This window comes from Legionella sp. 227 (assembly GCF_043161935.1).
GTDB classification, from domain to species: Bacteria; Pseudomonadota; Gammaproteobacteria; order Legionellales; family Legionellaceae; genus Legionella; species Legionella sheltonii.
The window spans coordinates 2,273,014-2,330,684 of record NZ_CP171154.1 but is presented as its reverse complement, the minus strand read 5'-3'; the positions used below and the strand labels follow the sequence as shown (position 1 = coordinate 2,330,684).

Here is a 57,671-nt window from a genome sequence, read left to right as displayed (position 1 = left end):
GCAGCCACTACCGTAGTTGAAAAAGTATACTTTATTGTACGTTGCCATATTTTTTTCATATACCCATCAGTTTTGTAGTTTGCCAAAGTAACGATGATGGATAAAGAAATAATGGGTAAACTGATGCACTTAAAAAGTTTAATAAATAAATCAGAAATCAATAGACCTGTTTCTTTCAAAACAGCAACATTTGACATTCCACTGGCAATACCCAAACCAATCATTAAAGCATAAATCACAGGGGTGCTGAAAATGAGTTTTTTCTGTTGTTGATGTGCTGCACACATGTTGGGAATCCTTAAAAAATCAAAAAAATGAACATAACGAGATTAAGTTAGCAGCAACAACAAGAAACAAGTTTAAAATGAGCGAGGGTTGAACGGTGCATTGTTTGGTTCGAGTGAGTTAACATAAAAACCTTATACTCTGTCTGATTAAAATATGTACAATGAGAAATATTCTAACACATCTAGCATGTTCGTCAAGTTATTTATGTCAAACCACAATCGTTTAATACTGATCTTAAAAGAAATTTCTCTCGGATAAACGAAAAGAGAGCGCATATAAAAGAAGATGCTTATAACTAATTCTCCGCTTTTGTTAGCCATTCATAATCTGCACAATTCATCTCCTTGGCGATGGGAGGAACTATGAGGCCCTCGCCCGCGCGAAGAATTTGATTAAAAATAAACTTTAAATCGCGGGAGATTGGGTGATATGTTTTAATTAAAATCAAAGTGAAGTACAATTAGGCAAAAAATTATTGAGAGTATCTAGATTATGTTTGTAAAACAATTTCCTGAAAACCCACTTATTAAAAAAATTAAAATTAGTGGCCCTTTTATTAGCGTTTATGTACCTGAAGCTGAATTAATAAATTCCCAAAAAAAATATGCAAAGCTATTAAGCCAATCCTCAGTTTTATCGATTGGCGAAGGATTAATGCATGATTTTGCTCATTATACTCATAACAAAAGCCTCTCGTTTCTTTTAGGAAAAAAATCGGAGAAGAAGGAACATTTCCATTTCATTTTACCTGCAACGGTCACTAGAGCTAACTTAACAACATTTTTAAAATTTTTAAAAGATGAAGACTTAAGTAAAGAGCAAAAACAACAACTCTTAAAAGAATTTAATGATCATTCAGATACAGTGACTCTAGAAACATTATCAGAGCAAATTAAATCTTATAACTATCTTATATCCGCTTTGTTACATGAAGACCCATACCTTTCAATAATGATGCCTTTATTTACTGAAATGGTTCGTAACCTAGAACCTTATTTGAATGGTAATCCAGATGAGCCTGTTGATATATCTCCATCGATTATGATCAAGGTCGGTGACCATCAGGTCTCTGCTCGTGATGCAATGAATAATTTTACTGCATTTTTAACCCACTTAGGATTTTTATCATCCTTCGAAAAGATTATTGACCAATTGAATAAAGATGGGAAAAAATCAGCTACCCCTGAGACAATAAAGGAACTAAACAGACTCTTCAATTCTGCATCTACTACTCCATTTCCCAATTTTAGTACATCACCTTATCTATTCAATGAATTGGTAGCACATTTCCCCTTTATCGATGCAAATTTAAATAATTTATACGGAATGCTACAACAACAATTCGCAAGTTTCTTAGAAACAGAAGAGCTTATTTTTGCCCCACAAATAACTAAGCTTCCTCCTGAGGATATTTCTTACAATGATGCGATACTTTTCTTGAGTAAGCAGGGAAATATAGGATTAAAAATCATGGAAACTATGGCTCGCTTACACGAAGGAAAAAAGAGTTTGAACCCCTACTGGATGAACAGTGGTACAAAACTTCAGAGTATAGTGGATGCCGTATTAAAGCTTAAAAAGGGAGAGGATGTTCTAAGTGAAGTAGTTCAAAAACCAGAATCCGAGCTTTGTTTGGCGCTTAATAAACCTCGCCTTTTACCTTTAACTTTCTTAGGAAGTTTTGCAGTTAACAAATCACAATCAATGATCAAAGTTGAAGCCGAAATTTCAAATTCACTTACATACTGATAAGCATATAAGCAAGTAAGTTGGGTCATTTTAACCCAACTTACGTTTGTTAAATAGGAGCAAAGGTATGTATAAAGGTAGCTCGTTACATCAACATGCTTGACCAGATTATAGTAAATATAAAAGTATGTTGAAGAGATTTTCCTGTGAATTGTTGGGTCCGACTCAACCTACTTGCTCCGTAGTGCTTTGGATGGAAAAACCAACACCCATGGTGTATAATTTTAAAACAATTGAAAAGCAATAATCAATAGGTGTCAATATGTATAGTTTCACTAGAGCAGAGGAAGTTGATATTGATCTCAAAGCCCAACTGTTGAGCTATTTAAACAATGTTGGATCTGACGTCAAACAAGTCATTATCACCATTGGATCAGGGCCTGCGCCAAGTGACTCCTATGCCCAAAATATCGTTTTTGATTCAGAAAACAAACACTTAATTATAAATATTGATACAGGTTACCCAGGCGACTTTCCCTGCGGTCTCCTTAAAGTGTCTACTGATCCGACAAAATCCAGCTTTACCCAAAATATGGGCAGACTATTAGAATATAAACATTCTGTAATTTTATATAATGATGATCTTTATTATGCATCACCTAAGGATTCTCATATTTATAAACTTGATACTAAGGATGCCAATCAAGATGACGTTAATTTATTGAAATCGAAGTGCGCCGATACCTATCACCAGGCAAATGATGATGAATTAGAATTAGTCATCCGTGTAACAGGCCGTCGTCAACATATGAAGGCTGCTAGTGTGAACACTGACGATAAAAAATATTTAAGAATGCATTTTAATAGTTCAGTGGCTGCGATAATTAAAGAACCGATTACTGATTTGCTCCGAAACAATGTCATGGTGGTTATAGCTGATTTTCGCTCACCATCACTTTCAAAAGATGTTCAAACCTTGGTAATGCCTCTATTGGATTATTATAGAAGCCCTAATAGCAACGAAGGCAATCTGATACTAACACAGGGATATTTTGATTTTTATCCTTTGTTTTGGCCAACAAAAGAATATCTCTCCACAGCAAGTCTGAAGGATACGAATGACTATTCCGACGCGATGCATCAACTTCGTAATAAAGCAATAGGAAATGAAGCTCTAAGTAATTATTTTGGTAAAGTTGAAGATCCCGTATGCTCAATGACGGCATTATTACCCGGCCATGAAACTGGCATCCTCTTTTCTTATCCCGCTATTGGAGAAATAAGCAAAGCGAAAGTAGCAGAAAAACCAAAGGACCAGGATGAATCTCAACCAGTTTGCATAATATCTTAGTGGGCAATTGCCCTCAAATCCAACCAATTCCATATTGATCGGTTAGCAAATTAGAAAATTGCCAATAATAATTAAGGAAATTATCCTTTTGTTCATTGCTGTTTGATTTTGGCTATTTTTCAAGTGGGATCTCAGCTACCAGGGGTAACATCGTTGCATAGTTTGTATCGTGCAAATTTATGCGAGGTAAGAATTGATACAATGAGTTAGGAACAGGGATGATTGAAGGTAGGGAATGCGTTTTTTCATACCTGCGATAATTTCAAACAGGATCCCAAATTAAACAGAACATTTTTAATAAATTCTCAAGCCATTGGCGCAAATTAAGCAATTCCCTTATTTATGTTAAGCTCATGTGCAGTGCTTTGGGAGTAGTCTAAAAAAGTGTGAATCAATTCTAAAAATTTCTGTCTACCACATAATGAGCTATCGCTTCTAATTTATTCACTGGAATACCCGTTTTTTTTAAATGTTTTAAGGCTTTATTGAAAATTTCATTTTCTTTTTGCTTCGCTTTCTGCATCCCAATCAGGGTTGGATAAGTAGGTTTGTTTCTTTCCTGATCCGAACCTTGATGTTTACCTAAAGTCTGGGTATCAGACTCAATTCCAATAATGTCATCATGGATTTGAAATGCTAATCCGATATAGTCTCCAAATTTTTGTAAATTATTTAAAATATTTTTATCATCACAATTGGCAGCGAGGGCGCCCAGTAAAATACTGGCGGTAAGTAAATATCCGGTTTTTAGTTTATAAGTATTTTCTAATTCATTTAAACTTACGTCCTTATCTTTCATCTCAATATCAAGCTCTTCCCCTCCAGCCATCCCTAAAGACCCAATTGCTCGCGCCAGGAGGCGAATCATTTCTATTTCAATTTCAACTGCAATTTTATTTTTATCCAGACTGGCAATAGTTTCAAAAGCCAGGGTCTGTAACGCATCACCCGCTAATATAGCAGTAGCCTCAGAAAATGCTTTATGGCATGAAGGCTTACCTCGACGTAGATCATCATTATCTAATGCAGGTAAATCATCATGGATTAAAGAAAAAGCATGGATCATTTCAATAGCGGAACCAAGGTGATCAAGTATATCAAAATCAGCCCCTAGTGCTTCTCCTGTTGCATATACTAAAGCTGCACGTATCCGCTTTCCTCCATTTAATACCGCATATCTCATCGCTTTATGCAGCTCAACAGGTTGTTTATTTTCTGCTGGTAATAAACAGGTTCCATTACTCAGGAAATGATTAATTCGTGTTTGATATTCCTTAAGATAAATTTCTGCATTCATCATGTTGTTTCACCTTATCAACCATTTTGTTATTACGACACAAAGAGCAGCTGAAAAGCCAAGCTTACTCCCCTAAGGATTGGAGCGATCCCCAAAAAGCTCCCTAAGTGCTTTGTCTCATTTCCTTAAGAATTTCGAGTGCATCAGTCTCGTTAACACAATGCGTTTGCTCTAATTTTCCTATCAGCATTTGACTTAAAAGAGGTATCTCTTCTTTTTGCGCACCTACGGACAAAACCAAATTTTTTATATGTAATTTCATATGGCCATTAACAATACCATCAGAAACGAGGGCATTTAATGCAGCAAAATTTTGTATCAACCCTACAGCCGCAACTACTCGGGCAAGCTCATCTGCCCGAGTGATCCCAAGTATCCCGAGACAAATTTTAGCAATCGGATGAATTTGCGTTACTCCTCCTACCGTCCCCAGTTGAATTGGAGCTTCAATCCGCCCATATAGATTTCCATCACGCATTTCCCATTTGGTGATTGAACTGTATTGTCCATTCCTAGCTGCATAGGCATGAACTCCAGCCTCAACCGCTCGCCAATCATTACCTGTAGCAATTAATACCGCATCAATGCCATTCATAACCCCTTTGTTATTTGTTGCAGCTCGATAAGGGTCTATTTGAGCAAATAAAGAAGCCTCTTCAATACGTTTTCCCAAGATTGGATCAATGTCATAAATTACTGCATTAGCAACAGTGATTTTTTGATCAGACAAATTGGATAAGATACACATGGTTACCTCTTCATGTGTGTGCGCCTCGATTAGCTCTCGCAAAAACTCACAGGCTTGATTAATTCTATTGGCCCCCATTGCATCACTTGGATCAATTAATACATGTAAAATACCCATAATTTTTTTATCAGGTCGTTCTATAGTACGAACAATGATGTCTGATGCCCCCCCGCCACGCTTGATTAAGGAGCTGAGAACTGTTTGATTTACCTGGTCGAGAAAAAACTCTTTCTGTTCACGAATTTTTTTCTCAAAACGAACTGGATCACGAAGACATGCAAATTGAATTTGACCTATAGCGTGTTTCCCTAAAATTTCGGTGCTCAAATCGCCATGAAGGTTAATAAACTTAGCTGCCTTGCTGAGGCCTGCGATAACGGAGTGTTCTTCAATCACCATTGGAATAATAAAATGTTTTTTATCGATACAAAAATTAACAGCAACTCCTAATGGAATCCCAAACCAACCAATTGGATTTTCGATTAATGTTTCGAGCAGTTCCTCTTTAAAAGTACCTCCATGCTGCAATGCAACGACACCCTCGGGATCCAAAAAACCCGTTGCAACGAGTCTTTCAAGTTTCTCTTTTTTAGTTAACTTGGAAAAACCTTCCCATACTTTTTTACCATTTAAACTAATACTGTTCATCTCAAATTACTCGATACGTTAAAAAAATTTCCCTTTGAGCCCAGCCCCAAGTTCCTGTCCCAAGTAAATAATCCGTAAATTCTTTTTCATACACCATTCCATAAAAGATCCTTTACTCTCAGACTCTAATAAAACAAAAATAATATCGGCACTACTTGGCGCAAAACCTCACCATTCCAGGCACTATGAGAATATGCTGCAAGAGCACCGAACAGCTCCTTATCTGTCGCATTTTTTAAATGCATTTTAAGGGCGTCAACCAAGGCAAATTGCGCACTTGAAGCACCTAATCCTCCTATCCCCTTATAGGGGTCAAAAAAATCAAGATTAAAATTCTTATAAAAATTAAGGTGACGATTTATAAAATTACCTGCAGGGCTTTCATAATTGATAGGTTCAGACAAAAAACTGGGTGCATCTTTCGCAGCAGAAACATTAAGGACAAAGGATGGATGAGAAGTTAGCAGAATCACCATCCCCCCTCTAAGGACCAGATATTCTCCCAAAATGAACGTTTTTGCAGGTACCGATAACTGACAATTCATTATCGTCATCCTTTTATTAGGGATTCGACTAAGTTGGACTCTTTCTTATTGCGACGACGCATTTGCATATAGGCTTCTGCATTAATTTCTTTTCTGTTTTCCAAATCCTTGTTCACATCCTCTCGCCATTTACCCTCTGCTGCCAGGTTACCTGCCGTCAATAGAAGCAATTCTGCTCCACAGCCTGAACCATAGGAGAAAGCAGTGATTTGATCGCCAGCATGTAGGCCGCATAGGGTTTTCGCTACAGAAACCCATAAACTTGCCGTATAGGAATTACCGGTTAAAGAATTCCATTCCATTGTAGGATTAACTTTCTCCATGAAGAGCTGTTCACATTTTTGAGGATCTATTCCTGATGATAGGCATATGTCTGCAAACGCCTTTTTCACCATTTTAGGAAAGGGTACATGAAAACAAAGCGCTTTATAGACATCAAACAAATTGGCAAACTCCATTTTTTTATCAATACACAATGCCTTGAAGCAGCTACGTGCGGCTTTTTTATAACATTCAAGACTAAAATCCCCATTGACTAAAGGAAAGGGTTCATTCTCCGGCCTCCAAAAATCAAATACTGGCTTGCTGAAAGGGTATGATGCAGAATCGATTGCAGCAATATCGGGAGTATCAATGATAAATGCTACAGCACCCGCTCCTTGCGTGGGTTCTCCGGGATCACCCACTTTATAGAGAGAGATATCAGCAGCAATCACCAACGCGGCTTTTTGGGGGGCAATATTGGCAAGTTTCCACTCCAAAGCTTGTCTAATGGCTAATGTACCTCCGTAACAAGCATGTTTGACTTCATAGGATCGAACAGCACCGTGAATGCCTAATTTTTCTGCTACGAATGCACTCAAAGGCCTACTCATGTCCGGTGCACTTTCAGTGCCTACTGCTAACAACCCAATATCATCCAGTGTACCTCCCCATCGAGAAAGAGCACGTTTTGCTGCCTCTACAGCCAGTTCGACTACGCTTATATTTTCAGGACAAAGTGAAATTTTTCTGCAACCCAGTCCAATAGTGTATTTATCAGGATCTACATTTCGTAGTTTTGCCAGATTTTCCACAGAAAGAAAAATGGATGGAAAATGAAGCCCTATTGAAGAGAAACCAACTTTATTCACCTTGCTACTCCTTACACACATCTTAACGGTATAAATTTATATATTTACACGATACAATTTGAATGGTAGATCTACTGTCGGCTCTTGTTTCCATAAACTTAGAACGTATCCTCCATAACCTGCCTCTATGACTTTGCAAGCTAAAGCATACTTTTTGAGAATATCTATATGGCTCTTAACTCGTTCTGATATGAGTCCCCATTCAAAATAACATTCATTCGCGAGATTCAGTGCATCTGCTAGCAAGAATAATCTGTACTTTTGATTACTTTCCAAAGCATGTCTGGTTTCAATAGAGGAAGTTATCATTTTTTCGTCAACAAGAGCGGCTTTAGAAGGCTGCAATAATCTCATTTCATTAATTTTTTGCAGGCAATCGTCACTTATTGTGGTTTCTTTGGTACTTGATATATAAAGATGAGGGTGCCATGTAGGGTTTAATTTTTTTATTTCGCGTGAATAGGAGTACATAATGAGGCTGGGTGACATCACTCCTGCAATATCGGCTCCATTGCTGCTTTCCCGGAGTGAGCTCTCTAGTTTTAAGGTAAACTCAAACAAATTACTTCTTTGCATGAGGCCGTAATAAACAAGCCACTCAGCCACGGCATAATAAAGAGCAGCAAAAAAACCAAAGCCATTACACGGAGGGATGTTGCAATTTAATTCAAAATATCCTGTCAACACGGAGCATTCCTTGCCGAGCAATTCCAAAGCCCGGCTTATCACAGACCAAAGAATTATCTGGGTGGAATTAAATCCCTCTCCGGTTATCGTTCGAATTGTTTTGATTTCATTAGGATAATATTTTAGAACTAATTTATAGCGCTCAAATGGACTGATAATTGCACATCCTTTCTGGTTGTTAATAAACTCACCGCTTAATATGCATTTTGCAGGAATACAAACTTTAAAACCCAACATAAACATCATCGAGAAAATTAAGGTATCTATAAATTTAGCACATAATTACTCGCTGTGTATTATTTTTATACAATTTCAGAATATTCTTTGTGATTTCGAAAGTCTAAATAATTGCGAATTAACTCCACTCACTTAGCTCATAAAACTTAAAATTAATCAGCTATACTTTTTTTTATGCTATGAATAAAAATTGAGACGGTGGAGACGGCAATGACTTTCAAAATTAACGTACCAGCAAAATGTATTTTAGCTGGTGAACACCTTATTCTGGAACGTGGTTATGCAATTGTTGCTCCATTTCATCAGTATAATTTAACCCTGAGTTATGAGCCGGATAAAACAAAAACAATGCATCTTATATCTGCTGAAGCTAATGATTCCTTTGGCATTATATTATGGCCGGCGATTTATAAAGCATATGAACTATTACAAAAAGATCCTCATAAAATTACAGGTGTTTTTGATATCAAATCAACCATCACTCCTTGCGGAGGTCTAGGTTTTTCCGCCGCGCTATGCGTTGCCATCACCGAGTGGATTATCTATCAAGGATTATTACCTCGTTCTCAATTATTTCAGTTTGCAGTAGAGTTGGAAAATATGTTTCATAAACAAAGTAGTGGTGTGGATATTGCCGGTGTAACGGCTAAAAACATAATAAAATATTTCCCTAATCGTGAACTATGTGAGATAGACCTAGCATGGCAACCTCTTTTTTATATTTCTTCATCCAATGAAACCAGTTTTACTGGACCATGTGTTAAAAAAGTCCAGGAATTAAAAAAGGAAAATCCCCAAAAATCGGAAATTATTTATGAAAAAATGTTACATGCGGTTCTCTTAATTCAAAGTGCATTAGAAGAAAAAAATGATCAGAGTCTGCGTATTTTGGCGCAGGGGCTATCAACTGGAAATGAATGTTTTTATGACTGGGACTTGGTATCTCCCCAACTACATAATCACATCCAGCAATTAAAAGAGTATGCATTAGCCTGTAAAGTAGTGGGCTCAGGTTTTGGTGGCCATGTTTTAAGTTTATGGAAAGAGCCTCCTCCTTCTGATTTTCCTATCCAATTACATCCTCTGATACTAAATTCAACTAAAAAAGCAGAGCTAGCATCGTAGATATCGAGGAGTGTAGGCAATTTTTTTATTTATGTTTATTGGTCAGTCATTTTGAAGTGCTTTAAAAGCATATTTTGGAGGTTTTATGAAATCCATGAGTAGCAATTTCCCTATAACCAACTTTACTACAACACTAATTAGACTAATAAAATCTCGTATAGTAGTTATCTATCGGCCAATTTTTGCCTTATTAACTTATCTGGCTTCTGCTGGACCTGATTATAAGATATCGACCAGTATTTTAGTTGTACTAACAGTTTATCTTGCGGGATTTGGGACATATCTTTACAATGATTTGAATGATTTTGAAGAAGACAGTATGAATAATGAGGTGACAAGTTTTACCTATGATGTCACTTTATATCGTACGATATTGATTGTTTCTATTTTTTGCCTGTGCAGCGCATTACTTTTAGGAATTTATCTTAGTATCTACAATCTCTTTATTGGATTGTTTAGTTTATTATTAGCGTTCACTTACTCACATCCGAAAATTCACCTCAAGACTTATTTCTTAATCAAAACAATAGCCACTGCTGTAGCTTCCGTATTAGCAGCCCTTGTAGGTGTTGCTGCATCGAATCATTTCTCCTGGAAAATTTGGCCTTTCTTGGCCTTGGCATTCCTGATTTCATGGGCAATTTCACCATTGAATGATGTTCGAGATATCAAGGGAGATAAAATCAGCGGACGAAAAACCATTCCTATTGTACTAGGAGTTAAGGTCACTTTTTTCATTACTTGCAGCGCGGTTCTACTCTCTTTGCTCATTGCGACTCTTGGTGTCTATAGCATTACCCTAACTGTAAATTACAGTTCTATGATTTTAGCGCTTATAGCGGGTTTTTATTCGCTGTATTTGCAACTGTGTTTGTTTAATAATCAAACAGATAAGCCTCTGATGAAAAAGCTTCTTAGTCACCTTCAGATCTCTATGATTAGTATGCAAGTTGCAGCATTAATTGCCTTTATATGGAGTTAGTCAATTTGAAAAAGCGATGAATTTCTTGCATTCGTCTTGACCCTGATTGGGATAAAAATTATGTCATATAATTCGTTAGAAGAGCAAAACACCCATGTTATTTTAGTCGATTCACAAGATAACTGCATCGGAATAATGGATAAACTGTCTGCCCATCGAGCAGGGAAACTCCATAGAGCTTATTCTATATTGGTATTTCGCAAATATAGAGACACCATCGAGCTCCTTATCCAACAGCGTGCCAATAGCAAATATCATGGAGGAGGACTGTGGACTAATACATGTTGCAGTCATCCACAACCCGGCAATGATTTACTTGAGGATGCAACGAAGAGATTACTTGTAGAAATGGGTATCAAAATAACATTGATTGAAGTTGGAGTATTCCAGTATTTTGCCGACTTGAATAATAATATGTTTGAGCATGAGATAGACCATGTTTTAATTGGCTATTGGGTTGAACAGAACGTTCATCCTAATCCTCTGGAAGTTGATAATTATTGCTGGATAAGCATTCATAAACTACAAGAACAGCTGGCAGAATGCCCTCAAGTATTCACCCCCTGGCTACCTCAAGTTTTAAATATTGCGTTAACAAGCAAACAGTTTATTCATTATTTTGGTCAATTAAAGAGATTATCATGAAGATAAAATACCCCTCTCATTTAGCGATTATTATGGATGGAAATCGGCGTTGGGCAAAAAACCGGTTTTTACCCGCGATTACAGGATATATTATTGGAGCTAAAACAGCATGGAAAATTCTGTGTACCTGTATGGAGTTAAACATCCAATATCTTACTTTATTTTCCTTTAGTACCGAAAATTGGCAAAGAACTCAAAAAAAACAATCATCTCATCTTCTTAAATTTATAATTTCCTATCTATCCCATCATGTAGAACGTTTTCATAGTAAAGGTATCAAAATACGTATTATTGGTTCTAAAAAAAGACTCAATGAAAACTTATTGAGAATGCTGGATGAGGTTGAGAAAAAAACAGCACAAAATTCACGTTTAACATTATTTATTGCTTTAGATTATGGCGGAAAATGGGACATTCTCAATGCGACCAAACAAATTGTTCGGCAAGTGACAGAGAAACAATTAGATATTGAGAATCTTGATGAAAAAGATTTTGCCAAATTTTTGGCGACTCAAGAAGCCCCTGATCCCGAGTTGGTCATTAGAACAGGAGGCGAACTCAGGCTTAGCAATTTTTTATTATGGCAAATTGCCTATTCAGAAATTTATTATACTCCTGTATTGTGGCCAGAATTTAATGAGCAGGAATTGTTAAAAGCATTTGCTGCATTTACAGAACGCCAACAAAATTTTGGAAAATAAGAGCCTGTCAGGAAAGTGCCTGCCCCCAATGCCAAAGCTTTTGTCCCAACAGCCATGTTTAGCCTGAACTATAGACTTTTATGACTCATGTTTGGTGTGTTTTATTTCTCTTATATACTCTACCAGGAGTTTCTTTTGCTCCTTTAGCTGATTCGCGCCAAACCCCATATAAATCCCATGAATTTCCTATAACCTCAAGAGACTTTAAAACCTTAACCACTATAATTTATTAATAAATCTGGGTCAAAAAACGGTAATCTCCTTAGGTGAACTTATGTACCAGGGGAGATGTTATGAGTTCTTAATCAACTAACTCAATGCACTTAATTTGTTGCTTTAAACGAATGATTCGACGGTAGGCATCTTCGATACGTTGTTGCTCTATTTTTTGTTCAAAAATAAGTCGTTCAATTACTTCAATCACTTCTGGAGCCGAAATTTTTGCTAATTGATTTGCGAAGATGAGCATATCAGCCCCTGCGTTGATTGTCATACATAGGGCATCCTCAAGTGAGTAATGATCTGTAATTGCCTGCATTTGTAAATCATCAGCGATGATGACTCCATCATACCCAATGGTCTCACGCAATAAGCCTGTTAAGATAGCATGGGATAAAGTAGCAGGTAAGCCTTGCTTATCCAACTGTTTATTCACCACATGCGCCGTCATAATCAAAGTAGGTTTATAAGCCTCTTTTGCTAATCGATAATAAGGAATCAACTCTTCCTTATGAAATGTATTCGTAACATCCACAAATCCTTTATGGGTATCACCCAATGCACTCCCATGTCCTGGGAAATGTTTATAACAACACGCGATACCATAATGAGAAAAGGCATCAACAAATTTTCTAGCCAAATGAACTACATCATCAGGATTGCTTGAAAAACTACGCTGTAAACTGCCAATAATTCCTTGCTCTTCTTGTAGATGCAAATCAACAACTGGGCTGAAATTAAGATTAAACCCTAAAGACTTTAGGGTAAATGCCATTTGTGTCAGTTCAGCCTGCAACGCTTCAGGAGATAATTGTGCCATCGCGTAGGCACTCATAGTGGGCATGCATCCTTCAATCCGTGACAATCGATCTATGGCGCCCCCTTCATAATCGAGGGCAATTAATAAAGGCAATTCATTGTTTTTGTAATTTATTTCTGAAGAATAATAATTAAGTTGGTGTGTTAAGCGTTTGATTTGTGCTTGATTTTTTAAATTCCTACCATATAAATCTGTAGAAATATCGTAATCGAATAACAGAACGCCACCTAATCCATCTGACGATAGCCATTCAGCAACAGGGCTTTTGTTGTGAATATCACAGCCATCAAACCCCATGACTAACATCTGACCAATTTTATTTCTAAGAGTAATCATCAGTCGCTCCGTCAACAAATTAGGAAAAAATCCTTCCTAAAAAATTAGTTTATGTTGTGACGAGAATCATACACAAAGATAAAAATTAATGCCATTTATATCTTTTTTGGCGGTATCGCCGGAATATCATTAAAATTGCAACTGCAATTTCCTGATGCATCGGGAGGCAGCGGAACCAGTGAAAAATCACTCGGGTAACAGACCGTGACATTCCAGGCTGAATCTCCAGGATTTACAGTATTGGGCAAAGACCAATAATTTTTAGCAATGTAAGTTTTCCCTTTGTCACTTTCCCAAAAAACTGGTGAAAACTGAGCTCGATACATTAGTTTTTGCCCAGGTTCGCAAGGGAAAGTCTGTCGTATCCAAGATTTTCCAGAAGGAACTGCTACAGTTGTTAGCGTTTTACCTGATGCTGCATCCATGATTTCCACAGATACATCATATTTAGTCCAACAATTATCCTTAACTAAAGTGTAATAACAGGTAATAGCAGCCCAAAGAGAACTTGATGAAATAAGGCTTAAAATAATAATAAAAGTTCTTGCTAACATAATTTAATCCTTTTAAATGGTGCGTGTTAACAATTTGCTTGGCCTAAAAACAAACAATTAAAGTGGATTGTTAACAGACTTTAGAGCCATTTATTAATAGTATATACAATATCAATTATAAATTATGTAGATAAGTTATCAATTTAGGCCCGTACAAGGGTTGATTTTATTATCCGACCTGTATAAGCTTGCCCGAATTGGAGAGATGGCCGAGCGGTCGAAGGCGCACGCCTGGAAAGTGTGTATACGGCAACGTATCGAGGGTTCGAATCCCTCTCTCTCCGCCAAATTCAATAAAAAAACGGTTAAATTATGCTTAAAGTGCCTACCGTTTTTTTATGTTTACTATTCCCATAGGTACTTTTGCAGTGATGGAACTAGGGGCTAAAAAATTCAAATTATTGGCATGCAAAAGTATGATTATGAACAATTCATTTAGGGATATGGCATATGAAATTAATTATAATAGGAATTTTATTATCATTTAATGCAATCGCTGGTGATTATTTCCCTAAACTAACATCACAAGATCAACCATGGTCTGTTACTGCGAGTGCAGGCACAGGCAATTACCAAATTTCTTCCAGAGACAAAAATGCTCCAATAGGACGGTTAGCCCTCGCTAATGAAATGATGCTTGCAGGAAATATTGCTTTAGGCTTGGAATTAGGACTGCAAACTGGGACTCGGATAAAATTAAACATGACCCGAGAAACACTCCAGGCGCTTAAAAAATGGATACCCATGCAAACTACTCTTGCTCCTACGCTGGATTTATTAATTACCACCAAAAGCGACCCCCTGGGAAATAGTTCTTTTTTTGCTCAATTAAAAGGGGGGCTGGCTTATCGGCATTGGCGTGACGATCGTGTTCCTCTTAATGACATCTCCCAATTAGCTGGCGAAATACAAGCAGGTTTTGGTTATCCAATTACTGCTTTGGCTAGCCTAAGTTTGTTGTATCAAGGAATATTTAGTGGTAATGGTCCAAATTTTCATTTGGAAACTTATTCTAAAAAAGAGCAGTTATCTAACATCCCTACATTACACGCCGTTCTCCTAGGTTTATCGGTTAACCTTTAAAAATCCCCATCATCCCGGGAAATTTCTCACTGCGTTCGGGATGATGGCAAAAAGATTCCGGATAAAAGTCAGATGGGTGTACAGATTGAGAATCCTTTTCACGCAAGATGCGCCAAATGTGGCTTTTCCTAGACTATAATGTAAGCAAATAGGTCCTCTTCTCCATTGATTTTCAGGGAGTATTATCATGAAAGAACAACATTATGCCTATAAAATAACGCACAGCGCATCAGGTTTGAATTGCCCACATTCTGCATTGGAAAATGCTAAAATGGTTGACTTGCTAAAAGAAATAGAAAACCAGCATAGCAATGGAATATTTTGGGTATTTAAACAATTTGGTGATCAACCCCAAGAACCACTTTGCATCATAGACTGTTCAAAAAAACGTATTTACTTTCATTATTCCGGTGAGGTTGAAGATTTAAAAGATGCTATAGCCAATTTAAGCCATTAACTTATATTCTCAAAGCCTTGTTTGTTTTTTAAATCAAAATGGATATTATTTTTTTATTTTGATTTTATTTAACCCATGCCAAGTCTAGACAAATGGACTTTTTTTAGTCACCATTCCCTTCCTTTATTCCAGTTGAAGAGAATACCATGTCTTTAAAAACCAAAATAATTATTTTAAGCGCGCTTTTTTTTAATTTATTTACCTGTGCTTATGCAAGCTCTGCAGCAAAGCCTGTAGAAAATGATACCGCCATTCAAAACGCTGTTTTATTCTATATAAACCAATACCGACAGCAACACGGCTTATCTAAACTTACAATGGATAATAAGATTGTAATTCAAGCCAAGCAACACTCTCAGGATATGGCCAACCATCGTATGCCTTTTGGCCATCAAGACTTTGGAAAGCGCATTGCCAAACTGCGTTCTCAAATTAAAAATACTGGCGGCGGCGCCGAGAATGTCGCATACAACTACAAAACGGCTCAAATCGTAGTCAGCCAATGGGTTCGTAGCCCAGGACATCGAAAAAATATCATGGGTAATTATAATATTACTGGGATAGGTGTTGCTCGTGACAAACAAGGCAAACTTTATTATACCCAAATTTTTCTACAAACAAGCAAGAATCCACCGCAAAGCCACGCAGCAAGAAGAACTTACATTGGCGTCCCCTTTTTTGGTATTCAGCGTCGTAGTTAAAGATTCGTTAGCCTGGGTGCAGCGCAGCGAAAATCCAGGCTAAATTTTCTTCATTAATTCAACACATTAACAAACACCTGTTCAATTTTAACGAAATCTTTGCAAAAAACCAGCAAAATCAAGTGGCAATAGAACGCATATTGGCCTATCATAGAATCATAGACAGTACACATTGTTCAGCCAACATTATTACTTTGGGAGCCAGAGTGAGAGTGCGGTGCGCAAGCTTAGCAAGTACTAAGAAGCCTAAAACACTCCAGAGGAGTCCACCTTGGTAAAAAGGACTGTACTCAATCTTACTGTCTATCCCAAATTTCAAAAAGGGCGTTTAAAATACGCCCTTTTTCATTTCTATGTCCCTGTGTAAATTATGATTATGAGTTTTGGTGCTGTTTAGCAGCTTCCTGTTATCCCTCACGGCACTCGTCATGACGAGGTTCTAAGGGGGCTTCACCCAGACTATGATACCCACTCATTTTGTTCGATTGTTTTTTTTAATGTATAACCACTATAATCAAACAGTTAAAACCTGAATTATAATTAAATACATACTTCTATAATGGACACTCAAGCAAATGGATATTTTATTAATTTTTCTTATCCTATTCTTTTTTAGCTTATCCTTTGGGCTAATCCGATTCTTTGATTATCTAGCAAGGAGTGAATCATGAGTTTGTATTTAAGCTGCGGAATAATTGCTTTATGTTTGTTAATTTATTTGTTAATTGTGTTATTCAAACCCGAGTTATTCTAGGCTAACCGATTTAATTTAAAATGGGAATGGACCCCTTATGACTAAAGTTGGTTTTCTGCAAATTGCATTTTATTTGATCTTCCTATTACTGCTTGTAAAACCATTAGGTTGGTATATGGCCCAAGTCTATCAAGGACGTCCCTGTTTATTAGATGCCGTTTTAAGACCGTTTGAACAATTGATCTACAGGATTTGTGGTATTCGTACTCAAGAGGAAATGGGATGGAAAACCTATTTATCAACCATGCTCTTCGTTAATTTAGTTGGATTACTGTTCGTTTACCTCATACAACGTATTCAATTTTATCTCCCACTGAATCCTCAGGAGTTTACTTCTCCATCGCCTGATCTTGCATTTAATACTGCGGCAAGCTTTGCCACCAACTCCAATTGGCAAGCCTATAGTGGTGAAACCACGATGAGTTATTTTACACAAATGGTCGCACTAACCACACAAAATTTTATCTCAGCAGCGACAGGCATGTCGTTATTCATTGCACTAATACGGGGTATCGTAAAAAATGAAAAGAATACCCTAGGAAATTTCTGGGTGGATACAGTACGCGGAATACTTTATATCTTGTTGCCCTTATCTTTAATTTTGGCACTTATTCTGTGTTCTCAGGGAGTCATTCAGAATTTCAAACCCTATCAAAAAATCAGCTTACCGTACCCCTTTACCTACAAACAGCCAATAACAGATGCAACAGGTAAAACGGTATTGGATAACCTAGGCAACCCTGAAACAACACCGGTAAAAATAACCGAACAAATCATTCCTATGGGGCCGGTAGCCTCACAAGTTGCCATTAAACAACTGGGTACAAATGGTGGTGGTTTTTTTAATACTAACTCTGCTCACCCATTTGAAAATCCTACTCCATTGACCAATTTTCTGGAAATGGTAGCAATCCTACTCATTCCTGCCGCTTTTTGTTTTACGTTTGGCACTATGGCTCGCGATAAAAGGCAAGGCTGGGCTATATTAATCGCCATGGCCATTCTTTTTGTTCCATGGTTAATATTCGAAGTTGCAGTCGAGCAAGCAGGAAATCCCTCATTTCAACAAATGGGGATTGACCCTATCGTCCAATCTGAACTTTATCCTGCCGGTAATATGGAGGGTAAGGAAACACGTTTTGGTATTGTCAATTCAGCAATTTGGGCAACAGCTACAACAGCAGCCTCTAACGGTTCAGTAAACTCCATGCTCGATTCATTTACTCCCCTAGGAGGATTTGTTCCTTTGTGGATGATGCATTTAGGAGAAGTCAGTTTTGGCGGCGTTGGTTCCGGGCTATATGGAATGTTAATGATAGTTATTCTTACTGTATTTATTGCAGGACTTATGGTTGGCAGAACCCCTGAGTATTTAGGTAAAAAAATTGAGCCTTTTGAGATGAAAATGGCGTCCATCGCTGTTTTAATTATGCCTTTAATTGTCCTCATTACAACAGCCTATGCTTCAGTAACTCCTGCTGGAACAAACTCCATCGCAAATCCTGGGGAACATGGTTTTACAGAAATACTCTATGCATTTACGTCTATGGGAAATAATAATGGGAGTGCTTTTGCCGGTTTAGATGCCAATACCCCTTTTTATAATATTATCGGTGGCGTGCTGATGTTGATCAGTCGATATTGGCTAGCTATTCCTGCACTTGCAATTGCAGGTTCGCTCGTTAGAAAAAAAAGAATTCCCAGCAGCTTGGGCACATTAACCACTCATACCCCGCTTTTTGTTACTTTATTGATTTGTATTGTCATTGTTATCAGCGCATTGTCCTTTTTTCCAGCACTTGCTCTGGGTCCTATTGTGGAGCATTTGATGCTTTGGGGGAAGTATGGCAACTAAATCACATTCTATTTGGGATTTTAGCATTATTAGAGGCGCGCTACTGGATTCATTTTTAAAATTAGCCCCTCACAACCAAATAAAAAACCCGGTCATGTTTACTGTATATGTGAGTTCAATTGTCACTACAGTCCTTTTTATACAAGCACTGATAGGGTATGGAGAAGCTGCACCGTGGTTTATTCTAGCTATCAGTTTATGGCTTTGGTTTACACTCCTGTTTGCTAATTTCGCAGAAGCTATGGCAGAAGGTCGGGGTAAGGCACAGGCAGAAGAGTTGCGTCGCGCACGACAAGAAATTCAAGCTAAAAAATTGGCTAAGGCATCTAAAAGTGCAAAATTCACGATAATTCCATCCGTGCAATTACGTGCAGGGGATTTGGTTTTGGTTGAGGCAGGTGATTTTATTCCCAGTGATGGGGAGATTATTGAAGGAATTGCTTCAGTTAATGAAAGTGCCATCACCGGAGAGAGCGCCCCGGTAATTCGTGAAAGCGGCGGGGATCGAAGCGCAGTAACCGGAGGTACTCAAATTATCTCAGATTGGCTTATCATCCGTATTACCTCTAATCCGGGTGAAACCTTCTTGGATCGGATGATTGCTCTGGTAGAAGGTGCTAAGAGACAAAAAACACCGAATGAACTTGCATTGACGATCTTACTTGCTGCATTAACCATCGTGTTCCTGGTCGTTTGTAGTACCCTGCTCTCTTTTTCAATGTTTAGTGTGTCCGTCACTAAAGCAGGTTCAGCAATTTCTATCACAGTGCTTGTTGCTCTTTTTGTTTGTTTGGCACCAACAACGATTGGCGGGCTCCTTTCAGCCATTGGTATTTCTGGCATGGATCGCATGATTCAGGCCAATGTGATTGCCTTATCTGGACGCGCGGTTGAAGCGGCTGGAGATATTGATGTTTTATTGCTGGATAAAACCGGAACGATTACTTTAGGTAACCGACAGGCAACGGAATTTATTCCTGCAGAAGGCGTCGATGTCAAGGATTTAGCTGACGCAGCTCAACTCGCCTCTCTTGCTGATGAAACACCCGAAGGCCGAAGTATTGTTATTCTTGCTAAAAGAAAATATAAGTTACGCGGCAGAGCACTTGCCCAACTGGATGCAACGTTTATTCCTTTTACAGCACAAACCCGTATGAGTGGCGCGAATCTTGGAACCCGACAAATTCGTAAAGGATCCTCCGAAGCCATCGAAGAATACATCAATGAGCTGGGAGGTAACGTTCCTGAAAATGTAAAAACTAATGTAGAAATTATTTCACGCCAAGGAGGCACAGCCCTGGTTGTGGCAGAAGGAAAAAACGTCTTAGGAATTGTTCGCCTTAAAGACATCATTAAGGGGGGAATTCATGAACGATTTGCCCAGCTAAGACAAATGGGGATTAAAACCATCATGGTGACCGGCGATAATCCTCTAACTGCGGCCTCAATCGCCGGTGAAGCAGGCGTGGATGATTTTCTAGCCAATGCAAAACCCGAAGATAAACTTAAATTGATTCGTGACTTACAAGCTCAAGGTCATTTAGTAGCAATGACCGGTGATGGGACCAACGATGCACCTGCACTGGCCCAAGCTGACGTTGCGGTAGCCATGAATTCAGGAACACAAGCCGCAAAAGAAGCAGGCAATTTGGTTGATCTGGATTCAAATCCAACTAAGTTAATTGAAGTAGTTGAAATAGGTAAGCAGTTACTTATGACGCGCGGCGCCCTAACGACTTTTAGTATTGCGAATGACATTGCCAAATATTTTGCTATCTTACCCGCTGCGTTTGCCAGTACTTATCCCGCATTGAGTGTTCTTAATATCATGCACCTTGAAACGCCACAAACTGCAGTGCTTTCCACAGTAATTTTTAATGCGCTTATTATTATTTTCCTGATCCCTTTAGCGTTACATGGAGTAAAATACCGCCGACTTCCTGCGGCACAACTCCTCAGAAATAATGTAATTATCTATGGGTTAGGTGGATTAATCGTTCCTTTTATCGGCATTAAAATGATTGATTTACTCATAACAGCGTTGGGTTTAACAGGATAAAAAAATGGTTCTAGAAACTCTAAAACAAATAAAAACTGCCTTAATATTTCTACTTCTCTTTTCAATTCTGACCGGCTTAATTTATCCAGCACTGGTTACTGGATTAGCTCAGCTATTTTTCCCTTATCAAGCAAATGGCAGTTTGTTATGGAACAATGGCCATCCGATTGGTTCTACACTCATTGGACAATATTTTGATGCACCCCACTATTTTTGGGGACGCCCCTCCGCCACTACCCCATTTCCCTATAATGCAACGAATTCTTCAGGTTCAAATATGGGACCTTCTAACCCCGAATTTTTGGATACGGTAAAAAAACGAATCGCTGCGCTTCGGCAATATACTTTGGCAGATCAACATGAGACCAGACCATTAGTACCAGTAGATTTAGTTACTGCATCTGCAAGTGGATTGGACCCTGAAATAAGTCCACTCGCAGCCTTATATCAGATTCCTCGTATTGCCAAAGCACGCCATATTTCAGAACAAGAAATTCAAGAATTGGTAAATCGGTTAATAAAAAAACGTACCCTGCATCTTTTAGGAGAACCACGAATCAACGTATTGGAGCTTAATTTAGCTCTGGATCATCTAAGGACAACTAAATGACCGACAAACGCCCTGATCCTAATGCATTACTACAACAAGTATTAGAAGAGGAACAACAAAAACAACGTGGGAAACTCAAAATTTATCTTGGTGCCGCACCCGGAGTTGGAAAAACACATTCCATGCTTCATGAAGCAATGCAGGAGCAAGCTAAGGGATTAGATATCGTAGTCGGTATTGTCGAATCTCATGGACGGATTGAAATTGAGGAAATACTTAAAAATTTCGTCATCTTACCTAAAGTAACCATTGATTATCACGGAAAAAAATTACAAGAATTTGATTTGGATGCCGCCCTGAAAAGAAATCCAGGATTAATTCTCATGGATGAAATGGCACATACAAATGTTAGTGGTGTACGGCATAAAAAACGTTGGCAAGATATTAAAGAACTATTAGACCGTGGAATTGATGTATGTACCACCCTCAATGTTCAACACATAGAAAGCCTCAATGATGATGTCTCACAAATCATTCATGCCCCCGTTCAAGAGACAGTCCCGGACTCAATGATTGAAAGGGCGAATACGATTGAGTTAGTTGACTTAGCCCCCGAAGATTTATTAAAACGCCTCTCCGAAGGTAAAGTCTACGTCCCCAAACAAGCCCGTCTTGCTGCAGAGTTTTATTTTCGCAAAGGAAATCTAATGGCTTTACGCGAATTGGCATTACGTACTCTAGCAAAGCGGGTGAATACGCAGGTACTTTTATACAGACAAGGTCAAGGTATTAAACACATTTGGCCCATTATGGAAAAGATACTCGTTTGCGTGGGGCCAGGTCCTGAGTCACATAAATTGATTCGAGCAGCCAAAAGAATGGCTACCAGTCTGCAAGCCGATTGGATTGCCGTATATGTAGATTCCACGCGAATTCAATTATCTAGAACGCAACGTAATCAAGCCATAAAGAATTTATTTTTTGCAGAACAGTTAGGGGCTGAAACTCATATTTTAATGGCTTATGACCTTGTTAAAGAAGTCATCAATTTTTCTCGTGATCAAAATGTCACCCTCATTATGATCTGCAAACAAATTCGTACGCGATGGAGAAATTTTTTCTTTCGCAGTTTGGCCGATGAAATTTTACGATATAGTGGTGAAATTGATGTCTATACCATGACCATAGCAGCAAAGAAATCAAAGGGTAAAAATCTTCCCAAACCAAAGACGCCATGGTTCTATTACCTTTTATCGACCAGCATTGTCACGGTCACGACACTGATTAATTATTTAATTTATCCTCTGGTCAACGAAACCAGTTTAACTCTGGTTTATTTAATAGGAATGATTTGCATTGCATTATTAGGACGTACTGGACCTGCGATTTCAGGAGTTATTCTCAGCATTTTAATCTATGATTATGTGTTTATTCCACCCTATTACAGCTTTCTCATGGCACAATCCGATTATTTCTTCACTTTGATTATGATGTTCATTATGGCGCTGTTTATTTGCCAGTTAACTTTAGTCACCCGCCGTCAATCAGAAATTGCACGGCTTGCAGAATATCAAACCTCTGCCTTATATACCCTAAGTCGGCGATTATCGAGAACACGAGGGATAGTCAGATTACTAAGAACAGGGGTTAATTATATTTCAGAAATTTTTCATTGCGAGATTATCGCGTTGTTACCAAAAAATGGAAAACTCGTTGTTCATGCGAGCGCAAAATCACATCAAGAATTAGATGAAAAAGAGTACAGCATTGCTCAATGGGTGTTTGAATTAGGACAAAAAGCAGGATGGGGAACTGATACCCTCTCCTTTTCTAATGCCTTATTTATTCCGTTACTTGGTGCACGCGGTACGATGGGAGTTTTAAGGGTCCAACCCACCAAGAATGATGATTATACAACACCTGAAAAAATACAGCTTCTGGAATCATGCGCCAATCAAATTGCACTAGCTATAGAGGTAGATAGTTTGCAAGAAGAACAAAATAAGTCAGGTAATACTTCTGTTTAACTACTTAGATTGCCTAGCCTGGTGCAAACACCGTCATCTCAAGCGTAGCGAGGGATCTCCATGATCTAGCACAATGTTACGATTGAGAGATCCCTCGTTACACTCGGGATGACGCCAATATCCCTTATCAGAATTTGCCAAATTCTGATCCTTACTCTGGAAAATTATCCTAAATTACAATAGGATAATTAATATTTAGGTAAAAAGGATTTACCCATGATGATCGCAACCTTACTAGCACCAGGTAATGAAACCCGAGTGGCCATTACCCCTAACTCAGCGAAGCACTTTATTAAATCAGGCTTTGAAGTCGCTATAGAAAAAAATGCTGGAGTCGCTGCACGTTTTAGGGATCAGGATTATGAACAAGTTGGCGTATCGATTCAGAGTAAAAAAAGCATATTAGAAAAAACCAACATTCTGCTTTGCATTAATGAACCAGATCCCAAAGAGCTAGAGGGTTTATCCCCAGGCGCGCTAGTCATCGGACATATCGATAACGAACCAGAAAGTAAATTAATCACCTGGTGCAAGGAAAAACAAATTACCCTATTTTCAATGAACCTGATACCACGCATCAGTCGGGCCCAAAGCATGGATAGTCTCTCCTCACAAGCTAATTTAGCAGGCTATAGAGCGGTCTTAGAAGCATGTACCCAGTTTCATCGTGCAATTCCCATGATGATGACGGCTGCAGGAATGATTCAGCCGGCTAAAGTACTCATTCTGGGCGCTGGAGTCGCAGGCTTACAGGCAATAGCAACAGCCAAACGTTTGGGTGCCGTAGTTTATGCGTTTGACGTTCGGCGTGCAGCAAAGGAACAAGTTGAAAGTTTAGGTGCAGAATTTATTGAAGTAAGCCAGGATCAAGATAGTGAAACGAAGGGAGGATATGCTTCCGAAATGAGTGAAGAATATAAAAAACTTCAAGCAGAACTGATTGATCAATACGCGAAATTAGCAGATATCATTATTTCCACAGCCTTAATCCCCGGTAGAAAAGCGCCTATTTTATTGTATAAAAAAACAATAGAAGAGATGAAACCCGGTTCAGTTGTCGTTGATCTTGCAACCTCACGAGGTGGTAATTGTGAAGTGAGTGTTCCTGATAAAACAATAAAGCATGGAGAAGTCACTGTCATTGGTTTAAGTAACATGGCTGGCTTGGTTCCAGCTACTGCAAGTGAGCTTTATGCCAATAATCTGGTACATTTAATTAACCTCTTAGCACAAAACCCACCCGAAATTACGTTAAATCCTAATGATGAAATCATTCAGCAAGCAGTACTTTGTCATCAGAATCAATATCTACCCTTCCAGGTAATAAAGGAGACACAAAATGCATGAGATGAACTCCCTAGGAAATCCATACATTGCCATACTGACCATTTTCGTTTTGGCCTGCTTTGTTGGATATTATGTGGTTTGGAAAGTCACCCCAGCCCTCCATACGCCGTTAATGTCAGTAACTAACGCCATATCCAGTATTATTGTTTTAGGAGCACTCATTGCTGCGGGTACTCAGCTAACAGGGAAAATCACTTGGATAGGCGGCCTCGCAATATTTATCACCTCAATTAACATTTTTGGTGGATTTGTTGTTACCCAACGCATGTTGCGTATGTATAAAAAATAATGACAAACATTATAACCATTGACCACTCTTTTAAAACCGTGGGAAAAAGTCATATTTTAATCCTAGATGGAACGAATATGGCTTTTCGATGAACCGTAGTGAATCGTTACAAAAATAAGGATGATTTCTCATGACAACCCTGGTCCCTTTATTTTATCTATTATCTGCCGTGTGCTTTATATTGGCGCTAAAAGGCTTAGCCAGTCCCGCATCGGCAAGAAGAGGAAATCTTTTGGGTATTGCCGGCATGATCCTCGCGGTAGGTTCAACCTTGATGATGCCAACAACATACCATCAGCCCCTACTCATTAGTTTAATCATCGCAGGAGGCATAATTGGTACGTTCATTGCCTTCAAAATTAATATGACAGCTATACCGCAGCTTGTCGCAGCCTTCCACTCTTTAGTGGGTATGGCCGCAGTTTTAGTTGCTTTCTGCGCGTTCTTATCCCCTACCTCTTTTCATATTGGCGTTCCAGGAGCAATTGCCAAAGCAAGCCTTATCGAAATGAGTCTTGGTTTAATTATAGGTGCCATCACTTTTTCAGGTTCAGTCATTGCTTTTCTCAAATTGCAGGGCATTATGTCGGGTGTCCCCATTAAACTCATAGGTCATAACACCATTAATTTGATTACCGCGGTAGTCATCCTTATTTTATTTGCCTTGTTCTTAATTAATCAGACACTAACGCTGTTTAGTGTAATGGCAGGACTCGCTTTTTTACTCGGCGTATTACTCATTATCCCTATTGGTGGTGCAGACATGCCCGTCGTCATTTCTATGCTTAACTCTTATTCAGGATGGGCAGCCGCAGGTATTGGATTTACACTAAGCAACCATTTGCTTGTAATTACCGGGGCTTTGGTCGGTGCGAGCGGAGCCATTCTGAGCTATATCATGTGTGTTGGCATGAACCGATCTATTTTCAATGTCATTTTTGGAGGTATCCAATCATCAGGAAGTCACTCACAAGGAAATGCAACAAATGAATCACGTACAGTACGTCAAGGTAATGGCGAAGATGCAGCATTTCTATTAAGTAATGCTAAAGATGTAATTATTGTTCCTGGATATGGCATGGCCGTAGCGCATGCGCAACACGCAGTTAAAGAATTAGTTGATGCTCTAGAACGTCGCAATATCAAAGTTCGCTTTGCAATCCATCCTGTTGCTGGTCGTATGCCTGGGCATATGAATGTGTTACTTGCTGAAGCCAATATTCCTTATGATAGAGTGTTTGAACAAAGTGAAATTAACCGTGATTTTACAAGCTGTGATGTAGCATATGTTATTGGGGCAAATGACATCACCAATCCGGCAGCAAAAACTGATCCAGGCTCACCAATTTATGGCATGCCAGTCTTGGAAGTAGAGAAAGCTAGAAATGTATTATTTGTCAAAAGAAGTTTGGCCCCAGGCTATGCAGGGGTCGAAAACGATTTATTTTATCATGATAATACGTACATGCTTTTTGGTGATGCTAAAGCGATGACTGAGTCGATTGCTAAGGCTTTGGAAGCATTATAGAAAAGCCCACCAAATCTTCACATCAACTGAAAAGCTTCTGAGAAATTCTCAAAAATTACAATCAACTTCCCTACGTACCGCGCTTTATGCGCGGTATCCAGAAGATATTGCATCGCTTTTAGAATTTTTTTCCTTTATGAGGCTAAGGATACTGCCTAGAAGTTTTTGAAAAAAATTTTAGCAATAACTTGTCAATAATTTATCCAACGTTTGCCATGCATACAAAATACGGGTATCTTAGGTCGTTTACAATTATGGAGTTATATAATGCTACAAAAATTTGGACTTGGCTTACTGTGTGTCGCCGCGTCTTTAACTACAAGCGCGCATGCTGTGGAAAGTTTGCCTACTAAGACTATTGGAGCCACAATTGAATACATTTTGCAAAGCAATGTTCCCGAACCAGTGGCTAATTTTTTTATGTGGACGATAGAGGCTGAATGTAAAATTGTGTCTGAAGATCAAAGTAATGATATTTTATTTGTAGCTCTGGCAAAAAAAGGAAAAGTCAATAACATGGATTTAGTCGCAGGACAATCTTTACTGCTGACTGTTCATCCGAATGACATTGTGAAATTAAGCGCAGACTCAGGGGCACGAGTTGATATCACTAATTTTGGGCCCCACACAGTTAAAGCAATTTGTACTGCTTAATAGAAATTTTAACTCTAATAGAGCGTCGCAATGCTCGGGATGGCGAGGGAAGCTCCCTCCCTAATGTTCCCGAGTTGCATGAAATTTAATTTTAGGATACCGCTCTTCAGCCATGGTTAAATTAACACGGGTTGGAGCAAGATACATCAATGCATCGCTTCCGTCCAAAGCCAAATAATCATGCGCTTTTGTACGGAATTCACTCATTGCTTTATCATCATCAGAGTAAACCCAACGAGCACAGGCGACATTCACATTTTCATAAATACAATCCACTTTATATTCATGTTTTAAACGATGCGCTACGACGTCAAACTGCAACACACCCACTGCCCCCAGAATTAACTGATTACTATTTAATGGTCGAAATACTTGTGTTGCCCCCTCTTCAGATAACTCGATTAAACCTTTTAATAAAGCCTTACTCTTTAAAGGGTCTTTTAAACGCACTAACCGAAACAATTCAGGTGCAAAATTGGGGATACCGGTGAATTTTAATTGCTCACCTTGAGTAAAGGTATCACCTATTCGAATCGTTCCATGGTTATGTAGACCAATAATATCGCCAGGCAAAGCAACTTCTGTATGTGAACGATCACCCGCCATAAAAGTTAAAGCATTAGCAATTTGCACTTCTTTGCCAATACGCAGGTGATTGATTTTCATTCCTTTTCGATAAGCTCCGGAGCAAATTCGTAAAAAAGCAATTCTATCCCTATGTTTTGGATCCATATTAGCTTGGATTTTAAATACAAATCCGCTAAAAGCATCTTCCTTAGCAGAGACAATACGCTCTTGGGCTGTCCGAGGTTGTGGACCTGGAGCATAACGTACGTAATCATCCAATAACTCTTTGATACCAAAATTATTAATTGCAGAACCAAAATAAACTGGCGTCATTTTACCCGCTAAATAATCCTCTAAATTGAATTCATGCGAAGCCCCTTTCACTAAATCAATTTCCTCACGTAATTCTTGGGCGCTTTCCCCCAAGAGCTCATCCAGTAGAGGGTTATCCAAACCTTTAATTTGCATTGCTTCTTGCTTTTGGGCGTTCTTACCGGGTTGATAGAGATACACGATATCTTCATAACGATGATAGATGCCTTTAAAACGTTTCCCCATACCTACAGGCCAGGTCACTGGTGCGCATTGAATACCTAAAACAGATTCAACTTCATCCAACAAATCAATAGGATCACGACCCTCGCGATCCAATTTATTAATAAAAGTCATAATCGGTGTATCACGCAAACGACAGACTTCCATCAATTTAACCGTTCGCTCCTCGACCCCTTTAGCTACGTCAATAACCATCAGCGCTGAATCTACTGCGGTCAAAGTACGGTATGTATCTTCAGAAAAGTCCTCATGCCCAGGGGTATCTAACAAATTCATTACATGCTGATTGTGTACAAACTGCATCACTGAAGTAGTAATAGAAATACCGCGCTCTTTTTCCATCTCCATCCAATCGGAGGTCGCATGCCGATCGGCTTTACGTCCTTTGACAGTTCCTGCCAATTGAATTGCACCTCCGAACAACAGTAATTTCTCGGTTACTGTGGTTTTACCTGCATCAGGGTGAGAGATAATTGCAAAGGTTCGCCGTGTATTAAAATCCTGATAAAAATCGGACATGAAGTTCTCTAAATAAATATAATGTTAACGTATGTAGTGAATTTTAAGACATTCCTGAACAAATACAAGACGAAGGCGTTGTTTCTAGCGTAAACACCGCTCGAAAAAGGGAGATTACACTCATAAAACGGGATTTGAATAGTCATTAACGCATAAAAACGCTATGATTAAAGAGGATTATGAAATAGGTGAACTGTATCTCTGCTTAAACTCACAGATGCAGCACACAACTACATCATCCCGAGCGCTGTGGCCCTGAATGACGGGACTATAGCCGCCCAAAATCACTAAATAAAATTTATAGGAGATAAGTGTTCATTATGAAACGTTGCCCTTGGGTTGGTACTGGCAAACCTTATTATGAAGAGTACCATGATAAGGAATGGGGTGTTCCCGTACATGATGATCAAAAACACTTTGAAATGCTTATTCTTGAAGGAGCACAAGCTGGTTTGAGCTGGGAAACAATACTCAAACGGCGGGAAGCGTACCGAAAAGCATTCAAACAGTTTGACCCTCATGCTGTAGCAAAGATGAGCGATGAGGAATTAAATAGCTTGCTTAACGATTCGGGGATTATTCGTAATCGTCTTAAAATTTTTTCGGCGCGCAAAAATGCGATTGTGTTTCTTAAGATCGCGCAAGAATTTAGAACTTTTGACAACTATATTTGGCAATTTGTGAATGGAAGTCCCAAAATAAATTACCCTAAAACACTTCAAGAAGTCCCTGCCCGTACTGCTGAATCTGACGCGTTATCCAAAGACTTGAAAAAAAGAGGAATGAGTTTTGTCGGGTCAACGATTATGTATGCTCACATGCAAGCAGTAGGTCTGGTTGATGATCATCTTGTCGATTGTTTTTGCAAAAATTGAAATCATGGTGCATAAAATCGGTTAATTTAAGGCTTTAGGAAGGACAAAAGCCCCTTCTCGAAGGCTCTGCCCCAAGACTTCGAGACAGCGCTGCGCTTCCTCTGCAAGGGCACAAAAGAATTTTGAAAGATGCCTCAGCACCTCGTTTCGCTCAGATTAAGATGAAATTCTATTCAAAATTTCCTCAATAGGTAAACCCATAACATTATAATAAGAACCTTTTATTTCTTTGACAAACTTGTCATGAACATTTTGAATACCATACCCTCCCGCTTTATCAAAGGGGTCCCCTGAGTCAACATAATTTTGAATTTGTCGCTCTGTAAGCGAGTGAAATGTAATACTGGTTGTTACGCAATCAACCCACCACTTTTGTTCGGGTAGAGAAATTAGGGCATAACCGGTATAGACCTCGTGGGAGCTGCCACTGAGCATACGCAGCATTCTATAAGCATCTTCAGGGTCGCGAGGTTTTTCTAAAATATGGTTCTGATAAGCTACGGTAGTATCTGCTGCCAGAATAAAATCTGCTGCTCCTACTTCAACCTGAGACAAAATAGTTTGAGCTTTTTCTCTGGCCAGTCGAGTTACATATATTTTAGCTTCCTCATCTTTTTGCAGAACTTCTTCAATATTGGCAGGCATAACAACAGCAGCCAATCCGTGCTCTTGCAATATTTGCAATCGTCTTGGAGATGCGCTAGCTAAGATGAATTTTAATAGATGCTTAGGCTTCATGAGTTGTGTTTCTAAAAATAGGATTAGATCAATTATCAGCCTCTATTTAATTCCATGCAATATTGACGCATGATACATTAAGTGATCTTCGATAAAACTAGCGATAAAATAATAGCTGTGATCATAATGCTCATGCATTCGTAGGTTCAGTTCGACTCCAGCCTTCAAGCATGCTGCCTGAAATAATTCGGGTTTGAGTTGCTCCTTTAAATAAGGATCCTGTGCACCCTGATCAATGAGAATGTGTTGATGTGGCCATCCTTTAGCTAAGATAAGTTCGCAAGCATCATATTTTTTCCACTGCTCCTTATCATGCCCCAGATATCCTGTGAATGCTTTTTGACCCCATGGACATTGCGATGGGGCGCAAATAGGTGCAAATGCAGAAACCGAACGATAGTGCTTAGGATAAGTTAATGCCAAAATAAGCGCACCATGCCCTCCCATTGAATGGCCAAAGATACCACATGCTTGATGATTAAGCGGGAAATGCTCTTGCAGTAGATGGGGTAATTCTTCATGGACATAAGTCGACATTTTATAATATTTTGACCATGGAGATTGTGTGGCATCCACATAAAATCCCGCACCCATACCAAAATCATAACTCTCCTGAGCGCCTGGCACATTATCTCCTCGAGGACTTGTATCCGGAGTAACCAGTGCTAAACCTAATTGGGCAGCAATCCGTTGCGCTCCTGCTTTTGTAATAAAATTTTGCTCCGTACAGGTTAATCCGGAAAGCCAATACACTACGGGTACGCTTTTTTTCCGTGCGAGAGGTGGTAAAAAAAGACCAAAGCGCATAGTACAATGGGTTGAATCAGCTTGATGGGCATAAACCCGTTGAATACCTCCAAAACAGTAATGTTCTTCAATGAGTTCAATGGCCATTTAATTTATTCCTTGAAACACGCTTTTAAAAAGTGAGCACCGTACGGATTGATTGACCAAAGTGCATTAGATCAAAAGCTTGATTAATCTGCTCAACCGGAAGAACTTGGGTAATTAAATCATCCACATTGATTTTCCCATCCATGTACCAATCAACAATTTTAGGGACATCAGTACGTCCACGTGCACCACCAAATGCAGATCCCTTCCATACTCTGCCAGTGATCAATTGGAACGGTCTAGTAGAAATCTCTTGACCTGCTCCTGCAACCCCAACCACAGTACAAACGCCCCACCCTTTATGGCAACACTCCAATGCCTGACGCATCAGTTTTACATTCCCTACGCACTCAAAACTGTAATCAGCGCCCCCCTTAGTCAGCTCAACAAGATAAGCTACCAAATCGTTACTGATTTCCGAAGGATTAACAAAATCGGTCATTCCCATTTTTTCTGCCAAAACCTTCCGTTGAGGATTAATGTCCACCCCTACAATCTGTTCGGCTCCCACCATACGAGCACCTTGGATTACATTAAGCCCGATACCTCCCAAGCCAAAAACAACAACTCGAGATCCTGGCGTCACTTTGGCAGTATAAATCACAGCCCCCAGACCTGTAGTTACCCCACAACCTATATAACAGACTTTCTCAAAAGGAGCATCTTTACGAATCGCCGCAACAGCAATTTCAGGCAATACAATATAATTAGCAAACGTTGATGTCCCCATGTAATGGAATATTTTTTTTCCATTAAGGCTGAAACGGCTTGTTCCATCAGGCATAACCCCTTGACCTTGTGTTGTTCGAATTGCCTGACAAAGGTTGGTTTTTTGGGAAAGACAGTATTCACATTGACGACATTCAGGGGTATATAAGGGAATCACATGATCGCCTGGCTTAACAGATGTCACTCCCGCACCAACATCTACAATAATACCGGCACCCTCATGTCCTAAAATGACTGGGAAAAGACCTTCAGGATCATCACCAGATAAAGTAAATGCATCCGTATGGCAAACACCTGTAGCCTTAATTTCAACAAGCACCTCCCCCTTTTTGGGGCCTTCCAAGTCAACCGTTTCAATTACTAATGGCTTCCCAGCCTCATAAGCTACTGCTGCCTTTACTTGCATCAAACCTCCGGTAATGAAAGAAACATCATCTTAAGTAATCTGTTCATTTAATTAAAAAAAACGATCTAAATAAGATAATGTAAATGCAGATGATCGCTTTAGCAATGAAAACTGTAACTAAACTACAACTTATCAATTCGCATTTTTTTCTATTTAGTATTATTTTATACTTAAAGACTAAAGTAGCACTATAAAGCTTAAATAAATCTCAATCCATAGGGTACTAGAGTATGATCATTCATAGTGAATTTAAGCCTGCTTGGTGGTTAACCAATGCGCATGGACAAACTCTGTATCGAACTTTAACTCATCGCATGAATGCCTTTGTTGATTCTTATGAGCGGCTTGAATTGCCTGATGGCGATTTTATTGATTTAGCCTGGAGAGTGAATGGATTAAACAAGGATGCTCCTCTAATTATTTTGTTGCATGGATTGGGAGGTGATGAGAATTCAGCTTATGTTGCAACCTTATTCAATGCATTCAATCAATCAGGTTATCGAACCGTTTTGATGAACTTCCGTGGTGCAAGTGGCGAACCAAACCGTTTACCACGTTTTTATCATGGTGGCGATACTGCAGATTTGGCTTTTTTGCTCCAGGTTATAAAACTGAGAGAGCCCACAACAAAAAAAGGGGTAGTCGGTATTTCTTTAGGCGGTAATGTGCTCCTTAAATGGTTAGGAGAAACAGGGTCTCAATCTCTAATTGATGTTGCTGTTGCAGTTTCTGTACCCTTTCAATTGCAAAACGTGGTTCATAAAATAAATAAAGGATTTTCTCGGGTGTATCAGAAACATTTGTTAGAAAAATTGCGTAGGGTTTTTCTCCAAAAATTGGATGTTATTAATAACCAATTGCCGCTGTCTCAACAAAAACTTTATTCAATAAAAACTCTATATGAATTTGATGAACAAATAACTGCTCCGTTACACGGATTTACTAGTGCAAGTGACTATTATCAAAAATCCAGTTCGCGGCAGTATCTATCTATAATCAAAACCCCTACTTTAATTATTCATGCTTTAGATGATCCTTTTATGACATCTGACATTCTCCCAACCGCCAAGGAGTTATCTCCCGATATTCTCTTAGAATTGAGCCAACATGGAGGCCATGTAGGATTTATCGCTGAAAGAAGACACCATTGGTTGGAGCAACGCATACCTAATTTTTTAATGGATTACTTTCCGCACCCTTCTTATCTACGTGAATTTGAAAAGATTAATTAATTACGTGCTGATTACAAAGCGAATACCCAGCAATAACGCTTCAAAAACTAACACTCTGTGTTCCCTATATTTATTTGATGAAGTTGGCACTTATCCAGTTCGACTTAACATCAAATGACCAAAAAAAACCCATTATGTTCTATACTTACAATTAGAGTTTTTTTAGAGCCTAGATGATGATTAGAACAAAAATAATTAAGAGCGAAAGCCTACTTAAAATCTATGCAAGCAATTACTCGTCTTTGGCCCATAATCGCGCTGATCTGGAATACTTTAAAGAATGTAAAGTGCGGATATTTTTTAGAGAATCAGAGGAAAAAATGCTAGCAGGTTTTTGCATCAATTCAGGTCCTAACTATCGTACATTTCTTCCTTTAAATCCATCTCAATTACAAAAATTATATAATGCTCATCGCTTTGATCGAAAGAAACCCCATGAAATTACATGCCTTTGGATAGAGAAAAAGTCACAGCATGCTACATGGATTATATTTCTTTATTTTATGTTATTTCTAGATGTGCTGTGCCTGCATCCAGGCCCCCTTATTTTTGGAACGCACGGAAAAAATATCAGTACCTTTTTTTCCATACCGTTTCCTAAAACCATTTTCAATGAAAAGCTATTTGTACCTACAAAAGGAGAGGAATGCGATTTTTGGATTAGAAAAGGTTCTAAATTGCAACTCCTAAAAGGTTTTATGGTCCTTGCAACCATCAGATTTTTTGGGGGGAATAAAACTTTAGCTCGCTTTCGCTTGTGGCTTGATAAAAATAAGCCAAGTTGAACTAAATTCCTGAGCAATAGCATGGAGAGTTGTATGAGTAGTATGAAAAGAGAATATTCTTCTTTGAGACAATTGGCGTTATATGGAGGGTCTCCCATTCGCCAAAAACCATGGCCTACCTATGACAAAGGAAATGTCATCATTGATGAGGAAGACACCGAACTTATCTTAGATGTGATTAAAAGTAAGCGATTGTTTCGCTATGATAATCGTGAAATCAAAGATACTAAAGTAGGACAATTCGAAGAGGGGCTGAAGGAATACTTTAAGAGTGAATTTGCACTGGCTGTCAGTTCAGGAACTGCAGCAATTTCATTACCTCTTATGGCTCTCGATCTACCTGACGATTCATTAGTGGGATGTCCTGCGTATTCATTTACAGCAACACCGAGTGCCATTATACAAGCAAAATTAAAACCACTCCTAATCGAAGTCGATCGCGATCTCCATATGGATCTTACGGATCTTGATAATAAAATTAGTCGCCTGAAAGCATTAGTGGTGGTTCATATGAGAGGATTTCCCGCCCCGCTACCCCAAATTATGGAAATCGCCAATAAACATGGTGTGCCTATTATTGAGGATGCGGTACCTAGTCTTGGCTGTAAATTAAAAAATAAATATTTGGGTACTTATGGTTTAGCCGGGGCATTTAGCACTCAATCAGATAAATCATTGAATACCGGAGAAGGGGGATTTATCTTAACCAACAACAAAGACCTCTATCTAAAATGTGTTATTTTATCAGGAGCTTACGAGCGTCTTTATGAAAAGCATTTTTCCGACCAACCGTGTACCATTGACTTCACCAGGTTGCCGTTATTTAACTTTCGCTTGGATGAAATCCGTGGTGCACTTGGAGTATCCCAATTAAAAAAATTAAATAAGCGACTTGACTTGTTGTCCCAAAATTATGCTTACGTCATTCAAGGCATTAGCCCTTTAAAATATTTACGACCACGTGCTACCTGGGATAAAACTGCATTGCCTTTGGGTGATAATTTGCTTTTGGAGTTAGAGGGCTCGAGCGAAGACTGTTGCTGGTTTGCCGAAGCACTTACTGCAGAAGGGATCGACACGAAAGCGCTTGGTGACCCCAATAAAATCAATGTGCGAAGATTTTGGGACTGGGCCTATTTATTCAAGGATGTATCCAAACAAGAAATTCCCGAGCTTTATCCTAATAGTTTTAGATACATTAGTTCTTATATTGATATTGCGCTATCACCCACATTGGGAAAAGAAGATCTGGATGAACTTATAACTGCTATCAAAAAGGTGCATGACCATTATGGACTCAAAAAATGATTTGAATCATTGTGTTGCTTTAGTTACAGGGGGAAATGGAGGATTAGGCCTAGCCATGGCATGTGCTTTGCAACAAGCAGGCGCACAAGTTATCATTTGTGGCCGAGATCAGGAAAAATTAAAACACGCCCAAATACACCACTTAATTCCTCTAACAATGGATGTGAGTTCGGAGGCCAGCATTCATGCTGGCTTTAAAACCATTGAAGACCAATTTAAAAGATTGGATATCCTGATTAACAACGCAGGTATCTATGAGGACCAGCATCTTTCAGCTCTTTCACTGAAACATTGGGAACATCTCATCCGTACCAATCTTACTTCAGTTTTTCTTTGTTCTCAAAGTGCGGCACGTTTCATGAAACCACAACAACGTGGAAAAATTATTAATGTGGGTTCTATGTATTCACTATTTGGACATCCTAATTCCATTGGCTATGCCACAACAAAAACAGGGATTTTAGGTCTCACTCGATCGCTTGCATTAGAACTTGGCCCCTGGAATATTCAGGTAAATGCTATTTTGCCGGGTTGGTTTGAAACCGCAATTAATGGCTCCTTGCCACAAACAGCTCGCGGCGAAGAAATTAGGAAGAAAACAGCACTCGGTAGATGGGGAAAACCACAGGATATTGGTCCTTTAGCCGTTTTTCTCTCTTCAAGCGGCTCAGATTTTATCACCGGAGCCATGATCCCCATTGATGGAGGATACTCCGTTTCTGATCGAACAATCTGGTGATGCATTCACGGAGGTGCGTCAATCCCGAACGCCGTAAGGATCTCCAGTACTATCAATATTTGAGCTCAAAACAGGAGATCCTTCGCGTACACCACTCTGGATGATAAGTAAGACATTACCTCGATAAATTACTTGGAGTTGGCTTAGAGTCTAATTCAGAAATTGTTGCAATCACTGAGTCCATTAACTTTTGTTCACTCATCCTTGTTTTTTCTGGCTTAAAATTCACGTACGTATTATCTATCACTATATCATAGTAGCCGTCGTCGCAGCGCTTTATCTTAATATGGATTGATGAGTAGTTCTCAGGGAGTTGTATTCCGGCATTTTTGATAAATTTTTCCACATTATGTTTTGATTTATTAATCTCATTAAACCAATCAATAAAAAAATGTTCCTTATTCTTTGATGCAAGCAATTGATGAAGTTCCATAGGTAACTTTTCGCTAAATTTTTCTCTATTTACTTCCCATATAAAGTGCTTCATTACTGCATTAGCACTGATGTTCTTTAATGAGGTTGGTTGATCTGGCATAAATATCTTCTCTATCTATTTTTTGACCAAAATAAAAAACAATTATGACATAAAAATACACCATGTTAATAATTAACACATCTTGCCATCGAAAAATGTGTATCAAGATTTTCAGGTGGTAATTCCTTTTTATTATGAATCAATTAAATGGAGAAAATAAAAATTCAGGCTCCGATTTAGGCTGCTTTTTATCTTGATCATAAGAAAATAACATCGGGGAATTCTTAATAGCTGTAGATAGAGATTCTTGAAATAAATAATCAAATCGTTGATGTGAAAAATCAATCCCCCTCACATTGGTCTTTAATGATTTGAAAATATTAAGCTCATCTATATCACTTTCTGTTTTTCTTTTTGGAAGTAGTGCATTGTATTTCTCCAATAATGCCAAAACAATTTCGTTCTCAGTAGCATCTTGTATCTTTAATTTTTCGCATTGATACCTGCCATTTCCTTGATATATGCATTCTACACTTGCCCATTCGCGCTCGGGACAATCAATATGTCCACATATCACTACGCTATCCCCAGGGTCTATATCTTGCTCATTAGCATCAAGTCCCATTGTTTCACTATCTATGCTTTCCTCTTTAAGATCTATAGGATCAGCAAGAAAGTCTTCATTGTAGACTTCTAAAAACTCATGCTTAATTTCACTTTCTGTCATTGCTTTAGGTAACCCAAAACCTCGATATTTATGATCGCCCATCGCCATAGAATGCAGTCCACTCCCATTTTTAGATGCATCAAATAAGGTAGCCATCCTATATTCAGAGAAATTGTTGAGATAGAGCCAATCCCCGGGAATTAACTCCTCTGGTGTTAAACCAAATTTATAAGGAAGTATTTCTTTTAAATCATCTGCAAAATCTCCGGATAAAAACATACCGTCTGCAATGATGAGTGGCTTTCGTGCAAAAAGAAGATCAAAATTCTTCGCACCCACGGTATCTAATAACGCTTTATATTGAATAGAGAGCATCCAACTATGACATTCAAGTACAACAAGATGAGAACCATCAAAAATTGAGTTGATGGCTTCAGAGGGACGCTGTCCATTTTTTAATATAAAAAAGCCATTTTGCTTATCCGGCATATGCCAATAATGCTCATCGAGTTGCAAATAATTTTCTTTTTGTGTTGGATATCTATAATGTTCTGCCTCTAAATGAAATTTATCGGTATCCATGAGCTTTATTGCATTATATCGAAACAATAATTCCGCATTAAATCGTTTATAAGATTTAAAATAACGAAGACTATTAACCATTTTTAAGAGGATATCTCTTTTTAAAGGATCCCCCTCTTCCTTTGTTAAAGCTAATCTTCTGATTTCCAATTCTGAGGCCATTTTTTCTGGGGAATCCCCAAATTTTGTGAGATTGATTTCATAGAGTCGCGTTAGAAAACTACTGCCTTTAAAAAACCGTTCATAGGTTTGAATTATCTGGAATCGTTTAAAATCCTCAATTAGTTCCTGAAGATTACTAAAAACAATTTTCTTCTTATGGTTTAATATCATATTAAACCGACGTTCATTGCCTGCGACTGCAGATTTTAATTCGTCAGATTTAAAATCGTGAGTGATCTCAACATACTTTTTATTTTGGTAAAAACGGAACAGGAGCATGAATTTAAAATATATCGTAAATAGGTCACATATTGTTACATTTATCCCTCCAAATTGGAAATATAACTTACACTAGGGATTATTAATTCGCTATTTGAGAAGAGTAAGAACAACTTTTTTAAACGAATTAAGCAAAGCGAATGTCCCGACCTCAACTAGTTGTTGGCCTATTTTGCCACTCCAATGCTTTCGTTCCAGTTTCCAACCTATAAAAAAAGCAGAAACAAGCAATAACAAAGTAGGTACATGAAAACGAGTTAGTTTACTTTGGGCAAAATACTCTTGATGTTCAGCTACTTTGTTGCTCTGGAATCGCAACTTCTTGTCCATCAGTGCAATTTGTGCCCGAATCTGTCTTCTCGAGTTGCTCATGCTCTTCGCTCTTTTGAGAAAAATATGCTCTTGATTTAGGAAAACTCATACTTTTTAAGTTATAGGATAAATACTTAAGCAATCCAAGTAAGAATCCCACATTCAACAGTAAAACAAGGGAAATAGATAGCAGAAAACGATTAGATGCCAAAAATAAAAAATAACCTAGTAAAAACATAGCACTTAGCCATACCGTAATAAGCACCACAAACAGCATGCATATATTCAGTAATAAAGGAAAAACGCTAAGTCCAGCTAACTTTGCCTCAAGACGAATTAAAGACCATACTGTTTTAATAACGGATATTTTTGCAGTAACTAGAGCTTCTAACTGTTTAAAAACTTCCATTACTTTTTCATTAACCGAGACAATAAAAAGCCAATTCCTCCTGCGATTAAAACAGAAGTTAATGGATTGTCTTGTACTTTCTTGATTAAATGATCAGAATATTCTTTGACATTTTCTTCTACTTGATTTGCCTTAGATAATCCTTCTTCATACAGTTGATTTACCTTTTTTTTCCCTTCATTTAGTAATTGGCTTGCAGCTGCTTCAAGATGGTCTCTAGGAGTATATGTTGGTTTCTCACTGGAACTTTTCATGTTATTACTCTCCTTAGTTAACAACGTTTTCTTCGTACATTTCGTGAAACATAATATATAAATATAGTTATTGCTGGGGATAAATCAATAAATACTTTCCTTTTTTATTGTGCGTTTGACTCTTTTTTGGACTTCTATGGAGTCAATTAAATTGTCGCGCATTTCCCGCCCATTTGGAAAATAAAATAATAAAATCAATTTTATTAAGCGGTTTTTAAAATACTTAAAAATTATTTTTATCAATAACTGCCAGCTTATCATTTATAAGTTGGCTAAGACATAGAAAATTACACAACTTGATTAAATTAAAAAATTATGTACGATACCTGGCCATTATCAACGGAGTAAACCTTATGAACAACCCCTTTCTTCTAAGGAATTTACGGCAACTCGAAGAGGCTGTAACCCTTTACTGTCGGCTCAAAACCCAATACTTTACCCCACAAGCTTCCTTTAACTTTTCTTTTTTTACAGAAGTTTATCACTCGATTCAATCCATGCCTTTAGACCACAAAAAAATTGAGTTGATGGAACGTTTTCAACAAAATGTATTTGCGCCAATCACTGGTTTTCATCCTAAAATTTTTTACACTTTTAATTTTGCTCCTTATATTGCTCAATATAAGCCTTTGATTGAGCAATTAAACGTGTTACAAAAACAAGCATCACACCTCTTCACACATTACTTTGATGCAGAAAGCCCAAGTTTTAATTGGCAAAAATTTCATGATGTTCGAGCCCAAATCGAAAATCTACCTGACTCCGCAGATAAAATACAACTCATGCGGTTATTCGAGTTTCATGTATTAAGTACAATCTCTTTAGTAGAGCCTAAAGCATTCACGAGCTTTACTTTCTCATCCCAATTAGCAACGGAGGAATTGTCTCTGCCAACCCCCTCTTTTCACTGAATAAAATGATTATGGGGAGCTTGTGGATCGCAGGTAATAAACTATTTTTTATTTAAGCTATTATTATTGTATTGGAAAACATATGAGATAAGGAGATAAATATGTTGAATCTCGATACAGAAACAATTCGTGATCTTCTGGATAAAGCGCGACAATTTCAGGTTAAGGAAGAAGTTAGTTTTCCAGAGGTCACTGAGGACATGGATGCTTTCTACGTATTAGCTGATTATCAAAATGATCCAGTTTATCAAGAAACCGTTGAATACATAGATAATTTACGTCCTGATCAGCAAGCAACCTTAGTGGCTCTCATGTATTTAGGCCGGGGGGATTATACTCGGGAGGAATGGAAAGATGCGTTACATTTTGCCCAGGAAGAAATAACCGACCATACCGGTGAGTATTTACTATCCAGACCAACAGTAGCAGATGATGTTGAACGAGGTTTAAACATGCTTGGTATTTCCTATCAAGAATAGCTTCTAAGGAGTAGGGCTATGCCATTCGTCAATATCGGCACCTCAGGATGGGTCTATAAAGGTTGGAAAGAAATTTTTTACCCTAAGTCTGTTGCAGAGAAAGATGAATTGGCGTATTACGCGAACGTCTTTAACACTGTTGAGCTCAATAGTAGTTTTTATCGCGTACCCTCTCCAAAATCCATTGCAAAATGGAAAGAAACTACTCCAGAAGAGTTTATTTTTTCCTGCAAAGCCAGTCGCTATTTAACCCATGTAAAAATGCTGAAAGACGTTAGAGACAGCGTTCATTATTTGCTTCAGGTCATTGAGGGACTGGAAGAAAAACTCGGACCGGTTTTATTTCAACTCCCACCTTATTGGCCTTTTAATCTAGAGCGTCTGGAGCAGTTTGTTAAAGTATTACCTGAATCATTTCATTACACATTTGAATTTAGAAATAAAACCTGGTTACGTCAGGAAGTTTATGATTTGCTTGCTAAATACAATATTGCGCTTTGTTTTTATGATTTTAAGGGATATCAGTGTCCAGAAATTATAACCAGTGATTTCATCTACTTACGATTACATGGACCGCATCTTGATCCCTATCTGGGTCATTATGAGCAAAAAACGCTGTTAAATTATGCCCATAAATTTGCCAAATGGCAGCAGGAAGTGAAACAAATTTTTTGTTATTTAGATAACGATCAAAAAGTAGTTGCACCCTCCGATGCTCAAGAATTGGAACGATTAGTACAATTGACATTTAATAGCCCTGATCAATAATTTAAAGTCTATATGGAACTCTTTTTATTTATTAGGATGATGAATGAATTTTGATAAGCAATATCAACAAAAATTATGTTCTGCAGATGAAGCAGTCAATCGGATTCCTCGATCTGCAGTGATTTCTATGGGCATGCGTGCCGCTACTCCTCCAGCCTTATGCCATGCACTTGCTGCGCGCGCCAAAGCAGGTGATCTAAAAGAATTAAAGGTTTACTATCTTCGTTGTGGTCCGATTGCCCTAGAAACTATTTTTCAAGAAGAATTATTGCATATTATTCGACCCTACACTTCGATGATGTCCAAAGGAGAAGTTGAATTAGCGGAACGCGGGTATCGTCTAGGTAAAAAATACATCAATTTTGTCCCCATAAGTTTTAGTCGTTATCCTGACACCATTATGTCCATTACCAAACTGGATGCGTTCATGGTTACCGTCTCCCCTATGGACCAGTTTGGTTTTTTTAATTTAGGCACTAACGGCGATTATGCGATTGAATTAGGGCGTTATGCGAATCAATTAATCGTTGAAGTAAATGAAAACATGCCCAGAACATCGGGCTCTACATTAATTCATGTCAGTGAAGTGGATGCCATAGTCGAAAATACCACCGCTTTGATTGAGGAACATTCAAAGCCGGCTAGTGACTTAGATCGTCAAATTGGCCAATACATCACCTCCCTTATCCCCAATGGAGCAACCATTCAAATGGGAATAGGTGGTGTACCTAACGCAGTATGCGAACAATTAATCGATCATAAAAACCTTGGCATACACACAGAGGTGATTACGTCAGGAATGGTGGAGCTTATCAAGAAAGGAGTAGTTACAAATACCAATAAAAAATTAAATCCTTACGTCAATGTATTTACCTTTGCAATCGGTGATCGCCGATTATATGATTTTATAAATAATAATCCTTCTATGTTTTGTCTTCCGGTCTCCTATGTCAATGAACCTAAAGTGATTGGGAAAAATAACCTAATGACCTCTGTTAATGCCTTCATCGAAATTGATTTTAGTGGCCAAGTCAATGCCGAGTTTATTGGTCATCAATTTTCAGGTGTGGGCGGACAATTGGATTTTATTCGTGGCGTTCATTATTCTGAAGGTGGAAAGACCATCATTGCCAGTAGTTCCACAGCAAAAAATGGGACCCTATCCAGGATAGTCCCCCGGCTCTCTTCAATCGCTACAGATACCCGACTTGATATTGATTATGTGGTTACAGAATACGGGGTAGCTCAATTAAAAGGGCGTTCTACCACTGAAAGAACGCACCAATTAATTAAAATCGCCCATCCAGCCTTTCGTGAGCAATTAGAACAACAAGCAAAAACACAAGGATTTATTTAAAATGGATTTATCACGCTCACCCGCCCTGCTCTTTACACCCGGTAATAAACCGGAGCTTTTTACAAAAGCACTGGCTTCAGGGGCAAATGGTCTTATTTTAGAACTGGAAGACGCTATCTCAGCAGCAGAGAAAGACCAAGCCCGAAATCATGTGGTTCAATTTCTAAAGAAAAAACATCCAGAACTGCTCACTATAGTGCGCATCAACCATATCACTACTGATGCAGGTCTCCCTGATTTGCTCGCCTTAAGACAAGATGATATTTATTGTGATGCCATTTTATACCCCAAAGCAGAAAGTGCTGAAGAGTTAAATATTGTTTATAAAATACTCCATTTAGAAGCGCGAAATATTAAACTTTTAGCATTGATTGAAACAGCAAAAGGGTTGCTGAACTTAAATTCAATTGTTACTCATTCCCCAGTCGCCGGTTTAGTTTTCGGGGCTGCAGATTTTGCCATCGATATAGGGTGTCAGATGGACTGGGAGGTTCTTTTGAATGCACGCCATCAAATCGTTCAGGCAGCTGCACTTGCTCACATTCCAGCAATTGATTCTCCTTTTTTCGATTTTACAAACGAGGAGCAATTAATCTCTGAAGTGATTCGGGTTAAGGAACTTGGTTTTAAAGGAAAATTAGCCATTCATCCGAGACAAATCATTCCCATAAAACAAAATTTTGCACCAACCCAAGCAGAGGTTAAACGAGCCAAAGAAATTGTAGCGCTGTTCGAACAATCTGGAGGCAAAGCATGTCAATACCAGGGACAAATGATCGATGTCCCTATCTACCAACATGCTCAAGAGGTACTTAAATTATCAAACAATTAAAAGGTAATGAATATGTCACATCAAAGCTATAAATCGATAGGAAGCAAGCGTTTGCGTGAAGATTTTGGTTTTTACTTTGAAGATTTTGAAGTGGGACAAATTATTGAACATAGACCCGGAAGAACCATTACCCAAAATGATAATATATGGTTTACCTTGCTGACAATGAATACCGCTCAATTACATTTTGATGCGCATTATGCGGAACGCACGGAGTGGAAAAAACCTTTAGTTGATAGCACATTTACTTTGGCGATTATTACAGGAATGACCGTTAATACGATCTCCAAGAAAGTAGTCGCGAATCTAGAGTGGGATAAAGTTAAATTATTAAAACCTGTATTTGAAGGAGATACGATTTACGCTGAAAGCGAAATAAAAGCGAAACGTGAATCAAAATCAAGACCAAATCAAGGAATCGTTACTGTAGAAACTCGGGGAATTAACCAACATAAAGAGCTATTTATGTCTTTTGAACGAACTGTTTTGGTATATAAGAAAGGAGGTGCGCCTGAATATACCATTTAAATTATTTTATTCGTAACCAGTGAGCTTGCAACAGCCCTTTCTACTCTGCTTTTTATGCTTTTCGACATGGCCCAAATGCCTCAAGGTACCGCAGCTTGTCTACGGAATTGAGGGAAAAAGCAAACGATAAAATTTTGTGGCCCCCTAAGGCTTTGCGCCGTATTCAGAGATTTATTTAAAAAAGCACTCAAGTACTGCAAATTAGGGTGAGCAAATTCCAGGAAAACCTTAGCTGAAAAAAATGAATAATCTCTAGCTAATTCTTAAGAAGATAAACTAAAATGGAGTAGTTTAACTGCTGATAAATAATAATTTTTTACACAGGCATCCATTACATGAACATTCATACTGTTGTCAAAGAGCAGAGAATTTTTTCAGCTGGCGGAGCGGCGAAAGCTATCGATTTTCGTAAACAGCAACTGCAGAAATTAAAAACCGTTCTCAAACAAAATGAGCAACTGCTCTCAGAAGCCCTTTATGCGGATATAAAAAAATCACAATTTGAAACCTATTTAACTGAACTTGCCTTAATTTATCATGAACTCGATAAAGCGATTAAATGCGTAAACAAATGGGCGAAACCCAAAGCAACACGAACCGAACTTGTGAACCAACCAGGAAAAAGTTTTATCTTGCCCGAACCTTATGGGACAACGTTGATTATTGGGGCATGGAATTACCCTTATCAGCTTACATTAATTCCTTTAATTGCTGCTATGGCGGCAGGGAATACCAGTATCATTAAGCCAAGTGAATTGCCGCAAAATACTTCATCTGCGCTCGCCAAAATAATCAATCAAAATTTTGATCCCGCCTATCTTTATGTTGCAGAAGGCGGCGCTGACGTCACGCAAGAGCTTCTTAGTATGCGTTTTGATAAACTCTTTTTTACAGGCAGTACCACAATAGGCAAAATAGTAGCTAAGGCTGCTGCAGAACACTTAACGCCTATTACTCTAGAATTAGGTGGAAAAAGCCCTTGCCTTGTTTTTGCCGATGCCGATCTGAAAATTTCAGCACAACGAATTGTATGGGGCAAGTTTTTAAATGCAGGGCAAACCTGCATTGCACCCGATTATCTTTTAGTTGAAGAAAAGATTTATCAACCCTTATTGGAAGAGCTTAAAAACCAAATCGGCAAAATAATTGGTCCCAATCCCCTTGAAAGCGACAGTTACACCCGCATTATTAATGAGCACCATGTACAACGCTTAAAAAAGCTCATTGATCCCCAAAAGCTATTCACGGGTGGACAAGTCATTGACACCGAAAACTATATTGAGCCTACCATTCTTAAGGATGTAAGCTTTACAGATGAAATCTTGAAAGAAGAGATTTTTGGTCCAATTTTACCCGTTATTCCGTTTAACGATCTAGAATCTGTCCTGCAAGAAATCAAATCACGCCCACGTCCTTTGTCCCTTTATATTTTTGGGAAACATTCAAAAGTGCACACCCGAATTTTAAACGAGATTTCTTTTGGTGGTGGATGTATTAATGATGTGATTATGCATATTTGCAATTCACACCTTCCATTTGGCGGTGTAGGCGACAGTGGCATGGGAAGTTACCATGGTGAAGCCGGTTTTAAAGCATTCAGCCATTTCAAAAGCATTTTAAAAAAACCATTTTGGTTTGAACTTCCCATTAAATACATGCCCTATACCCAATTGAAATTAAAAATAATCCGAGCAATTTTAGGGTAAATAAGCTTGGAAACATAGTTCATTGGAATCGATTAAGAGTTTACTATGGATCTGAATGTTAAAAGGATTTTTTGTTTCTTATGTTCTATTTTCATGTGTTCAACAGGTTTTACAGAGACGCAAAATTTTGGCACTTTTTGGTTAACAGGAGTTTTTATTGGTCCTTTTGTAACAACTTATAAACAATGGAAATATTACTTGGAGCCAAGATTGGTCCTCATTGATGATCGATATGGGCGGGATGAAGAGCATATCTATTTCGGTACCGGTTATCAAATCACCCCTAATTTCATACCCTTTATTGGTGCTGCCTATTTCATCTCAGAGAATACACAAGGGGTTATTGCACACGAAAATGTACTGTGGCAGCAATTTCATTGGAAAATATATCATTCCAAATTCTTTAATGTGTCGAATCGTTCTCGTCTTGAAGAACGAAAAAATACTTTATTCTCTGAATGGGCAACACGTTTGAGGGAGCAAATTACGCTTAAAATACCTTTTCACAATACTCAATATTCGCTTGCAACGTACACTGAGTGTTTCTTTAATTTCACTCATCCATCCTGGGTCAGTGATAAATTTTTTGCTGAAAATCGATTCTTTTTTGGCATAGAACGACACCTTTCAAAAGTAGCATCATTTGATTTAGGGTATTTAGAACAAACGAAATTCCAAAGACAAAACCGAAATTTATTAACCCATGGCTTATACATGAGACTTAACGTAACACGATAATAAACTGTCTCTAATTCAACTCAAAATCGAAGAATTTTTATAAATAACCCTAAACTACCCTAGCTTAGGTTTTCCCCAAGTGTCTGCTTCTTTTTTCGCCATACGCTGCGCCCTTTTAGCAATCGCTTCTTGTAACTCAAGAAAAAAAAGAGAAGGCCGCAAAGAGGTGTTCGATTCTGACTCCGATTGTTTCCCCCATGAAACATCCAGTTCTGATTGAATGTTTAACTCAGTATCCAGCATTGAGTCTAAAGCTTGAGTCGTTTCTTGATAGGCGATTAAAAATGATCTGCATTCCTGAGCAAAGGATGGATTTTCTTCCAAAATCAATGCAGAGGAGCTAAGAAAAGCAATAAGCCGTTCGTCTTTATGTTCTTTTTTATGCTGTAGCACGAGAAACAAAAACTCTTTTAATAAAGGATAAATTAATAAGTAATCTTTATCTTTCTTTCCATATTGTTCATAGTGATCCACTAATTTTTGCAACAGCTGAATGCATTCTTTACTCACTGGCATTTTGAGCTCCATGCAAATAATATACATTTGTTTATTAAAGACCTTGATGGCTCATTAGGCAAGAAAAGACACTATTTGATTTTCTAGAAACAGATAAACCCACTTTGATGCATTTCCTGAAAATATGAATTGCTTCTCTTGTAGGTGTTGAATAATAGGTCTATAACTTTAAAAATAAAGAGAGCAACTTATGCCAGAAAATAAAGACTGCTTTCTGCAATTTTGTAGAAAAATATTCCACAGAGTTGCCTCCTAAGACTTTAGCATGATTCAGTACTATATCTGCATTTTGCAAGATTGAATTTTTTCTGAATAAGGCTTCCTAGGACATTGGATACCTTTTCTAAAGCGCCCCTGTACAGAGGTTTATTGTGGTCAACCTTGCCGCAGCGCTGCAACGCAGCTTGCAGCAAGATTTAAAGTTTAAAACAAGGTACAAGAATGCATTGGGCTTGGTTTCTGATTCGAAGGATCTGCCTTTTCCTGCCCCTCTTTGTAGTCAGCGGCATAAAATCCATATTGACTTCGCCCCGGATTGCTTGTTTGTGAGTTGACGGTCATTGACTCAGCAGGCAGAGCTTGCTCGTTATCATCCGCTTTATCCACGTCTTTTTCTACTTCCTGTACTTCAACTACTGCATCACTTGTAGCTTTATTGCCTTTAAGGGCAGTCTCATCAAGGCCAAGCTCCTGGCAAACCGACTTGACCCGTTCCGTTACCTCAGCCGGCACACGTTCACCCTGATATAAGTCTGGGTGTCTGGCAAAGTACTGTGCAACAATATCCATTAAGGTCTTGGGATTTTCAGGATGGATAGATAACTTTGCATACTCATCCCGCAGGATATAAAATCTTTTGATCAACTCAATGGTATGCTTAGCAAAATTAAAATAAACGACACCCTCACCGTCAATACTGCTGTGTAGAGTCGGCTCTCCACCATCATAGTGGTTTAAATTTAAGGTCACACCCTTGGGAATAAGGTGCTGATTTTTGGAAAAAAACCGTTTTGTGTTCTCAATTCTCTCCTGATTGCTATCAAACACATCAAAAATAATGTCTTCACCAGGATGCTTAACAGAAGCATCCACAGCTGCTTTTTGCAGTTGCGCGAAAAGTAGCGCTATTTTCTCATGATCAAAGGGGCAGGTTGGGTGGCCTTCGTTGTTAGGATTAGCAATAAAATTCCCGTTTTTTACTTCTGTTATGGCCTTATTGAACGCTGTTCCATAGGGCAGCTTATTATATAGATCGGCTAAGAGAAAGGGATCAAAGCCGATGCTTAAATCTTGACAAACAGTCTCAATTGCGGAAAAAGCTGAGCCTTTGAATCGGGTATAACCGGTATTATCTAAATCTATTTCATAAGATTGTCTATTGGAATAAAGAAAAGCATAGACAGAATTATAGCATTTGTTTTGCTCCCTTAATGAATCGAGAAAGGCTTTATTATGCACTAAAACGGCATTGCCTAAATGCTTTGTGAAATTTTCATTATCCGCATTTACATAATTCTTATTAAACAGCCCACCATCAATAGGAAAAGAGATATAGCGTATTGTCATGTGACACCTTTTTAAATTAATTTGTTAGTGAAATAAAAAAATAAAATTGTTAACAAATCACTAATCCCAAGAAATCTGGTCAGTTCGCTGTAGATTTTGATATAGAAAGGTTTTAAGAAAGGGTGTTGATAATCGTAAGATACATAAATCCAATTTTTTTCTTAATCAGATTGTTTCTTGGATGACACTGATAAAACTTAAAAATCTATTTCAATATAAAATCCAGCTTATTGATTTAAGATTATCTAAGTTGTACCAGCCCTCCGCTCATACAGATATTAACCGTTAAATATAATCTGTACGAATAATTTATAGAATGGCATTATTTTACGCAAAAATCATTAAGGAAAAATTAAGTGATTTAAAGTTTTTTATTTTTTAAACGATTTAGAGTGGGGCCAGCAAGTGAACAATAAAATAAAACATTACAAGTAACTATTTGTCGAGTTAAATTAACCGGTTGGTAAATGAAGTTTCTTCCGGAGCTCATAAACTTAAAAAAAAACCTAGCCGAAATCTTCATTCAAACGGCACTTTTTAGCGACTCCGTGCTAAAAACACGCGGCCTGATTTATCCACCCATCATCGGCTTAAGATCAGCGTCTTGTAGTTCTGCAAGCTGCACTTCAAGATCGAGTAATTCCTTTGTTCTTAGCGTCAGGAATGTCTGCATAGCGACCAAATCCATTTCGAGTAATTTCGCTTTAGCTACCGGAGTTCCTGCTCTAAAACTTTCCGCACCATTTTTAAATCCCTTACAGATAGCCACCTCCGAACCTAATCCGGAATCCCTACTGTACCAATCGAGATATTTTTCTTCTTTGAAATAACAATAGAATTGGGGTTTGGAGTCGACTCTGTCTTCAAACTTCGGTGCAGGAGAAAAAGGTTCACTGCTGCAATATGCTTTAGCAATACACATCGGTAGTAATTTTTGGGCTCCACCAACTCCTTCTACAAATAGTTTATTAAGGTGATTACCACTATCCCAATCTACAGGATATCTCCTTCGATAATAATTCACCTGAAGTTGCAACTGATGAATGAGGGTAGACTCAAGATCAAAGTGGGTTTCTCCGGTGGTCATTTGTCCATTCAGACTGTAGGAAACACCTTGTTGGCGTAATCTGTTATATTGATCGAATAAAAGCTCCAGAATTTCTTTACCTTCTTCGTCTGCAGGGATGCACTCTATAATTAATGTCCACATGTGTTTGTCGAAAGCCCAAAGGGCATATTCAAGACCGCTAATTGCAAAAAAGGTTCGACCAGAGCAGTCAGTCACTTCATTTCTATGGAAAAGTAAACGGATATTTCTCTTAAGTGCGGCCCTAACAGAATAGTATTCTCCACGCACTACAAAATCTAAAAAAGTAGCTTTATCGAGTTCATATTGTAATAATTCTTTCTGCTCTTTGGAGCTTCTATAAAAATTGAATAAATCCAATTTAGGTAATTTATTAGTTACATTAACCCAGATTTCCGCGGGTAAACTGCTACTTTCAGTAGTACTTTGTATCAGAGGGTATTTTTCTTTCATTGAGTTTCCAACAATGACTACAAGGATTAAACCAAGGTATTATCAAAAATCAGAATATTAATCTGAATAAAATCAGAAATCTACTCCTGGTAGAGTACGTTTTAATGGGAAGGGCAAAACAGGTTTAAGCACTGGATATCTTTCTGTTATTGTTACAATTCCTTTGACTAAATCAGCAATAACTATTACCAGGGGAAGGACTTTTCATGTGTATCACATAACTTCTGATGGCAGATAGCTTTTAAACCGTCAATGACTTTTCTAAAATCCACTGGTTCAACTGCCAATAGCAAGCCGGTGCTGCGGAGTTATCTGTAACATCTCTACCTCATAAATTCTGTGATAATATGGCTGAGATGGATAGGAGAGTGAGTAGGTGTCTAAAAGCTCTTTTACTTGCTCCCATAGGTAATCAGGGATTTTGCCTTGGCTTGTTCTGGTTTCGCGCCAATGTTTGAATGCCGCCTTAACAGACACAAGCTTATCAACTGCCTTATTCATAAGGATCGTCTCTTGAAAATTATCGAAGCTATAGCTTATCCAATACAGATGACCATAGTCATGCAGGCTTCTCGAAAGCTCAGAACCCACTTTGACGCATTTCATGAAAATATGAATTGTTTCTCTTGTAGGTGTTGAATAATAGGTCTATAACTTTAAAAATAAAGAGAGCAACTTATGTCAGAAAATAAACGTAATAAACCTAAAACCTATCATTGCAAGGCACCCCCTACCCCAGCTTTATCTGCAGAAAACTCATCGCTTACATTAAGCATCATCAAAGCATTGCCTGGAAGCATCTATTGGAAAGACAAAAATGGAGTTTATTTAGGTTGCAATGACGCTATGTTGGAAATGACTGGGATGAAATCCATCATTGGAAAAACTGATTTTGAAATGCCTTGGGCTGCATCTGCAACAACGATTCGCAACAACGATTTAAAAGTAATGAACCTGAATTCCTCATTGGAATTGGAAGAAATTGGGACCATAGCAAATGGAGAACAAGTAGTCGTATTAACCCGTAAAACTCCTTTACATGATGAACACGGCAATGTCACCGGGATTATAGGCATCTCCTTAAATATAACCAATCGAAAAAAACAAGAGGCGGCTCTCTGTTCAAGCCAAGAAAAAACACAATCCACCTTGGAAAATATTTTGGCCAATATGCCAGGGCATGTTTATTGGAAAGACAAAAACGGGGTTTATTTAGGATGCAACAATCGCCAAGCTCAAAGTGTAGGGTTTCAATTTGGCTATGAAATCGTAGGAAAAACTGATTTTGACCTGCCTTGGGGCAAAAACCAAGCTGAGTTATTTCGACAAAATGATCTTCATATTATGCAAACAGGTGAAACTGAAATCATTGAAGAAAAAGCGCAAGTAGGTGGTAAAGATGCCATTTTTTTAAGCCATAAATCTCCAATGCGCAATAAAAAAGGGGAAGTTACCGGGGTGCTAGGGATTTCCATTGACATCACAGACCGAAAAAAAATTGAAGCAGAGCTCAAAATTGCAAAAGAAAAAGCAGAAGCAGCAAGTCTGGCAAAAACAGAATTTCTGGAAAATATGCGTCATGACATTCGCACCCCCCTTACCGGTATCGTAGGATTTGCAGACCTTATCCAATCTGAAGCAGAAAGTCCTAGAATTAAAGAATATTCAGAGAACTTAGTTGCATCCAGTCATGCTCTACTTGATTTTATGGATGATGTACTTGAAGCGATTCATGTAAGCTCTGGCGAAATCCCTAAAGTGAGGAAAAAATTCGTATTACAAAAAATAGCGCAACATGTGATTGATCTGAATAAAGCCAAAGCATCTTCTAAACGACTGACATTATCTCTAGAATTTGATCCCGATATTCCCAGATTTCTTATCGGAGATCCGGTTCGTATCCATAGAATTTTACTTGAACTGATTTCGAATTCATTGAATTTTACCGATGCCGGGTTTGTCACTGTAACAGCCAAGCTGGCAAAGCGAGAAAACCGTGAAGTGATCATCCAATTTGTCGTGGAAGATAGTGGCATGGGGATTCCGAAAGACAAGCAACAAGAAATTTTTCTCCAATTCAAACGTTTAACCCCTTCCTATAAAGGAATTTATAAGGGAGCAGGTTTAGGCCTTGCTGTAATCAAACAGTTTATTGATGAATTAGATGGAGAAATATATGTCGAGAGTACTGTTGCTAAAGGAACAAAATTTACCTGTATCATTCCCTTAAAAACAGCACTTTTAGAAGATGAAACAGGTATTGATAAAGATTTTGACTTCAATATATCCAGTCTTAAACAAAACACTGCCATACCCATCCCCTATTCAAATCCATCAATCCATTCACTCAAACATCGCATCTTGCTCGTGGAAGACAATACTGTAGCGCAAACCATAGCAAAAGCCATGTTAAATCACTATCACTGCCAAGTAGATATAGCGGTTGATGGACAATCTGCGTTACAACTTTGGAAGAAAAATAGATATGACTTAATTTTTATGGATATTGGTCTGCCTGATATGGATGGTTATCAAGTCACCCATCACATTCGCGTACAAGAAGTTTCAAAAAAATATCACACCCCCATCATTGCACTTACCGCCCATGTTGGTGAGGAAAATAAACAGCGATGTATCGAATCGGGCATCAATGCGGTGATCAGCAAGCCATTAACGCAAAAAAAATGCGGTGATATTTTGAGCTCATTTATTCCTTCCATACTCAAAGAAAGGACAAACTCTCCTGAAAATTGCATTTCTGAGAGACCTGCAACAGAAGAACAACTCTTTGATCTTTCTAAATTTCCACTACTTGATGTTGAGGAAGGAATTAAAACTACGGGTACAGAAAATACACTCCGCGACATGCTCAACCTAATGCTCGATCACTCTTTAGTCGAAGATGTTGCTCTGCTCAAAGAATCACATGATCAAGGTGATTGGGAACAAACCCAAAAACTCATTCATAAAATTAAGGGAGGTGTAGTATATGTTGGTGCCACTCGGATAAAAATGGCTTGCCAATATTTTGAAGATTATTGGAAATCAGGACAGCGTGATTTATTGGAGCAATTGTATCAACAAATTATACTGGTTATTGATAAAACGGCCTCTGAAATTAAACAATGGATCGCAGCAAAGACACCTCTCTAGTATCCAGAACGCATCCCCTCTTCCATAAATGAGCATTATTTTATGTCATTTCTGCCTTCGCAGGAATGACATCTATTCACTTTGACAACTTTCTTATTCTTCTGTTTATAATGCCCACCCGTGGGAGAAGGGTGAGCGTTTCCTCATCCACCATGAGTTGAACATCCTCCATTCCTATAATCGACTCTAAGCCTCAGGTCATCCATCCCGAGCATAGCGAGGAATCTCCAGACGGTAGTATAATAGTTAAGCTAGGAGATCCCTCGTTGCATTCGGAATGACGGGGGGCGGAGAAAGAGGATTTGCAGGATATTTTTTAAATCGAAGTGCAACAGGTCTTAAATAGTTTGGATAATGAGGTTTAATTAAATATTCATAGGTAGCAGCCATCGCTTTGTTTCGGCCACTGGGATAAACTTCAAAATCGTATGCCTTTTCTGTCCACAGACACATTACAGAACATTCTTCAATCAAATAATCAAGACAAAGTCGAAACGCCCTTTCAGAGTCAACATTTTCAGTAGAAAATCGACTCAGGTATCGGGTTAAAAATTCATCGATATTGGCATGAATTGCATGACGGAATGATTCATTGAGCTCATATTCTTTTTGGACGCGCACATGACTGTTAATGAAATTGTGACTGTTGTACCAATCATCCCAGCGCATGATCTCATAAGGGATGGTTAGCTGATTGTAAGCCATTTCATTTCGCTTTAGCCAATCATCACCTTCTTGCACCGAAAGTTGATATAATTCATCCGTAGTAGCATGATTCATGATACCCATTGTATGACGTTGCACACTATCATCAACCAGGATGGTACATTGTTTAAATGAAGCATTAATCAGTTTAATGACTGCGGCAAATTTTTCGCCTTCATGAATAGGTTGCCCTACACTAATGGGCATAAGGCAGGAGGATTGAGGAAACAGTTTTCTTTCCTCTACTGGATTTTCTCTAAAGGAGGCTTTTACAATCCTGTTATCAACTAAGCTCATCGTCCTAACCTCCTTCTGTCTAACTCACCGCTATTTTTGCATAAAAAGAGATCATATTTTATTTTATTAAAATCATCCTGTCTATTAATAAATCATTGACATAATAATTAATTAAGGTTTCTATTATATAATATAAATATTAGAACCAATACGAGTGTGAAATGTCTTATAGAATCAATAATCCTGGCGGTGGCGATTGCGGATTTTTTGCGTTTGGAATTGGCACCATAAAAGACATTCAAGATGAATATGCACTTCACCGAAAAAGCCCAACCTATAACCTGTGGAAAAGAAAAGGGCTTCGTGGCGTTAGCCTGCAAGAGCTCATCGATTTTGATTTAAATCGGTTGTATGAGTCTCCTTATGATTATAAAAAAGAGCTTTTGTCTACATTACAAATGTCTTTAAGGAACATTGCCGCTGATGCGTACAAGATCGATCTTTTAAACAGAATACGAACTGAAGAAGTATCGAAAGATGAGGAAACCTTGATTGAAGGTTCACCTGTATATCACAAATTTATGGAATTAGTACGCTTTTATTTAGGTAAGGAAAAGAATACCCTCCCCGAGATAAGTAAATTTAATGAGTTAGCTTTATCTCCTCAAGTCAGGACCTTAGCAGAAAGTACGGCACAATCACTGCAACCCAAGCTTACTGCGAGACCCCTTTCTGAAGCAGAAACAAATAAAATAGAAAATGCCCATGTCAAAGAAGCATTATTGAAAGACGTCATGCATGGTGATAAACCAAATCCAGGTTCTGTTATTTTAAAAGGCGTAGATAAAATTAAGGAACAAGGACGATGGGCAACACATGGTGATTTGAAAGAAATTGCAGTACAACTTAATAAAAATCTCTACGTAGAGGGCCAACTTAACGGAGACCCTGATCCTCGTTTGCGTACTGTAGTTTTAAATAACGAAGATAATGCGCATTGGACAACCCAAATTGAGCAATTACCTCCTAAACGTCAAGAGTTAAAGAAAGAGGAAGCTCCTTTATCAGCAAAAGCAGAACAAGTGATTCCTTCGTCCGTAAGCAAGCCAGTTAATGCAGAAAAAGTAGACGGTTATCAACAGCATGTAAATGATTTGATTCACGCTGTATCAACCCAAGGCTTGTTTTCTCAAGTTAAAAATAAGATTAGTGTTGATGAGATTGACTCAGCAAAAGCATTAAAAGGCGAGTCGGATGAGGATTTTGCGAAACGCTTACAAGAAGCAGAATACAGACGTGCTTTTAAATAGAAGCTGAAAATTGAAAAGTGAACGCATTGAGGAAAAACGGCTCTTTGCTTTTTAAACTAATTCACAGCATGAACGTGGTCAAATGACTGTACCTTAACTCTTTATAATGCTATAAAAATCTCAAGGAGTCTTAATTAAGGTACTTGCTGATGAGCACCATTCATCGCTTTATCGAAGCCCAAAAAGGCAAAAATTCATCTGCCTCATTCCAAGAAGCTTATGATGAACTCAAAGCAGGTGGCAAACAAGGCCATTGGATATGGTATCTCTTCCCTCAGCTCAAACAACTTGGATTCAGTTCAACAGCCCAATATTTCGGGATTGTTGATTTCAATGAAGCCTGTGCCTATTTACAAAACGGGGAACTTTTTCAAAATTATCTCGCAGTCACGCAATTAGTAGATCAACAACTAAAAAGAAAGATTCCTGTTTTGACCCTTATGAATGGACAAATTGATACTATGAAGCTGGTCTCAAGCCTCACCTTATTTCGGGCTGCGGCTTCATTTCTTTTGCATCAAGGAGATACCTCTCAGGATTTTGCCGCACTTGTAGATTGCTGCGATCAGATTCTTGCCGAGACTTCGAAACAAGGTTATTTTCCCTGTACACGAACCCTTGAAGCGTTGACTGCAAAAAAGTGAATTCATTAATGTTTTCTCTTTTTCAAAGCAGTGTATGATTGCTTTCATGTCCATAACATAAATATTGGAAAAGTAATGAGAAAGCTTGCCTGTTTATTTTTTCTCTGCTTCTATCAAATAGCGAATGCAGATAACCTCAATGCAGTAGAAAAACATATCGCTCAGTACATTACTACCAACTCCCAAAAGCAACTTTCATTATTGGAACAATTAGTGAATAAAAACAGCGGGACTACCCACATTGAGGGGGTTCAGCGCGTAGGAAACATGGTACGCAAACAATTAGATCAACTTGGATTTAAGACTTATTGGGTTAATGAACCACCTGCACAACATCGCGCCGGCTCTTTGGTTGCAGAACACTATGGAAATAAAGGCAAAAAACTGCTTTTAATTGGACATCTTGATACGGTGTTTCCTGAAAATAGCCCGTTTCAACATTTTAAACAGAAAGGAGATGGTGCAACTGGACCAGGAGTCATTGATGACAAAGGTGGAGTAGTTGTCATCCTTTATGCCTTAAAAGCGCTGCAAGAAGCAAAAGCTCTAGAGAATGCAAATATCACGGTTATCTTAACCGGCGATGAAGAAGATTCCGGGAAACCTATCTCCATTTCCAGAAAACCTTTAATCGACGCTGCAAAAAAGTCCGATATTGCCTTGGATTTTGAATGGGCGATTACCCCAGATACGGCAACCGTTGCACGTAGAGGAATAACACACTGGACATTGGAAGCTCATGGCAATGAAGCACACTCGTCAGAAATTTTTCAAAAAAAGGCAGGTTATGGTGCTGTTTTTGAGTTAGCACGAATCTTAAATACGATGCGTTCCAAGCTCAGTAGCGAACGCTTTTTATCATTTAGTCCCGGCCTTATTTTAGGG

56 protein-coding genes and 1 tRNA gene (2 of these 57 only partly in view) are annotated in these 57,671 nt (G+C 38.3%); 36 read left to right on the top strand and 21 right to left on the bottom strand.

The features are described 5' to 3' along the window. A protein-coding gene (locus ACF8MK_RS10095) for a dicarboxylate/amino acid:cation symporter (RefSeq protein ID WP_392536544.1) crosses the window boundary here: on the bottom strand, positions 1-287 show its 5' portion. The gene continues 991 nt to the left of window position 1, outside the view; the window shows 287 of its 1,278 coding nt (coding positions 1-287); the start codon lies at positions 285-287; its stop codon lies off the left edge, out of view. 493 nt (positions 288-780) lie between these two features. On the opposite strand from ACF8MK_RS10095, the gene ACF8MK_RS10090 reads away from it, so the two are divergent. Beyond that, positions 781-2,037: a hypothetical protein gene (locus tag ACF8MK_RS10090; RefSeq protein WP_392536543.1), complete on the top strand. Its 1,257-nt coding sequence runs from the start codon at positions 781-783 to the stop codon at positions 2,035-2,037. A 262-nt stretch (positions 2,038-2,299) separates the two neighbouring features. Beyond that, on the top strand, positions 2,300-3,328 hold the full coding sequence (locus ACF8MK_RS10085) for a hypothetical protein (protein ID WP_392536542.1): 1,029 nt from the start codon (positions 2,300-2,302) through the stop codon (positions 3,326-3,328). 397 nt (positions 3,329-3,725) lie between these two features. Here the strand turns inward: ACF8MK_RS10085 and ACF8MK_RS10080 are convergent, their stop codons facing one another. From ACF8MK_RS10080 to ACF8MK_RS10060, 5 genes are all read right to left on the bottom strand, one after another. After that, the gene (locus ACF8MK_RS10080) at positions 3,726-4,628 is read right to left on the bottom strand and encodes a polyprenyl synthetase family protein (RefSeq protein WP_265702672.1); all 903 of its coding nucleotides are present in this window, start codon (positions 4,626-4,628) and stop codon (positions 3,726-3,728) included. Between the two features lie 100 nt (positions 4,629-4,728). Next, positions 4,729-6,021, bottom strand: coding sequence for a hydroxymethylglutaryl-CoA reductase, degradative (locus ACF8MK_RS10075; RefSeq protein WP_392536541.1), 1,293 nt, complete (start codon positions 6,019-6,021; stop codon positions 4,729-4,731). 125 nt (positions 6,022-6,146) lie between these two features. Then, positions 6,147-6,566, bottom strand: a complete 420-nt coding sequence (locus ACF8MK_RS10070; RefSeq protein ID WP_392536540.1) for a hypothetical protein — start codon at positions 6,564-6,566, stop codon at positions 6,147-6,149. Between the two features lie 5 nt (positions 6,567-6,571). Then, positions 6,572-7,699 (bottom strand): hydroxymethylglutaryl-CoA synthase family protein, encoded by a 1,128-nt coding sequence (locus ACF8MK_RS10065; RefSeq protein WP_392536539.1) that lies wholly within the window; start codon positions 7,697-7,699, stop codon positions 6,572-6,574. Between the two features lie 36 nt (positions 7,700-7,735). After that, a complete protein-coding gene (locus ACF8MK_RS10060; RefSeq protein ID WP_392536538.1) occupies positions 7,736-8,623 on the bottom strand; it encodes a mevalonate kinase in 888 nt (295 codons plus the stop codon). Positions 8,624-8,833: 210 nt separating this feature from the next. On the opposite strand from ACF8MK_RS10060, the gene ACF8MK_RS10055 reads away from it, so the two are divergent. The 4 genes from ACF8MK_RS10055 (at position 8,834) to uppS (ending at position 12,076) form a co-directional block, all read left to right on the top strand. Next, complete coding sequence (locus tag ACF8MK_RS10055; protein ID WP_392536537.1) at positions 8,834-9,748, top strand: mevalonate kinase; 915 nt, start codon at positions 8,834-8,836, stop codon at positions 9,746-9,748. 85 nt (positions 9,749-9,833) lie between these two features. Next, a complete protein-coding gene (locus ACF8MK_RS10050; protein WP_392536536.1) occupies positions 9,834-10,730 on the top strand; it encodes a UbiA family prenyltransferase in 897 nt (298 codons plus the stop codon). Positions 10,731-10,790: 60 nt separating this feature from the next. Further along, positions 10,791-11,375, top strand: a complete 585-nt coding sequence (gene idi / locus ACF8MK_RS10045; RefSeq protein ID WP_392536535.1) for an isopentenyl-diphosphate Delta-isomerase — start codon at positions 10,791-10,793, stop codon at positions 11,373-11,375. Continuing rightward, entirely contained in the window at positions 11,372-12,076 is a 705-nt protein-coding gene (gene uppS / locus ACF8MK_RS10040; RefSeq protein ID WP_265702664.1) for a polyprenyl diphosphate synthase, read from the top strand. The genes idi and uppS overlap by 4 nt, the downstream gene beginning before the upstream one ends. Positions 12,077-12,377: 301 nt before the next feature. Here uppS and ACF8MK_RS10035 read toward each other — a convergent pair whose 3' ends face one another. Further along, positions 12,378-13,451 carry a glycoside hydrolase family 3 N-terminal domain-containing protein gene (locus ACF8MK_RS10035; RefSeq protein ID WP_392536534.1) on the bottom strand — a complete coding sequence of 358 codons (1,074 nt, stop codon included), beginning with the start codon at positions 13,449-13,451 and terminating at the stop codon, positions 12,378-12,380. A 95-nt stretch (positions 13,452-13,546) separates the two neighbouring features. Further along, a complete protein-coding gene (locus ACF8MK_RS10030; RefSeq protein WP_392536533.1) occupies positions 13,547-14,005 on the bottom strand; it encodes a hypothetical protein in 459 nt (152 codons plus the stop codon). Positions 14,006-14,204: 199 nt separating this feature from the next. Between ACF8MK_RS10030 and ACF8MK_RS10025 the strand changes: the two genes are divergently transcribed. From ACF8MK_RS10025 to ACF8MK_RS09965, 13 genes are all read left to right on the top strand, one after another. Next, positions 14,205-14,292 (top strand) — tRNA-Ser (locus ACF8MK_RS10025). 163 nt (positions 14,293-14,455) lie between these two features. Then, positions 14,456-15,088 carry a hypothetical protein gene (locus tag ACF8MK_RS10020; RefSeq protein WP_392536532.1) on the top strand — a complete coding sequence of 211 codons (633 nt, stop codon included), beginning with the start codon at positions 14,456-14,458 and terminating at the stop codon, positions 15,086-15,088. 187 nt (positions 15,089-15,275) lie between these two features. Continuing rightward, positions 15,276-15,545: a hypothetical protein gene (locus ACF8MK_RS10015; protein WP_265702660.1), complete on the top strand. Its 270-nt coding sequence runs from the start codon at positions 15,276-15,278 to the stop codon at positions 15,543-15,545. Positions 15,546-15,691: 146 nt separating this feature from the next. After that, positions 15,692-16,246: a CAP domain-containing protein gene (locus ACF8MK_RS10010; protein ID WP_392536531.1), complete on the top strand. Its 555-nt coding sequence runs from the start codon at positions 15,692-15,694 to the stop codon at positions 16,244-16,246. A gap of 667 nt (positions 16,247-16,913) precedes the next feature. Then, entirely contained in the window at positions 16,914-17,000 is an 87-nt protein-coding gene (locus tag ACF8MK_RS10005; protein ID WP_081776841.1) for a potassium-transporting ATPase subunit F, read from the top strand. Between the two features lie 37 nt (positions 17,001-17,037). Then, entirely contained in the window at positions 17,038-18,855 is a 1,818-nt protein-coding gene (gene kdpA, locus ACF8MK_RS10000) for a potassium-transporting ATPase subunit KdpA (protein ID WP_392536530.1), read from the top strand. Next, positions 18,845-20,914: a potassium-transporting ATPase subunit KdpB gene (gene kdpB / locus ACF8MK_RS09995; RefSeq protein ID WP_392536529.1), complete on the top strand. Its 2,070-nt coding sequence runs from the start codon at positions 18,845-18,847 to the stop codon at positions 20,912-20,914. Before kdpA ends, kdpB begins: the two co-directional genes overlap by 11 nt. A gap of 4 nt (positions 20,915-20,918) precedes the next feature. After that, positions 20,919-21,524 carry a potassium-transporting ATPase subunit KdpC gene (gene kdpC, locus ACF8MK_RS09990; RefSeq protein WP_392536528.1) on the top strand — a complete coding sequence of 202 codons (606 nt, stop codon included), beginning with the start codon at positions 20,919-20,921 and terminating at the stop codon, positions 21,522-21,524. Then, positions 21,521-23,491, top strand: coding sequence for a DUF4118 domain-containing protein (locus tag ACF8MK_RS09985; protein WP_392536527.1), 1,971 nt, complete (start codon positions 21,521-21,523; stop codon positions 23,489-23,491). Before kdpC ends, ACF8MK_RS09985 begins: the two co-directional genes overlap by 4 nt. 216 nt (positions 23,492-23,707) lie before the next feature. After that, positions 23,708-24,838 (top strand): Re/Si-specific NAD(P)(+) transhydrogenase subunit alpha, encoded by a 1,131-nt coding sequence (locus ACF8MK_RS09980; RefSeq protein WP_392536526.1) that lies wholly within the window; start codon positions 23,708-23,710, stop codon positions 24,836-24,838. Further along, positions 24,831-25,127, top strand: a complete 297-nt coding sequence (locus ACF8MK_RS09975; protein WP_028379911.1) for a proton-translocating transhydrogenase family protein — start codon at positions 24,831-24,833, stop codon at positions 25,125-25,127. Before ACF8MK_RS09980 ends, ACF8MK_RS09975 begins: the two co-directional genes overlap by 8 nt. A 130-nt stretch (positions 25,128-25,257) precedes the next feature. Further along, a complete protein-coding gene (locus ACF8MK_RS09970; protein WP_392536525.1) occupies positions 25,258-26,655 on the top strand; it encodes an NAD(P)(+) transhydrogenase (Re/Si-specific) subunit beta in 1,398 nt (465 codons plus the stop codon). A gap of 267 nt (positions 26,656-26,922) precedes the next feature. Next, entirely contained in the window at positions 26,923-27,309 is a 387-nt protein-coding gene (locus tag ACF8MK_RS09965) for a hypothetical protein (RefSeq protein WP_392536524.1), read from the top strand. A gap of 60 nt (positions 27,310-27,369) precedes the next feature. On the opposite strand, the gene ACF8MK_RS09960 is transcribed toward ACF8MK_RS09965, so the two are convergent. Continuing rightward, on the bottom strand, positions 27,370-28,950 hold the full coding sequence (locus tag ACF8MK_RS09960; protein ID WP_392536523.1) for a peptide chain release factor 3: 1,581 nt from the start codon (positions 28,948-28,950) through the stop codon (positions 27,370-27,372). Between the two features lie 320 nt (positions 28,951-29,270). Between ACF8MK_RS09960 and ACF8MK_RS09955 the strand changes: the two genes are divergently transcribed. Beyond that, the gene (locus tag ACF8MK_RS09955) at positions 29,271-29,825 is read left to right on the top strand and encodes a DNA-3-methyladenine glycosylase I (protein ID WP_392536522.1); all 555 of its coding nucleotides are present in this window, start codon (positions 29,271-29,273) and stop codon (positions 29,823-29,825) included. 156 nt (positions 29,826-29,981) lie between these two features. Here the strand turns inward: ACF8MK_RS09955 and ACF8MK_RS09950 are convergent, their stop codons facing one another. Genes ACF8MK_RS09950 through ACF8MK_RS09940 form a run of 3 tightly spaced genes read right to left on the bottom strand, consistent with a single transcriptional unit; the run spans position 29,982 to position 32,592 of the window. Further along, positions 29,982-30,563 carry a Maf family protein gene (locus tag ACF8MK_RS09950; RefSeq protein ID WP_392536521.1) on the bottom strand — a complete coding sequence of 194 codons (582 nt, stop codon included), beginning with the start codon at positions 30,561-30,563 and terminating at the stop codon, positions 29,982-29,984. Positions 30,564-30,605: 42 nt separating this feature from the next. After that, entirely contained in the window at positions 30,606-31,457 is an 852-nt protein-coding gene (fghA, locus tag ACF8MK_RS09945; protein WP_392536520.1) for an S-formylglutathione hydrolase, read from the bottom strand. A 25-nt stretch (positions 31,458-31,482) separates the two neighbouring features. Continuing rightward, the gene (locus ACF8MK_RS09940) at positions 31,483-32,592 is read right to left on the bottom strand and encodes an S-(hydroxymethyl)glutathione dehydrogenase/class III alcohol dehydrogenase (protein ID WP_392536519.1); all 1,110 of its coding nucleotides are present in this window, start codon (positions 32,590-32,592) and stop codon (positions 31,483-31,485) included. Positions 32,593-32,822: 230 nt separating this feature from the next. On the opposite strand from ACF8MK_RS09940, the gene ACF8MK_RS09935 reads away from it, so the two are divergent. From ACF8MK_RS09935 to ACF8MK_RS09920, 4 genes are all read left to right on the top strand, one after another. After that, positions 32,823-33,824, top strand: a complete 1,002-nt coding sequence (locus tag ACF8MK_RS09935; protein ID WP_392536518.1) for a hydrolase — start codon at positions 32,823-32,825, stop codon at positions 33,822-33,824. Positions 33,825-33,997: 173 nt separating this feature from the next. Then, positions 33,998-34,609 (top strand): hypothetical protein, encoded by a 612-nt coding sequence (locus ACF8MK_RS09930; protein WP_392536517.1) that lies wholly within the window; start codon positions 33,998-34,000, stop codon positions 34,607-34,609. Between the two features lie 33 nt (positions 34,610-34,642). Then, positions 34,643-35,917, top strand: a complete 1,275-nt coding sequence (locus tag ACF8MK_RS09925; RefSeq protein ID WP_392536516.1) for a DegT/DnrJ/EryC1/StrS family aminotransferase — start codon at positions 34,643-34,645, stop codon at positions 35,915-35,917. Further along, positions 35,901-36,656, top strand: coding sequence for an SDR family NAD(P)-dependent oxidoreductase (locus ACF8MK_RS09920; RefSeq protein ID WP_392536515.1), 756 nt, complete (start codon positions 35,901-35,903; stop codon positions 36,654-36,656). The genes ACF8MK_RS09925 and ACF8MK_RS09920 overlap by 17 nt, the downstream gene beginning before the upstream one ends. Before the next feature lie 115 nt (positions 36,657-36,771). Here the strand turns inward: ACF8MK_RS09920 and ACF8MK_RS09915 are convergent, their stop codons facing one another. The 5 genes from ACF8MK_RS09915 to ACF8MK_RS09895 form a co-directional block, all read right to left on the bottom strand. Further along, entirely contained in the window at positions 36,772-37,191 is a 420-nt protein-coding gene (locus ACF8MK_RS09915) for a hypothetical protein (protein ID WP_392536514.1), read from the bottom strand. Positions 37,192-37,330: 139 nt separating this feature from the next. Continuing rightward, positions 37,331-38,713 carry a transglutaminase gene (locus tag ACF8MK_RS09910; protein ID WP_392536513.1) on the bottom strand — a complete coding sequence of 461 codons (1,383 nt, stop codon included), beginning with the start codon at positions 38,711-38,713 and terminating at the stop codon, positions 37,331-37,333. A 198-nt stretch (positions 38,714-38,911) separates the two neighbouring features. After that, positions 38,912-39,139 (bottom strand): hypothetical protein, encoded by a 228-nt coding sequence (locus tag ACF8MK_RS09905; protein ID WP_392536512.1) that lies wholly within the window; start codon positions 39,137-39,139, stop codon positions 38,912-38,914. Further along, the gene (locus ACF8MK_RS09900; protein ID WP_392536511.1) at positions 39,111-39,542 is read right to left on the bottom strand and encodes a hypothetical protein; all 432 of its coding nucleotides are present in this window, start codon (positions 39,540-39,542) and stop codon (positions 39,111-39,113) included. Before ACF8MK_RS09900 ends, ACF8MK_RS09905 begins: the two co-directional genes overlap by 29 nt. Next, positions 39,542-39,796 (bottom strand): YqjD family protein, encoded by a 255-nt coding sequence (locus tag ACF8MK_RS09895; RefSeq protein ID WP_265702640.1) that lies wholly within the window; start codon positions 39,794-39,796, stop codon positions 39,542-39,544. The genes ACF8MK_RS09900 and ACF8MK_RS09895 overlap by 1 nt, the downstream gene beginning before the upstream one ends. Positions 39,797-40,149: 353 nt before the next feature. Between ACF8MK_RS09895 and ACF8MK_RS09890 the strand changes: the two genes are divergently transcribed. From ACF8MK_RS09890 to ACF8MK_RS09855, 8 genes are all read left to right on the top strand, one after another. Then, entirely contained in the window at positions 40,150-40,707 is a 558-nt protein-coding gene (locus ACF8MK_RS09890; RefSeq protein ID WP_392536510.1) for a hypothetical protein, read from the top strand. Between the two features lie 101 nt (positions 40,708-40,808). Continuing rightward, positions 40,809-41,186, top strand: a complete 378-nt coding sequence (locus tag ACF8MK_RS09885; RefSeq protein ID WP_265704342.1) for a DUF3775 domain-containing protein — start codon at positions 40,809-40,811, stop codon at positions 41,184-41,186. Between the two features lie 18 nt (positions 41,187-41,204). Beyond that, complete coding sequence (locus tag ACF8MK_RS09880) at positions 41,205-41,954, top strand: DUF72 domain-containing protein (protein WP_392536509.1); 750 nt, start codon at positions 41,205-41,207, stop codon at positions 41,952-41,954. A gap of 43 nt (positions 41,955-41,997) precedes the next feature. Beyond that, positions 41,998-43,311, top strand: coding sequence for an acetyl-CoA hydrolase/transferase family protein (locus tag ACF8MK_RS09875; protein WP_392536508.1), 1,314 nt, complete (start codon positions 41,998-42,000; stop codon positions 43,309-43,311). Between the two features lies 1 nt (position 43,312). Beyond that, positions 43,313-44,143, top strand: a complete 831-nt coding sequence (locus ACF8MK_RS09870; protein WP_392536507.1) for an HpcH/HpaI aldolase/citrate lyase family protein — start codon at positions 43,313-43,315, stop codon at positions 44,141-44,143. Positions 44,144-44,155: 12 nt separating this feature from the next. After that, on the top strand, positions 44,156-44,671 hold the full coding sequence (locus ACF8MK_RS09865; RefSeq protein WP_392536506.1) for a MaoC/PaaZ C-terminal domain-containing protein: 516 nt from the start codon (positions 44,156-44,158) through the stop codon (positions 44,669-44,671). A gap of 335 nt (positions 44,672-45,006) precedes the next feature. Next, positions 45,007-46,377: an aldehyde dehydrogenase gene (locus ACF8MK_RS09860; protein ID WP_392536505.1), complete on the top strand. Its 1,371-nt coding sequence runs from the start codon at positions 45,007-45,009 to the stop codon at positions 46,375-46,377. A 45-nt stretch (positions 46,378-46,422) separates the two neighbouring features. Beyond that, positions 46,423-47,115: a DUF2490 domain-containing protein gene (locus ACF8MK_RS09855; protein ID WP_392536504.1), complete on the top strand. Its 693-nt coding sequence runs from the start codon at positions 46,423-46,425 to the stop codon at positions 47,113-47,115. A 54-nt stretch (positions 47,116-47,169) separates the two neighbouring features. Here ACF8MK_RS09855 and ACF8MK_RS09850 read toward each other — a convergent pair whose 3' ends face one another. From ACF8MK_RS09850 to ACF8MK_RS09840, 3 genes are all read right to left on the bottom strand, one after another. After that, a complete protein-coding gene (locus ACF8MK_RS09850; RefSeq protein ID WP_392536503.1) occupies positions 47,170-47,631 on the bottom strand; it encodes a hypothetical protein in 462 nt (153 codons plus the stop codon). Between the two features lie 423 nt (positions 47,632-48,054). Next, positions 48,055-49,197: a hypothetical protein gene (locus ACF8MK_RS09845; protein WP_392536502.1), complete on the bottom strand. Its 1,143-nt coding sequence runs from the start codon at positions 49,195-49,197 to the stop codon at positions 48,055-48,057. Between the two features lie 571 nt (positions 49,198-49,768). Beyond that, complete coding sequence (locus tag ACF8MK_RS09840; RefSeq protein WP_392536501.1) at positions 49,769-50,737, bottom strand: hypothetical protein; 969 nt, start codon at positions 50,735-50,737, stop codon at positions 49,769-49,771. 678 nt (positions 50,738-51,415) lie between these two features. Here ACF8MK_RS09840 and ACF8MK_RS09835 point away from each other — a divergent pair. After that, positions 51,416-53,890, top strand: a complete 2,475-nt coding sequence (locus tag ACF8MK_RS09835) for a PAS domain-containing protein (RefSeq protein ID WP_392536500.1) — start codon at positions 51,416-51,418, stop codon at positions 53,888-53,890. Positions 53,891-54,136: 246 nt separating this feature from the next. On the opposite strand, the gene ACF8MK_RS09830 is transcribed toward ACF8MK_RS09835, so the two are convergent. After that, positions 54,137-54,892 (bottom strand): hypothetical protein, encoded by a 756-nt coding sequence (locus ACF8MK_RS09830; protein ID WP_392536499.1) that lies wholly within the window; start codon positions 54,890-54,892, stop codon positions 54,137-54,139. Between the two features lie 161 nt (positions 54,893-55,053). Between ACF8MK_RS09830 and ACF8MK_RS09825 the strand changes: the two genes are divergently transcribed. The 3 genes from ACF8MK_RS09825 to ACF8MK_RS09815 form a co-directional block, all read left to right on the top strand. Next, entirely contained in the window at positions 55,054-56,142 is a 1,089-nt protein-coding gene (locus tag ACF8MK_RS09825) for a hypothetical protein (RefSeq protein WP_392536498.1), read from the top strand. A 149-nt stretch (positions 56,143-56,291) separates the two neighbouring features. Continuing rightward, positions 56,292-56,786: a DUF1810 family protein gene (locus ACF8MK_RS09820; RefSeq protein WP_392536497.1), complete on the top strand. Its 495-nt coding sequence runs from the start codon at positions 56,292-56,294 to the stop codon at positions 56,784-56,786. A gap of 75 nt (positions 56,787-56,861) precedes the next feature. Beyond that, positions 56,862-57,671: the 5' portion of a M20/M25/M40 family metallo-hydrolase gene (locus ACF8MK_RS09815; RefSeq protein ID WP_392536496.1), read on the top strand. Its footprint extends 483 nt past the window's final position; the window shows 810 of its 1,293 coding nt (coding positions 1-810); its start codon is at positions 56,862-56,864; the stop codon falls past the right edge of the window.

What these genes read in the sequence shown, in the direction of transcription:
- ACF8MK_RS09980 (WP_392536526.1), top strand. Translation starts at nt 23,708, where the DNA reads ATGATGATCGCAACCTTACTAGCACCAGGTAATGAAACCCGAGTGGCC.
- ACF8MK_RS09935 (WP_392536518.1), top strand. Translation starts at nt 32,823, where the DNA reads ATGATCATTCATAGTGAATTTAAGCCTGCTTGGTGGTTAACCAATGCG.
- ACF8MK_RS10060 (WP_392536538.1), bottom strand. Translation starts at nt 8,623, where the DNA reads ATGTTGGGTTTTAAAGTTTGTATTCCTGCAAAATGCATATTAAGCGGT.
- ACF8MK_RS10010 (WP_392536531.1), top strand. Translation starts at nt 15,692, where the DNA reads ATGTCTTTAAAAACCAAAATAATTATTTTAAGCGCGCTTTTTTTTAAT.
- ACF8MK_RS09840 (WP_392536501.1), bottom strand. Translation starts at nt 50,737, where the DNA reads ATGAAAGAAAAATACCCTCTGATACAAAGTACTACTGAAAGTAGCAGT.
- ACF8MK_RS09915 (WP_392536514.1), bottom strand. Translation starts at nt 37,191, where the DNA reads ATGCCAGATCAACCAACCTCATTAAAGAACATCAGTGCTAATGCAGTA.
- idi (WP_392536535.1), top strand. Translation starts at nt 10,791, where the DNA reads ATGTCATATAATTCGTTAGAAGAGCAAAACACCCATGTTATTTTAGTC.
- ACF8MK_RS09970 (WP_392536525.1), top strand. Translation starts at nt 25,258, where the DNA reads ATGACAACCCTGGTCCCTTTATTTTATCTATTATCTGCCGTGTGCTTT.
- ACF8MK_RS09845 (WP_392536502.1), bottom strand. Translation starts at nt 49,197, where the DNA reads ATGACAATACGCTATATCTCTTTTCCTATTGATGGTGGGCTGTTTAAT.
- ACF8MK_RS09920 (WP_392536515.1), top strand. Translation starts at nt 35,901, where the DNA reads ATGGACTCAAAAAATGATTTGAATCATTGTGTTGCTTTAGTTACAGGG.
- ACF8MK_RS09880 (WP_392536509.1), top strand. Translation starts at nt 41,205, where the DNA reads ATGCCATTCGTCAATATCGGCACCTCAGGATGGGTCTATAAAGGTTGG.
- ACF8MK_RS09910 (WP_392536513.1), bottom strand. Translation starts at nt 38,713, where the DNA reads ATGATATTAAACCATAAGAAGAAAATTGTTTTTAGTAATCTTCAGGAA.
- ACF8MK_RS09890 (WP_392536510.1), top strand. Translation starts at nt 40,150, where the DNA reads ATGAACAACCCCTTTCTTCTAAGGAATTTACGGCAACTCGAAGAGGCT.
- ACF8MK_RS10070 (WP_392536540.1), bottom strand. Translation starts at nt 6,566, where the DNA reads ATGAATTGTCAGTTATCGGTACCTGCAAAAACGTTCATTTTGGGAGAA.
- ACF8MK_RS09930 (WP_392536517.1), top strand. Translation starts at nt 33,998, where the DNA reads ATGATGATTAGAACAAAAATAATTAAGAGCGAAAGCCTACTTAAAATC.
- ACF8MK_RS09830 (WP_392536499.1), bottom strand. Translation starts at nt 54,892, where the DNA reads ATGAGCTTAGTTGATAACAGGATTGTAAAAGCCTCCTTTAGAGAAAAT.
- ACF8MK_RS09865 (WP_392536506.1), top strand. Translation starts at nt 44,156, where the DNA reads ATGTCACATCAAAGCTATAAATCGATAGGAAGCAAGCGTTTGCGTGAA.
- ACF8MK_RS09860 (WP_392536505.1), top strand. Translation starts at nt 45,007, where the DNA reads ATGAACATTCATACTGTTGTCAAAGAGCAGAGAATTTTTTCAGCTGGC.
- kdpB (WP_392536529.1), top strand. Translation starts at nt 18,845, where the DNA reads ATGGCAACTAAATCACATTCTATTTGGGATTTTAGCATTATTAGAGGC.
- ACF8MK_RS10005 (WP_081776841.1), top strand. Translation starts at nt 16,914, where the DNA reads ATGAGTTTGTATTTAAGCTGCGGAATAATTGCTTTATGTTTGTTAATT.
- uppS (WP_265702664.1), top strand. Translation starts at nt 11,372, where the DNA reads ATGAAGATAAAATACCCCTCTCATTTAGCGATTATTATGGATGGAAAT.
- ACF8MK_RS10085 (WP_392536542.1), top strand. Translation starts at nt 2,300, where the DNA reads ATGTATAGTTTCACTAGAGCAGAGGAAGTTGATATTGATCTCAAAGCC.
- ACF8MK_RS10020 (WP_392536532.1), top strand. Translation starts at nt 14,456, where the DNA reads ATGAAATTAATTATAATAGGAATTTTATTATCATTTAATGCAATCGCT.
- ACF8MK_RS10055 (WP_392536537.1), top strand. Translation starts at nt 8,834, where the DNA reads ATGACTTTCAAAATTAACGTACCAGCAAAATGTATTTTAGCTGGTGAA.
- ACF8MK_RS09820 (WP_392536497.1), top strand. Translation starts at nt 56,292, where the DNA reads ATGAGCACCATTCATCGCTTTATCGAAGCCCAAAAAGGCAAAAATTCA.
- ACF8MK_RS09885 (WP_265704342.1), top strand. Translation starts at nt 40,809, where the DNA reads ATGTTGAATCTCGATACAGAAACAATTCGTGATCTTCTGGATAAAGCG.
- ACF8MK_RS09870 (WP_392536507.1), top strand. Translation starts at nt 43,313, where the DNA reads ATGGATTTATCACGCTCACCCGCCCTGCTCTTTACACCCGGTAATAAA.
- ACF8MK_RS09895 (WP_265702640.1), bottom strand. Translation starts at nt 39,796, where the DNA reads ATGAAAAGTTCCAGTGAGAAACCAACATATACTCCTAGAGACCATCTT.
- ACF8MK_RS09825 (WP_392536498.1), top strand. Translation starts at nt 55,054, where the DNA reads ATGTCTTATAGAATCAATAATCCTGGCGGTGGCGATTGCGGATTTTTT.
- kdpC (WP_392536528.1), top strand. Translation starts at nt 20,919, where the DNA reads ATGGTTCTAGAAACTCTAAAACAAATAAAAACTGCCTTAATATTTCTA.
- ACF8MK_RS09925 (WP_392536516.1), top strand. Translation starts at nt 34,643, where the DNA reads ATGAGTAGTATGAAAAGAGAATATTCTTCTTTGAGACAATTGGCGTTA.
- ACF8MK_RS10075 (WP_392536541.1), bottom strand. Translation starts at nt 6,021, where the DNA reads ATGAACAGTATTAGTTTAAATGGTAAAAAAGTATGGGAAGGTTTTTCC.
- ACF8MK_RS09875 (WP_392536508.1), top strand. Translation starts at nt 41,998, where the DNA reads ATGAATTTTGATAAGCAATATCAACAAAAATTATGTTCTGCAGATGAA.
- kdpA (WP_392536530.1), top strand. Translation starts at nt 17,038, where the DNA reads ATGACTAAAGTTGGTTTTCTGCAAATTGCATTTTATTTGATCTTCCTA.
- ACF8MK_RS09960 (WP_392536523.1), bottom strand. Translation starts at nt 28,950, where the DNA reads ATGTCCGATTTTTATCAGGATTTTAATACACGGCGAACCTTTGCAATT.
- ACF8MK_RS10050 (WP_392536536.1), top strand. Translation starts at nt 9,834, where the DNA reads ATGAAATCCATGAGTAGCAATTTCCCTATAACCAACTTTACTACAACA.
- ACF8MK_RS09955 (WP_392536522.1), top strand. Translation starts at nt 29,271, where the DNA reads ATGAAACGTTGCCCTTGGGTTGGTACTGGCAAACCTTATTATGAAGAG.
- ACF8MK_RS09835 (WP_392536500.1), top strand. Translation starts at nt 51,416, where the DNA reads ATGTCAGAAAATAAACGTAATAAACCTAAAACCTATCATTGCAAGGCA.
- ACF8MK_RS09940 (WP_392536519.1), bottom strand. Translation starts at nt 32,592, where the DNA reads ATGCAAGTAAAGGCAGCAGTAGCTTATGAGGCTGGGAAGCCATTAGTA.
- ACF8MK_RS10015 (WP_265702660.1), top strand. Translation starts at nt 15,276, where the DNA reads ATGAAAGAACAACATTATGCCTATAAAATAACGCACAGCGCATCAGGT.
- ACF8MK_RS10030 (WP_392536533.1), bottom strand. Translation starts at nt 14,005, where the DNA reads ATGTTAGCAAGAACTTTTATTATTATTTTAAGCCTTATTTCATCAAGT.
- ACF8MK_RS09975 (WP_028379911.1), top strand. Translation starts at nt 24,831, where the DNA reads ATGCATGAGATGAACTCCCTAGGAAATCCATACATTGCCATACTGACC.
- ACF8MK_RS09950 (WP_392536521.1), bottom strand. Translation starts at nt 30,563, where the DNA reads ATGAAGCCTAAGCATCTATTAAAATTCATCTTAGCTAGCGCATCTCCA.
- ACF8MK_RS09900 (WP_392536511.1), bottom strand. Translation starts at nt 39,542, where the DNA reads ATGGAAGTTTTTAAACAGTTAGAAGCTCTAGTTACTGCAAAAATATCC.
- fghA (WP_392536520.1), bottom strand. Translation starts at nt 31,457, where the DNA reads ATGGCCATTGAACTCATTGAAGAACATTACTGTTTTGGAGGTATTCAA.
- ACF8MK_RS09850 (WP_392536503.1), bottom strand. Translation starts at nt 47,631, where the DNA reads ATGCCAGTGAGTAAAGAATGCATTCAGCTGTTGCAAAAATTAGTGGAT.
- ACF8MK_RS10090 (WP_392536543.1), top strand. Translation starts at nt 781, where the DNA reads ATGTTTGTAAAACAATTTCCTGAAAACCCACTTATTAAAAAAATTAAA.
- ACF8MK_RS10080 (WP_265702672.1), bottom strand. Translation starts at nt 4,628, where the DNA reads ATGATGAATGCAGAAATTTATCTTAAGGAATATCAAACACGAATTAAT.
- ACF8MK_RS09985 (WP_392536527.1), top strand. Translation starts at nt 21,521, where the DNA reads ATGACCGACAAACGCCCTGATCCTAATGCATTACTACAACAAGTATTA.
- ACF8MK_RS09855 (WP_392536504.1), top strand. Translation starts at nt 46,423, where the DNA reads ATGGATCTGAATGTTAAAAGGATTTTTTGTTTCTTATGTTCTATTTTC.
- ACF8MK_RS10035 (WP_392536534.1), bottom strand. Translation starts at nt 13,451, where the DNA reads ATGATTACTCTTAGAAATAAAATTGGTCAGATGTTAGTCATGGGGTTT.
- ACF8MK_RS09965 (WP_392536524.1), top strand. Translation starts at nt 26,923, where the DNA reads ATGCTACAAAAATTTGGACTTGGCTTACTGTGTGTCGCCGCGTCTTTA.